The organism is Pseudoxanthomonas putridarboris (assembly GCF_038321125.1).
Lineage (GTDB): Bacteria > Pseudomonadota > Gammaproteobacteria > Xanthomonadales > Xanthomonadaceae > Pseudoxanthomonas_A > Pseudoxanthomonas_A putridarboris.
On the sequence record NZ_JBBWWT010000004.1, the window covers coordinates 56,470 to 112,455 of the forward strand.

Consider the following 55,986-nt stretch of genomic DNA (forward strand, 5'->3'; position numbering starts at 1 on the left):
AAGCCCCTCCCGCGAATGCGCCGGACCGGATAAGGAACGGACGGGAAGTCATGCGGCGGCCTCCTGCGAACGCAATGCGGACAACACGCGGTCGTTCTGGTCCGGGGAGCCGATGGTGATGCGCAGCGCATCGCCCAATTGCGGCGCGGCACGCTGGTCGCGCACCACCACGCCGGCCGTCAGCAGCGCGTGGAACGCGGCCTCGGCATCGTCGAAGCGCACCAGCAGGTAATTGCCCTGCGACGGGTAGACGCGACGCACGCCCGGCGTCGCCTGCAGGCGTGCGTGCAGGCGCGTGCGTTCGCTGCGGACCAGCGCCACCCGCTCGCGGGTCCGCGCCAGCGCCGCATCGGACAGGCCCGCCAGCGCGATCTCCGCACAGGGGGCGGGCACCGGGTACGGCGCCTGGCAACGGCGCAGCACGTCGATCAGCCGCGCATCCGCGATCACCGTGCCGATCCGCGCCGCCGCCAGCGCGTGCGCCTTCGACAACGTGCGCAGCACGGCGATGTTGGCCTGCGTTTCCAGCAGGGAGACGGCGGACGGCTCATCGGCGAATTCGCCGTAGGCTTCGTCCACGACCACCAGCGCCTGCCCCGCCAGCGATGCGGCCAGCCGGGCAATGCCGTCCAGCGGCACCGTCGAACCCGCCGGGTTGGAAGGCGAACACAGGAACACGATCTTCGCCCCCTGCTCCCGCGCCGCGCGGCCGATGGCGTCCAGGTCGGCGGCGAAGCCGTCCTTGCCATCCACCAGCGGCACCTCGACGATGCGCGCGTCCTGCAATCGCGCACTGACGGCGTACATGCCGAACACCGGCGGTGTCACCACCACCGCATCGCGGCCCGGCACGCACAGCGCGCGCACCAGCAGGTCGATGGCTTCGTCGCTGCCACGGCCCATCAGCAACTGCGCGGGCTGGCAGCCGTACAGTCGCGCCAGCCGTTCGCACAGCGCCTGCGGCTGCGGGTCGGGATAACGGCGGTTGAGGCCCTGCCGGTCGGCCGGATTGGCCCAGGCCGATTCGTTGGCGTTCAACCAGACATCGCCGCACAGCACTTCGCTGCGCGCCGACTTGTAACCGGCAAAGCCGCGCAGGTCTTCGCGGACCAGGTCGACGGGATCGCTCATGCGGCCTCCCTGCCCATGCGCAGCGACACTGCGTTGGCGTGGGCGTCCAGGCCTTCGGCGCGGGCCAGCGTCAGCGCGCAGCCGCCGATGGCGGCGATGCCGGCGCGGCTGGCCGACTGCACGCTGACGAAATTCTGGAAGCTGGCCACGCTGACGCCGCTATAGGCGCGCGCCGCACCGCTGGTGGGCAGCACGTGGTTGGTGCCGCTGCAATAGTCGCCCAGCGCTTCCGGCGTGTAGTCGCCCAGGAACACCGAACCCGCCGCTTCCACGCTGTCCAGCCAGGCGCGCGGATCGCGCAATGCCAGGATCAGGTGCTCCGGCGCGTAGCGGTTGCTGATGGCGAACGCCTCCCGCAACGACGGCACCCGCACCAGTCGCGAGGCCGACAGCGCACGGCGGGCGATGTCGGCGCGCGACAGTTTCGCCAACTGCGCGTCGATCTCGGCCTGCACGCGGCCGATCAGCGCATCGTCGTCGGACAGCAGCAGCACCTGCGAATCGGGACCATGCTCGGCCTGCGACAGCAGGTCGGCGGCGACGAACTCGGCATCGGCGCCGGCATCGGCGATCACCAGCACTTCCGATGGACCGGCCGGCATGTCGATGGCGGCCACGCCGCCCTGCGCCACCTGCTGCTTGGCTTCGGTGACGTAGCCGTTGCCCGGCCCGAACAACTTGTCGCACTTGGGCACGCTGCCGGTGCCGTAGGCCATCGCCGCGATCGCCTGCGCGCCGCCCAGCTTGAACACGCGGGTCGCGCCGGTGAGCTGCGCGGCCACCAGCACCGCCGGATCGGCGCTGCCGTCCCGGCGCGGCGGCGTGCACAGCACCACCTCGCGGCAACCGGCCAGGCGCGCGGGCACGCCCAGCATCAGCGCGGTGGAAGGCAGCGGCGCACTGCCGGCCGGCACGTACAGGCCCACCCGGGAAATCGGCCGGATGACCCGTTCGCAGACCACGCCCGGTGCGGTTTCCAGCGCATAGGGCTGGACCATGCCGGCGCGGTGGAAGGCTTCGATGCGCGCGGCGGCCTGCTCCATCGCCTCGCGCAATGCGGCGGGGACGGCGGCGTGCGCGGCGGCGAATTCGTCCGCGCCCACCTCGAACCCGGCCAGATCGACGCCATCGAAGCGTGCGGTGATGTCGCGCAAGGCCTCGTCGCCGCGCGCCTGCACGTCGGCCAGCAAGGCGGCGACGGCCTCGCGCGTGCGCTGGGCGACGACCTGCGCGGGACGCGCCAGCAGGGCGGCGCGCGCGGTTTCGTCCAGCGCGTCCCAGTCGTAGCGCCGTGTGGAAGGCGTGCCGTTGCAGGGCATGCTCATGCCAGCGACCTCTCCACCGACAGCACCATCAGGCCCTGCGCGCCGGCGCGCTGCAGTTCCTCCAGCCGCTGCCAGGTGACCGCGCCGTGGCACATGGCCTGCAGCGACAGGGGGCCGTCGCCTTCGCCCGGCAACGTCACCAGGGCATCGGCGTCGGGCAGCAGGCGCGAGAGTTCCGGCACGGTGTCGCGGTGCGCGCGGAACATCAGCAGCTTGCTGTCCTTCAACTTCATCACGCCGTCGAGCCGGCGCAGCAGCATGTCGGCCAGTTCGGCGCGGACGTCGTCGAAGTCGCGCGCCGGCCCGGCCAGCACGGCTTCGCTGTCCAGCAGGGTCTGCACCGGCTTCAACTGGTTGGCCGCCAGGGTGGCGCCGCTGGAGACCAGGTCGCAGATCAGGTCGGCGGTGCCCAGCTTGGGCGCGATCTCCACCGAACCGGAGAGCTCCACCACCGCTGCGTCGATGCCTTCGGCCTGCAGCCATTGGCGCAGGATCGATGGGTAACTGGTGGCGATGCGCTGCCCTTGCAACTGCGCAGGGCCGGTCCATTCCCAGCTTTCCGGCACCGCAAGCATCAACCGGCAGGCGCCGAAACCCAGCGGGCGCAGTTCGCGGTACGCCTGCGGCAGGCCGATCAAGGCGCGTTCGCCGGCCTGCTCGTCCAGTTCGTTGCGGCCGACGATGCCGAAGTCGCAGACGCCGTCGGCGATCAGGCCCGGGATGTCGTCGTCGCGCACCAGCAGCAGGTCCACCGGCAGGGATTCGCCGTAGCAGAACAGCTTGTCGCGGCTCTCGCGCCAGCTGAGGCCGCAGGCGGCCAGCAGCGCGCGCGCGGGCTCGGCCAGGCGGCCGCTTTTCTGGATGGCGATGCGCAGGCGCTCGCGCGCCGCGGAAGCGAGGGGGGGACTCATGGGAAGGCTCAGTGGGAAACGGACGACGGAGCGGCCTGCTGGCTCTGGGCGGCGGCGGCGTAGCCGCCGGTGCCCCGTTCCAGGGTGCGGGCCACCCGCCCGATGGTGGTGACGCTGACCTGGGTCAGTTCATGGATCTCGCGGTACGGCACGCCCTTGATCAGCAGCGGCACCACGCGCCAGCGGTCGGCCATGGCCTCCAGTTCGGCGGGGGTGCACAGGTCCTCCAGGAAGGCGCGCACCGCTTCCGGCCGGGCCAGCAGCGCCAACGCCTGCGAAAGCGCCCGCAACGGCGCGTCGTTCTTCTGTTCTTCGGCGGCGGGTCTGCGCTTCATCGGGTCCGGATTCCGGGAAAAAGCCAAGGATATGGAACATGCTAATGTATTAACGTGTTAATACATTAATGCATCCCGTTGCGGCGCGTCAACCCGCCCTGCCCGTTCCGCCGCCCGGATTCCGTTGGAAGGGTCAGGCCGACATGGATGGACTCCCTTCGCATGGACTGGAGATGCCCCGGACGATGAGTACACTGGCAAGGAAGCCGCCCGGCCTGGACGATCCATCCGGCCGGCGCGGCGCCCAGGGGGACACCGGGATGGGCAAGCGAGGCATCGGCAAGGGGTGGCGCTGGCTGGCCGTCGTGCTGCTGGCACCCTGGGTTTGCCTGGCGCAACCGGTCGCGCCCCTGTCCATCGACGCCACGGAATCGCACGTGCCGCTGGGGGCGCATACCCGCTACCTGCACGACGGCGGCGGCATCGCCAGCGTCGAGCAGGCGCGCCGCGCGCTGGCGGAGGGCCGCTTCGTTCCGCTGCCCAATGGCGACGCCTCCTTCGGCTTCCAGACGGGCGCGTTCTGGTTCCACGCGCGGGTGGTGAACCACAACCCCGACGAACAGCGCTGGCTGCTGGTGCAGCAGTACGCGCTGAGCGACCGCATCGACATCTACCTGCGCTATCCGGACGGCCGCGAAGTGCACCATGCCGGTGGCGATACGTTCCCGTTCGAGCAGCGCAGCATCCGCTACCGCCACCCCAACTTCTGGGTGGACCTGCCCGCCGGCACCCCGGTCGACCTGCTGGTGCGGGTGCAGAGCCAGAGCTCGATGCAGGTGCCGCTGTTCCTGTACACGCCGGCCGCATTCGCCGAGCTGTCGCGCGATGGGCAACTGAGCATCGGCCTGTACTACGGCATCCTGCTGGCGCTGTTCTTCTACAACCTGGTGCTGTGGCTGGTGCTGCGCGACGGCAGCTATTTCTGGTACCTGTTCCATATCAGCGCGTTCGGGCTGGTGCTGTTCACGCTGAACGGGCTGGGCTTCGAATACCTGTGGCCGCACTCCACCTGGCTGGCCGACAAGGGGGTGCCGCTGTCGGTATGCCTGGCGCAGATCGGCATGCAGCAGTTCGCGCGCACCTTCCTCAACCTGCGCAAGCGGTGGCGGACAGGCGACCGCATCAGCCGCGCGATCATCGCCTTCTTCGTAGTGCTGGGCATCGCGGCGACCCAGTTGCCCTACCACATCGCCACGCCGCTCGCGGCGGCGGCGGTGTTCCCCAGCATCGCCTGGATCGTCGCGGTGACGCTGGTGGTGGTGCGCAGCGGCTACACGCCGGCCAAGGTGTTCCTGCTGGCCTGGGGCATGTTCCTGCTGGGCACGGCGGTGTACGTGGCGTTGGCCTTCGGCCTGCTGCCCAAGACCTTCCTGACCGAATACGGCGTGCAGATCGGTTCGGCACTGGAAATGCTGCTGCTGTCGGTGGCGCTGGGCTACCGCTACGCCGCGCTGCGCAACGAGAACGAACGCATCGTGCGGAGCGCGAAGAACGAACTGGAGCAGAAGGTGGAACTGCGCACCGCCGAACTGCGCCAGACCATGGCGCAACTGGAAAGCGCGCACCAGCGCCTGCACGAATTCAGCCGCCACGACGGCCTGACCGACCTCTACAACCGCACCCACTTCCGCGAGGCGTTCGAGCACCTGCTGTCGCAGGCGCGCAATTCGCGCCGGCCGATCTCGCTGCTGATGATCGACCTGGACCACTTCAAGCGGATCAACGACGCCTACGGCCACCTGGTCGGCGACGACTGCCTGCGCCTGACCTCGAACACGATGGCCGAGACATTGCAGCCCTACGACGCGTTGCTCGCCCGCTTCGGCGGCGAGGAATTCATCGCCGCCCTGCCCGGCATGGGACTGGAACAGGCCAGCGCCGTGGCCGAGGAGCTGCGCCAGGCGTTGCGTGCGCAGCCCTGCCGCAGCGGCGAGCTGGAGATCTCCGTCTCCGCCAGCATCGGCGTGCATTGCGTGGACCTGGAAGCGCGCAACAGCCTGGAGTCCGCGCTGCAGGTGGCCGACCAGGCGCTCTACGCGGCGAAGGCCGAGGGCCGCGACTGCGTCAGGACGCTGTGACCCCGCACTGTAGGAGCGACGTGAGTCGCGACCGCGCCCCGATAGCCCTTCAATAGACACGATCAAGAGCGCGCCGCAGCGCGCCCGAATGGTGAACTACCGTTTTCTTTCGCGCGGTCGCGACTCACGTCGCTCCTACAGGGATGTTTTCGCGGGGCGATTGGGCTCAGCGCCGGTTGACCGCGGCCAGCAGTTCGCCCGACTCCACCAGCCGCACGGCGGTGGCGACTTCGCCGTCCAGTGCGCGGTCGCGGTCGAGGAAGGGGATCGCCTCGCGGATCGCCGCATGCGCCGCCGCGACCGCCTGGCCGGGATGGAACTCGTCGGTGGCCGCCAGTTCCTCGCGCAGCGCATCGACTTCGGCCAGGAAGCCGTCGCGCCCGCCGCCGCCCGGCAACGGGCCGCCCGCGACCTTCGCCGCCAGCGCCTGCTCATCGGCGCGACGCGCCAGGTCGCGCGCCGCGTTGATCATGTCGCGGCGCAGGTCAAGCGCCTGCGCCGCGGTATACAGCTCCAGCGCCAGCACCTTGCCCAGGTCCTTCACCATCGCCAGCACATGGCGCGCCTCGTTGGCGCCCATCGACACATGGTCTTCCGCATTCGCGCTGGTCGGCACCGAGAACACGCTGGCCGGGTGCGCGCGGCTGGCCAGGTCGTTGACGATGGCGGCGGCGGTGTACTGCACGATCATGTGGCCCGACTCGGTGCCGTCCTCGTTGCCGATCAGGAACGCCGGCAGGCCGTCGTTGGTGGCCGGATCGACCAGCTTGTTGAGGCGGCGCTCGGAGATCGACGCCAGCGTCGGGATCGCCGCCTTAACGTAGCTCATCGCCAGCGCCAGCGGCATGCCGTGGAAATGGCCGGCGGAAATCACCTGCTCCTCCACATGGCGCGCGTCGGCCTTGTCCGGGAACACCAGCGGATTGTCGGTGACCGCGTTGAGTTCGATCTCCAGCACGCGCCTGGCCTGCGCCACCGCGTCGCGCACCGCGCCGTGCACCTGCGGGATGCAGCGCAGCGAGTAGCTGTCCTGCGGCTGGTGCTTCTTGCCGCCGCGGAACGGCTTGAACCGTTGATAGAACTTTTCGCGGCCGTGGCGCTGTTCGGCCGGCACCCAGTCCCAGCCGATGTCGAAGCGCAGCTGTCGCGCCTGTTCCGTGTCCCAGCTGCCGGGCAGCCAGGGGCGGAACTTCGGCACCAGATGGTAGGGAATGTCGGCCAGCGTGGAACCGTCCAGCAGTTCGCGCAGGCGCGCGGCCACGTGCACCTGGCCCGGATGCGGGCGCAGCGCGTGCACTTCCTCGGCGAACGCGCCCAGCCGCCCGGCGAAGGCGTCGATGGTCATCGCCGCGGCCAGGTCGGCGGTATCCAGCAGGTTGTCCAGGCGGTACGTCGCCAGCACGCCCATCGCCAGCATCTGCGCGGTGCCGTTGTTCAGCGCCAGGCCCTCCTTGTAGGAGAGCTTCACCGGCGACAGACCGGCACGCTCCAGCGCTTCGGCGCCGGTGACGCGCTCGCCCTCGTAAAAGGCTTCGCCTCCGCCCAGCAGCACGATGGCCAGGTGCGACAGCGGCGCCAGGTCGCCGGACGCGCCCACCGAGCCCAGCGACGGCACCACCGGCACGATGCCGGCATTGAGCATCGCCGCCAGCGCCTGCAGCGTCTGCACGCGGATGCCGGAATGGCCCTTCAGCAGCGTGTTGATGCGGATGCCCAGCATGGCGCGGACGATTTCCGGCGCCATCGGTTCGCCCACGCAGACCGCATGGGTGACGATCAGGTTGTGCTGCAGTTCCTCGTGCAGCGAGCGGCCCGACTTCGCCGCGCCGGGCAATTCGTCGCGCAGCGGATGCGCGCCCAGCAGCTTGTCGGCGTTGCTGCCGAAACCGGTGGAGACGCCGTAGATCGGCTCCTCGCGGCGGACCTGTTCGGCCAGGAAGTCGGCCGCGCGCGCGACCGCCTTCAGCGCGGCGTTGTCCAGTTCGACGCTGGCGCCGAACGCGATCTCGACCAGCTTGTCGCGGGTGAGCGACTTGCCATCCAGCAGGATCGGTTTCATGTCAGCGCCCCGCCAGTGCGCGGGCTTGCTCCAGCTCCACCTTAAGGCTGCTGGCCAGTTCTTCGCGCTTGACCTCGAACTGCTGCTCGCGCACCAGGTCCTTCACGGTCACCACGCCTCGCGCCAGTTCGTCCTCGCCTGCCAGCACCACGAAACGGATGCCCGCGCGCGAGGCGTACTGGAACTGCCTGGCCAGCTTGCGCGATTCCATCTGCACCTCGGTGTTGATGCCGGCCGCGCGCAGGCGGCGGGCGATGTCCAGCGAGTCGGCCAACTGCGTTTCGTCCATCAGCGCCACGAGCGCCTGCACGCTGCTCTCGTCGCTGCCGGCGATCAGGCCGGCCTCGCGCAGCTGCCAGAACAGGCGGGTCAGGCCGATCGAGATGCCCACGCCGGGCAGCTTGGACTTGGTGTAGTGGCTGGCCAGGTCGTCGTAACGGCCGCCCGAGCAGATCGACCCGATCTGCGGATAGCCGTCCAGCTGGGTCTCGTAGACGGTGCCGGTGTAGTAGTCCAGGCCGCGGGCGATGGAAAAGTTGAGGCAATACGCGCTTTCCGGCACGCCCAGCGCCTTGACCAGTTCCAGCACCTCGCGCAACTCGGCGATGCCCTGGTTGAACGTCTCGCCGCCCTGCCCCAGCGCGTCCAGCTTCGCCAGCGCATCGGCGTGGTCCGTGGAACGCACCGCGACGAAGTCGAGGATGCGTTCGACGGCGTCGGCCGCCATGCCGAACCCCTCGCCGGTCAGCGTCTCGCGCACGTAGTCGGCGCCGCGCTTGTCCAGCTTGTCCACTTCGCGCAGCACCAGCGCCTGCTGTTCGCCGTCGGTGACGCCCTGCGCCTCGAAGAAACCGCGCATCAGCTTGCGGTTGTTGAGCTGAATGGTGAAGTCGCCGATGCCCAGGTCGCTGAACACCGCGTGGATCACCGCCAGGATCTCGGCGTCGAAGCGCACGCTCAGCGCATCCTTGCCGATCACGTCGATGTCGCACTGGTAGAACTCGCGGAAACGCCCGCGCTGAGCGCGCTCGCCGCGGTACACGCGCTGGATCTGGTAGCGGCGGAAAGGGAACGTCAGTTCGTGCTCGTGCTCGGCCACGTAGCGCGCCAGCGGCACGGTCAGGTCGAAGCGCAGCGCCAGTTCCGGCAGCCCTTCGCCTTCCTTCGCCAGCGCACCGGTGGATTGCACGAAATACACCTGCCGCTCGGTCTCGCCACCGGACTTGGTCAGCAGCGTTTCCGATAGTTCGAACACCGGCGTCTCCACCGGCAGGAAACCGAAGCGCTCGTAGTTGCGGCGGATGGTGTCCAGCATCCGCTGGAACGCGATCTGCTCGCGCGGAAGCAGTTCCATGACGCCGGGCGGTGTACGGGGCTTGATCAAGCGGAAACTCCAAGCGGACGGCAAACGCACATTCTAAGTGGGAAGCTTCCGCGCCGGCGGAAAATGCGCGGGCCTATTGCCGACCACCCCGCCGACTGAATACAATGCGCGGCTCCACGGGGTGTAGCTCAGTCTGGTAGAGCGCTACGTTCGGGACGTAGAGGTCGCAGGTTCGAATCCTGTCTCCCCGACCAGCCGGCATGATCGCGGCCGCTGGTCCTTCCCCCGCTTCAATCTTCTTGCCTTTCTTCGACACGCGCGCCAACGCTACGCCCGTGCGTCGCCACTCGCCCGTCCTTGCCCGGCATCCGCCAGTCCCCGGCCATGCCTGCGCATAAGTGTGACGAAAATCACATAAAGTGACGTTCGACGTCACCCCTGTCCCCTCCCCGCCTTCCACGATCGAAGCCTCCATCCCTGCCTGTGATGCCTGCCTGACCGGCATGCATCCCTGCGACCGGCATCGGGCCGCTTGGCATCCAATGTCATTAAACGTGATGTTCGTCACGTTAATTAACGATCCGTTAATGGATTCGTCGCTTTTGTGACTTGCCTCACATATCGCCCTACACTTGGCCGACTTCTTGCTTTTCACATTCGCAACAACCGGATCTGCAATGCCTCCCTGGAGGCGGGTCTGTACAGGGGCAGACTGTTTTGAAGACTACGAAACTCTTTCTGGCGCTGGCTTGCGCCCTCGGCGTCGTTTTGCGGCCCGTTCCGGCCGACGCCGCCACCTCCACTCCGTCCCCGGACGCTTCCCGGGAATCCGTACCGACCTCGCGCCAGGCCTCGCTGGACCAGGCCGCGCGGCTGCGGGACGACCGCCAGTGGCTGGCGGCGCTGGCCATCTATGAGCGGCTGCTGGCCCACCGGCCCGCCGACGACGATGCCTATCGCCTGCGCACCCTGACCCTGGCCGACCTGGGCGCCGCCGACCGTGCCTGGCAGCTGTACCGCGACCGGCCGCAGGCCTTTTCGCCCGAACAACGGGAGCGCCTGGAAACCGACCGCCTCGCCCGCCTGATCGTGTGGGGCGGGCTGTACGCCGAAGACGAAGCCACCCGCCTGGACGAAATGAGGCTGGCCGAACGCCTGATGGGCGACTACCTGGCCAGCCTGGCGCCGGAGCAGCGCGAATCCGCGCTGCGTCCGCGACTGGACCGCATCATCGTGCTCAACACGCTGGAAAAGCACGAACAGGCCGTGACCGAATACCGCGCCCTGCTCGCCGACGGCGTGCAGGTGCCGCCGTACGTGCTGGCGAAGGCGGGCGATTCGCTGCTGGCCACCCAGCATCCGGAAGACGCCATCGTGGCGCTGGAACAGGCCGTGGCCGCCATGCCGGATGAGTTCGATCCGCAGATCCTGCTGGCCTACGCCTACCTCGAAGCGGAAGACCACGACCGCGCCCTGGCCCTGCTGCGGAAACTGGCGGACGCCAACGACCCGTGGCCGCGCGCCGCCGGTGCGCGCCTGGGCCACCAGAACTGGCGCCGCTTCGAGGCCGATACCAACCACGCCATGATGCTGTCCTATGGCAACCGCACGGCGCAGGCGCAGCAGGCGCTGGAAGCGCTGGCGGCCATCGCGCCCAACAACGCCGGCCTGCAGTCGCGGCTGGGCAGCGTCTTCATCCAGCGCGGCTGGCCGGAACGCGCCCTGCAACGGCAGCGCATCGCGACGACCCTGGACCCGCGCAGCATCGAAGCGCGCATCGGCGCAACCGAAGCGCTGCTGGCGCTGGACCGCGTGGACCAGGCGCGGCCGCTGCACGACGAACTGCTCCGCCAGTTTCCCGCCAACACCCATGTGCAGCGGCTGGACCGCTACTGGGACGCGCACCTGGGCTGGCGCGGCCGCGCCTGGGCGGCCGCTGGCCGCAGCGACGCCGAGGACGGCAACGTCGCCGCTTCGCCGCTGGGCAACCGCGACGGCGAATACGGCGTGTACGTGGAAAGCCCGCTGCTGGGCGACCGCTGGCGGCTGACCGCGCAGGCGCGCGACGGCTGGGCCGATTTCCAGGGCGAGCGCGTGCATGGCCGCTACTACGGCGCCGGCGCGCTGTACGCGCACGACCGCCTGTCGATGGAAGCGCAGGTGCTGCGCCCGGACGACCGCTATCTCGACGACACCGCGGTAGGCCTGAGCGCCGGCTGGCGTTTCGGCGACACGCTGTCCGCCAGCGTGGCCGCCTTCCATGCCGACCCGGAGGCCTCGCTGCAGGCCCGTCGCAGCGGCATCGGCGCGGATTCCTGGCAGGCCTCGCTCGCCTGGACGCCCTCCGACCTCGGCCAGTTGGGCGTGCGCTTCAAGCAGTGGGACTACGACGACGGCAACCGCCGCGACGAATTCGGCGCCTACGGCCAGCGCCGCGTGTTCGCGCGGCCGCACCTGCTCATCGACGTGCTGGGCGATGCCTATGCCTCGCGTGGCAGCCGCGACGATGCGCCCTACTTCAATCCCGGCCGCGACCGCGCCGTGAATGCCGGCGTGCGCATCGACCATGTCGCGTGGCGCCGCTACGCGCGCCATCTGCGCCAGCGCCTGGAAGTCACCGCCGGCCCGTACTGGCAGGAAGGCCATGGCAGTGCGTGGGTGCCGCGCGCCAGCTATCGCCACGAGTGGAAGTTCGGCGTCGGCCAGGTGCTGGATTACGGCATCAGCTGGTCGCGCCCCGTGTACGACGGCCAGCGCGAGGAACGGCTGGCGCTGGACATCGAATACCGGTGGGGGGAATGAACATGCACCGTCGCTTCACCATTCTGCTTTCGCGCGCATGGCTGCTGGCCCTGTGCCTGCTGCCGCTGGCCGCGTCCGCCGACGACGCGCTTGCCGGCGCCACGTCCGTCGCCGTCGGCGGCGACCGCCTGCTGGTGCTCAGCTACCACGACATCCGCGACGACGTGGCCCGCAAGGGCGACCCGGACGCGTATGCCGTCGGCACGCAGAACTTCACCGCGCAGCTGGACTGGCTGTCGGGCCAGGGCTACCGCCCGGTCAGCCTGTCGGACGTGGAAGCCGTCGCGCGCGGCGAACGCCGCCTGCCGAAAAAGGCCGTGCTGCTGACTTTCGACGACGGCCTGCGCAGCGTCTACACGCATGCGTTCCCGCTGCTGCGCGCCTACGGTTATCCGGCCCTGGTCGCGGTGGTCACCGACTGGGTGGAGCTGGCTCCCGGGCGCCAGGTCGATTACGGCCCGCGTCCGTTCACCCGCGACGACTTCCTCACCTGGGACCAGCTGCGCGAGATGACCGCCAGCGGCCTGGTGGAGATCGCCTCGCACAGCCACGACCTGCACCACGGCGTGGTCGCCAACCCGCAGGGCAACGTCACCCCGGCCGCGATCACGCGCATCTACGACCCGCAGGCGCGGCGCTACGAAACCGAAGCCGAATACCGCGCCCGCATCCACGCCGACCTGTCCGCCAGCAGCGACGCCATCCAGCGCGAACTGGGCCTGCGCCCGCGCGCCATCGTCTGGCCGTATGCGGCGTACAGCAGCGTCAGCAACGGCATCGCCGGATCGCTGGGCATGACGGTGTCGTTCGACCTGGAAGGCCGCGAGCAGAAGCTCGCGCCCGACCTGCACGGACTGGCGCGCCTGCTGGTGTTCAACAATCCCAACGTCTCCGACCTGGCCTACGAACTGCGCCACGACGAGGACGTGCAGGGCCTGCGCGCGATGCAGGTGGACCTGGACTACGTGTACGACGCCGATCCCGCGCAGCAGGACCGCAACCTGGATGCGCTGGTGGAACGGGTCAAGCGCATCGGCCCCAGCCATGTCTTCCTGCAGGCCTTCGCCGATCCGGACGGCAACGGCTCGGCCGATGCGCTGTACTTCCCCAACCGGCACCTGCCGATGCGAGCGGACCTGTTCAACCGCGTGGCCTGGCAACTGAAGAGCCGCGCGGGGGTCAAGGTATTCGCGTGGCTGCCGGTGCTGGGCTTCGAGCCGGCCGATCCCGCATTGCGCCGCGAGCTGGCGCTGCCCGAGCGCGCCGGCGAGATCTTCCGCCTGGATCCGTCCGATCCGCGCGCCCGCCAGTTGATCGGCGACGTGTACGAAGACCTGGCCGTGGCCAGCTACTTCGAGGGCCTGCTGTTCCACGACGACGCCTACCTGCGCGACGACGAACTGCCGCAACTGGGCGATGCCGACGCGCGCGCGCAACTGCTCGTCGATTTCACCCATGACCTGAAGCGGTCGGCCGAGCGCTGGCGTCCCAAGCTGGTCACGGTGCGCAACCTGTACGCGCTGACCGTGCTGGAGCCGGAAAGCCAGCAGTGGTTCGGCCAGCGGCTGGACACCTTTTTGCAGGCGTACGACTACACCGCGCTGATGGCGATGCCGTGGATGGAAGGCGCGCACAAGCGTCCGCATGCCTGGCTGCGCGAGCTGACTGCGGCCGTGCGCCGGCACGACCCGCTGTTCCAGAAGACCCTGTTCGAGCTGCAGACGCGCGACTGGCGCACGCAGCGCCCCATCCCGGGCGACACCCTGCAGGCACTGGTGCGCCAGTTGCAGGCCGATGGCGTGCGCCACCTGGGCTGGTACCCGGACGACTTCATCGGCGACCAGCCGCGCATGCAGGACGCGCGCGGCAGCCTGTCGGCGCGCAGCTTCCCCTACGAGGAACGGTGACGCGCCATGAATCCGCTACTGAGCATCCTGTTCCAGTTCGCCTTCCTGTACCCCATCGTGATGTCCTTCTTCTGGATGTCGGGCGGGCTGTACTACTACTTCCGCCGCGAGCGCCACGCGCGCACGCGCACCGATCCGCCGCCGATGGAGGCGTTCCCCTTCGCCACGCTGTTGATCCCGTGCCATAACGAGGGCGACAACGTCGACGAGACCATCGGCGCGGCGCTGGCGCAGAAGTACCTGGACTTCGAGGTGATCGCCATCAACGATGGCAGCCGCGACAGCACTGCCGAGCGACTGAACGAACTGGCCGCCCTGCACCCGCGCCTGCGCGTGATCCACCTGGACCGCAACCTGGGCAAGGCCAACGCGCTGCGCATGGGCGCGCTGGCCGCGCGCAGCGAGTACCTGGTGTGCATCGACGGCGACGCGCTGCTGGACGAGTACGCCACCCACTGGATGGTGTGGCACCTGACCTCCGGCCCGCGCGTGGGCGCGGTGACCGGCAACCCGCGCATCCGCAACCGTTCCACCCTGCTGGGGCGCCTGCAGGTGGGCGAGTTCTCCTCGATCATCGGCATGATCAAGCGCGCGCAGCGCGTGTACGGGCGCATCTTCACCGTGTCCGGGGTGATCAGCGCGTTCCGCCGCACCGCGCTGCACCGCATCGGCTACTGGGCCGACGACATGGTCACCGAGGACATCGACATCAGCTGGCGCCTGCAGATGGACCACTGGGACATCCGCTACGAACCCAATGCGCTGTGCTTCATCCTGATGCCGGAAACGCTGAAGGGCCTGTGGCGCCAGCGACTGCGCTGGGCGCAGGGCGGCGTGGAGGTGCTGGCCCGCCACAGCACCGACCTGTTCAACTGGCGCAAGCGCCGCATGTGGGGCGTGCTGGCGGAATACATGCTGAGCGTCGCCTGGGCCTACACGATGCTGTTCATCCTGGTGCTGTGGGCCGTGGGCAAGTTCGTCGACATGCCGCCGGCGCTGTACGTGCACACCATCCTGCCGTCGTGGCACGGCGTGATCCTGGCGCTGGTCTGCATGCTGCAGTTCGCCAGCAGCATCATCATCGACCGCCGCTACGAGACGGGCGTGGGCCGCAATTATTTCTGGATGATCTGGTACCCGATGGCGTACTGGTTGCTCAGCCTCTTCACCACCGTGGTCGCCGTTCCGAAGACGCTGCTCCGGCGTCGCGGCGCCCGCGCGACCTGGGTCAGTCCCGACAGGGGGATACGATGAAATTCGATTCGCGCTTGATCCACCAGCCGAAGAAGCAACCGCGGCTGCACCGCACCGCCTGGGGTTTCGTGACCCTGGGGTTCTGGATGATGTACCTGTACATGCTGGCGCCGCTGGTCACGCTGGTGCTGTGGCTGCTGGGCATCCGCACGGCGATGTTCGAACTGTATTCGCGCGACCACCAGGTGGAACCGTTCCTGCTGGTCTCGCTGCCGATCATGGCCGGGCTGTGCGCGGTGATGCTGATCAGCTGGGCCGAGTACAACCGCTTCCGGTTCGGCGGAATGGATCGGCGCAGCCGCCAGTCCGACGTCACCGTGCACGAGATGGCGGCGGCGCTGGGCGCTTCGGACAAGGTGGCCAGGGCTCTGAAGCAGGCCAAGGTGACCGTACTGCACATGGACGATCAGGCGCACCCCATCGACATGACGCTGCTGCCGTTGCCGAAAGCCGCCTGACGCGCTTTCCTGCGCGCGTTGCGCGCGCCCGCTCCATCGCGGTGAAGAAGCGCACGACAGCGCACAGGCCGCGGCATGACCGCGACACACTGTTTCGCCGCGCCGCGCCGCGTGCCGCCCGCCTCGCGGATAATGGCGGACATGCCATCCCCCCACGCCGGCGCGCGGCGCGCCTCCGACAAGACGAACCCGTGGTCCGGCCGCGGCCTGGTGCTGATCGGGATCCTGCTGTCCGCCTTCAACCTGCGCACGGCGGTCACCTCGTTGACGCCGCTGCTGGACACGCTGGGCCAGCAGTTCGGCTTCGGCCCCACCACGACTGGCATCTTCGGCATGCTGCCCACCGCCGCGTTTGCCGTATTCGGCGTGCTGACCCCCGCCATCGCGCACCGCGCGGGCCTGGAGAAGACCGCGCTGATCGCGATGGCGCTGGCCACGCTGGGCCTGCTGCTGCGCCCGGCCGCCGACGGCAGCCTGTCGCTGATGGCGGCGAACGTGGTGGCGCTGGCCGGCATGGGCATCGGCAACATCGTGCTGCCGCCGCTGGTGAAGCGCTACTTCCCCGATCGCGTGGGGCCGGTGAGCACCGCGTACATCACCGTGCTGCAGGCGGGCACCATCCTGCCCGCCCTGCTGGCGGTACCGATGGCGCAGGCCAGCAACTGGCAGGTCTCGCTGGGCATCTGGTCGCTGGTCGCGGCCGCCGCCACGCTGCCCTGGCTGGCCACGCTGTGGATCGAACGGCGACGCGCGTCCGTACTCGCGCAGTTGCACGACCGGGCCGTGCGCGTGGACGACGAAGCGCCGGAACTGGTGCCGCCACCGGCCCACGCCGGCACCTGGCGCTCGCCGCTGGCCTGGGGCATGGCGCTGATGTTCGGCATGACGTCGCTGGTGACCTATTCCATGTTCACCTGGCTGCCGCGACTGATGGTGGAAGCCGGCGCCAGCCCCGCCTTCGGCGGCACGATGGTCGGACTGTTCTCGGTGCTGGGGCTGGTGTCGTCGCTGACGATGCCGTCGCTGGCGGTGCGCCTGCGCAATCCGTTCCGGCTGGTCGCCGCATGCGCCGCATTCTACGTGCTGGCGTTCGCCGGCCTGCTGCTGGCGCCGATGGAGCTGCCGCTGCTGTGGGTGGCGCTGCTGGGCATGGGCCCCAGCACGTTCCCGTTGTCGCTGACGCTGATCAACCTGCGCACGCGCACGCCGGCGGGTTCGTCGGCGCTGTCCGGTTTCATGCAGGGCGTGGGCTACAGCCTGGCCTGCGTGGGACCCGTGCTGTTCGGGTGGTTGCATGAACTGACCCACGGCTGGCATTGGCCGTTCGCCTTCCTGCTGCTGTGCGTGGGCGTGCTGGTGGTCGGCGGCTGGCTGGCCTGCAAACCGCGCTATCTGGAAGATGCCTGAATCGAAGTGTAGGAGCGACGTCAGTCGCGACCGCGCGAAAGAAAAGATAGTTCACCATTCGGACGCGCTGCGGCGCGTTCTTGATCGTGTCTATTGAAGGGCTATCGGGGCGCGGTCGCGACTGACGTCGCTCCTACAGTGCTCAATCGAGCAGGTCGGGGTGGCGCACCTGCCCCTCGCCGCGCACCACGAAGCGCTCCACCGTCAACGACTCGGCCCCCATCGGGCCATAGGCATGCAGGCGCGTGGTGGAGATGCCGATCTCGGCGCCCAGGCCCAGTTCGCCGCCGTCGGAGAAGCGCGAGGACGCGTTCACCATCACCACGGCCGAACGCAGGGAATTGACGAACTTCGCGGCATGGGCCTCGTCGCGGGTGACGATGACCTCGGTGTGGTCGGAGGTGTAGCGGCGGATGTGCGCGATGGCGGCGTCCAGGTCGTCCACCACGCGCACGGCCAGGATCAGGTCGAGGAATTCGGCCGCATAGTCGTCGTCGGTAACGGGAGCGGCATCGGGAACCAGCGCCCTGCCCGCCTCGTCCATCCGCAACTCCACACCGCGTGCGCGCAATGCTTCCGCCGCGCGCGGCAGGAAGGACGGCGCGATGTCGCGGTGGACCAGCAGCGTCTCCAGCGCGTTGCAGACGCCCGGACGCGAGGCCTTGCCGTCCAGCAGCAGGCGCAATGCGAGATCAAGGTCCGCACTGGCGTCCACGAACAGATGGCAGACGCCCTTGTAGTGCTTGATGACCGGCACCCGGGCATGTTCGGCGACGAAGCGGATCAGGCCTTCGCCGCCGCGCGGAATGGCCAGGTCGATGACGTCGGTCAGCTGCAGCAGCGCCAGCATCGTCTCGCGCGAAAGATCGGTGACCAGGGTCAAGGCGGCTTCCGGCAGGCCAGCTTCGCGCAACGCCCGTTGCAGCGAAGCGGCGATGGCCGTGTTGGAATGCAGCGCCTCCGAGCCGCCGCGCAGGATCACGCCATTGCCCGCCTTCAGGCACAGCGCGGCCGCGTCGGCGGTGACGTTGGGGCGCGCCTCGTAGATCATCGCCACCACGCCCAGCGGCACGCGCACGCGTTCCACGCGGATGCCGTTGGGACGCACGTCCTGCCGGGTCACCTGACCGACCGGATCCGGCAGGTCGGCCACTTCGCGCAGCGCGGAGGCGACGCCATGCAGGCGCTTGCCGTCCAGCTTGAGGCGATCGAGCATCGCCCCGGTGATGCCCTTGGCCGTCGCGGCTTCCATGTCGCGCGCATTGGCGGCCAGGATGACCGCTTCATCGGCCAACAGCGCATCGGCCATCGCGCGCAACAAGGCGTTCTTGGCCTCGGTGGACAGCTGCGCGATGGCCTGGGCGGCATCGCGGCATCGCAGGGCTTGTTGCTTGATGTCGGCCATCACGATGTTCCCGATATCCAATGTAGGAGCGACGCAAGTCGCGACCGCAGATTACCGTTTCCCGGCGATATTCGAACGACTTCATTCCGGCATTCGCATACATTGCCGCTCGCTTCCTGTTCACGGTCGCGACTTGCGTCGCTCCTACAGGAAATGCTCACAGCAACACCAGATCGTCGCGGTGCACGACGTTCTCGCCGTAGGTGTAGCCGAGTATGCCTTCGATCTCGCGCGAATGCCGACGGGCGATGCGGCGGATGTCCACCGCCGAGTACTGGCTGACGCCGCGCGCGATGCGTCGGTCGCCGGCATCGTCGCGCAGCACGACTTCCACCATGTCGCCGCGACGGAAATCGCCCTCGGCCGTGGTCACGCCGCCGGGCAGCAGCGAGGCGCCCTTGCCCGCCATCGCGCCGGCGGCGCCGGCATCCACGACGATCACGCCGGCTTCCACCGGCACGCTGCGCAGCCAGTACTTGCGCGCCGCCAGCCGGTTCTGCGCGGGACGGAATCGGGTGCCCAGCAGGTGCCCGCGCGTCAGCGCCGTCACGGCATCGGCGCGGGTGCCGTTGAACAGGAAGGTCTCGATGCCCGCCGCCGCCGCCTTGGCGGCGGCTTCCAGCTTGGTGCGCATGCCGCCGGTACCCGCGCCGCTGCCGGCGTCGCCGGCCATCGCATGGAACTCGGGGGTCAGCGCTTCCACGTCCAGGATCGGCTCGGCCGCGGGATTCGTGCGCGGATTGGCCGAATAGAATCCGTCGATGTCGGTGGCGATGAACAGGGCATCCGCGTCGACCAGCGCCGCGACGACGGCCGCCAGGTTGTCGTTGTCGCCGAGCTTCAGTTCGTCCACCGAAACGGTGTCGTTCTCGTTGACGATCGGCAGCGCGCCCAGCGACAGCAGCGCCTGCAGCGTCGCGCGCGCGTTGAGGTAGCGGCGGCGGTTGCGCAGGTCGTCGTGCGTCAGCAGCACCTGCGCGACGGGACGGTCGAAGAAACGCTGCCACAGGCCGATCAGCTGCGCCTGCCCCAATGCCGCCAACGCCTGCCGCTCGGCCATCGCCGTGCCCGACTGCGGCTTGCGATGCAGCAGGCCACGCCCGGCCGCGACCGCGCCGGAGGACACGATCACCACTTCGCGGCCCGCCGCGATGCTGGAGGACACGAACTGCGCCAGGTTCAACGCATGGCGCGGGCTGAGCCCTTCGCCGTCGGCGGCCAGCAGGCTGCTGCCCACCTTCAGCACCGCGCGCCGCCAGGCGGGCAGCGGCTGTTCGGTGAACGAAGGTGGCGTGGCATGGGTCATCGGATCAACTCAACGGGTATTCCACTCGTGGACGGTCAACAGGGAACTGCCGGCGGTGGCCAGCGGATCGCGCGCGACGACGGCCTGCGCCTGCGCCAGCGAGTCCACGTTCACCAGTACGTACGCGCCGCCGGACCGGTCGCTGAAACCACCGGTCATTTCCAGCTGGCCGACGTCACGCAACGCATCGAGGAATGCCAGATGCGGGGCGATGACATCTTCGTTGAAGCCCGGCTTGCGCATCGCCATGACCAGGTAGCGTTTCATTTCTTCGCATCCTCCAGCAGCACCGCTTTTGTAGGAGGGGCTTCAGCCCCGACCCGTGTCCAGCACCACAGTCGGGGCTGAAGCCCCTCCTACAGCAGGATTCGCTCATCACAATGCATCCCAGCGCTTGCGCAGTTCCTCCAGCCGCAGGTCCGCGGCGGAACCCGGCGACGTGCGCGCGGCCAGGCTGCCTTCCGGCGTGCGTCCCTGCCCGGCGGTGTCGGCGGACGCGGCGGCGGCCTTGTAGGCTTCGCGGAACGGCACGCCGGCGACGGCGGCCTCCACCGCCACGTCGGTGGCGTACATGCCCGAATCGATGGCCGCGCGCAGCCGGTCCTCGCGCCATTCCAGGTTGGCGAGCAGCGCCGGCAGCAGTTCCAGCGCCGGCAGGCCGCGGCCGAAACCGTGGAAGATGGCGCCCTTGCTGGCCTGCAGATCGCGGTGATAGCCGGACGGCAGCGACAGCAGTTGTTCGATCTCGGTGCGCGCGGCGGCGACGCTGGCATGGGTGGCGCGCATCAGCTCGATCACGTCCGGGTTGCGCTTGTTCGGCATGATGGAACTGCCGGTGGTGTACTGCGCCGGCAGTGCGACGAAACCGAACTCGGCGCTGGTGAACAGCGACAGGTCCCAGGCGATGCGGCGCAGGTCCAGCGTGGCGCTTCCCAGCGCTTCCAGCGCAGCCATCTCGAACTTGCCGCGCGACAGCTGCGCGTAGACCGGGCTGACCTGCATGCGTGCGAAGCCAAGCACGGCGGTGGTGTGCTCGCGGTCCAGCTTCAGGTTGACGCCGTAGCCGGCGGCGGTGCCCAACGGGTTGGCATCCACCAGCTTCAACGTGTCGGTGGCACGGATGGCGTTGTCGATGAACGCCTCGGCCCAGCCCGCCCACCACATCCCGGCCGAAGACACCACCGCGCGCTGGATATGCGTGTAGCCCGGGATCGGCAGGTCGCGTTCGGCCTGCGCGCGGTCCAGCGCGACCTTGGCGATCTCACGCGACAGCGTGGCCACGCGCGCCAGTTTTTCCTTCAGCCACAACCGCGTGGCGACCAGGATCTGGTCGTTGCGGCTGCGGCCGGTGTGGATCTTGCGCCCGGCATCGCCCAGGCGCTCGGTGAGCCGCGCCTCGATGGCGGAATGGCCGTCCTCGTAGCGCTCGTCCAGCACGAAGCCGCCGGCGCGGAAGTCGTCGGCCAGTATCGCCAGTTCGCGCTTCAGGCCCGCCAACTCATCGCCGGACAGGATGCCGATGCGCTGCAGGCCTTCGGCATGCGCGGTGCTGGCCTGGATGTCGTGCAGGAAGAACTCGCGGTCCAGCAGCACGTCGTCGCCGGCGAGGAAACGCTGGATTTCCGCGTCCACTGCTACCCCGGGTTTTTGCCACAACAAATCAGCCATCTCGTCCACCTGAATATTTGTAGGAGCGCCCCATGGGCGCGATGCTTTTCGTACATTGGACAGGTCGCGCCCACGGGGCGCTCCTACAGGGGAATGCCCTCCAACTCATCCAGCCCGAACGCCAGGTTGAGGTTCTGCATCGCCTGCGTCGCCGCGCCCTTCAGCAGGTTGTCCAGCGTCGCCACCACCACCAGCCGCTTGCCGCCCGGCGCCACGGTGAAGCCACCGATCTCCACGCCGTGCCTGCCGGCGATGCGGCTGACCCACGGCGCTTCGTCCAGGATGCGGATCAACGGCTCGCCGGCGTAGCGCTGGCGGTACAGGTCGCGGATGGCGTCCACCTTCACCGGCTCCCGCAGCCACAGGTTGACCGTCATAGTGATGCCGCGGAAGTGCGGCGCCACGTGCGGCATGAACTCCACCGGCACGCCCAGCTGGCGCGAGACTTCGCGCTCGTGCATGTGGTCGGCCAGCGAATACGGCATCAGGTTGTCGCGCAGCAGCTCGACGTTGTTCTTGTCCGAAGGCGTGGTGCCGGCGCCGGAATAGCCCGACACGCCGAAGCACTGCGGCGGCCCCGCCAGCCGGTCCAGCAGCGGCGCGATCGCCAGCTGCATGGCGGTGGCGTAGCAGCCGGGGTTGCTGATCCGCTTCTGGCCCGCATAGCGCTGGCGGGTCAGTTCGGGCAGGCCGTAGTACCAGTCCTCGTTGAAACGGTAGTCCGCCGACAGATCGACGATCACGCTGTCCGGCGCCTGCGCGTCGATGGCGGCGACCAGTTCGGCCGCCTTGCCGTTGGGCAGGGCCAGGATCACCGCATCGGCGCCTTTCCCGCCGACCTGCTCGTGGCCGAGGTTCTCGTAACGCAGTTCGCCGGCGAAACCGGCGATATGGTCGCCGACCTTCTGCCCGTCCAGTTCGCGCGAGGACACGAAGGCCAGTTCCAGGTGCGGGTGGCGGGCGATCAGCCTGATCAGTTCGGCGCCTGTATGCCCGCGCGCGCCGACGATGCCGACGGTCTTCTTGCTCATGGGGAAACCCGTTCGTGTTGCGCCAGCCTGGACAGCAGGTTCTGCTTCACTGCCGGCCATTCGCTGTCGATGATGGAAAAGACCACGGTGTCGCGCGGACTGCCATCGGCATAGCGCTTGTGGTTGCGCAGCACGCCGTCCTGCCTGGCGCCCAGCCGCGCGATGGCCGCGCGCGAGCGCTGGTTGTGCGAACTGGTCTCGAACACCACGCTGATGCAGCCCAGCGCCTCGAAGGCGTGGGTCAGCAGCAACAACTTGGTCTCGGTGTTGACGCCCGTCCGCTGCACCCGCGGCACGTACCAGGTATAGCCGATGCTGGCGCGCGGCACCGTCGGCTCCAGGTCGTACAGGCGCGTGCATCCGACCAGTCGGCCGTGCGCGTCCAGCACCGCGAACGGCAGCGCCTGCCCCGCCTCCCGCGCCAGCAGCGCCTTGTCGATGTACTGCCCGGCGTCGGCCGCGGTGGGTACGTTGGTGAACCACAGGCGCGACAGCTCATCGCCGGCCAGCGCGGCCCGCATCGCATCGGCATGCCCCGGGCCCAGCGGTTCGAGGCTGACATGATGGCCGGAGATCCGTGGAGGTTGGCGCCAGGGCTGCATGGTCAGTCCACCAGGGTGGCGGGCCGCGTGCGGCAATGCGCCACGCAGCGCTCGATGTCGGCGAAGTCCTCGATGCCGTACCAGAACACCTTCCATTTCTCCTGCTTGTAGCAGCCGTCGGATTCGGCGTAGTAGAAGATGTTGATCTGGTTGTTGTGGCGCGAGCGCCAGAACAGCTGCGGATTCTCCTCGCGCATCACGTGCCACACGGCGCGGCCCAGGCCCTCGCCCTGCGCATCGTCCAGCACCGCGAACTTGTCCAGGTAAGCGAAACCCTCTTCCCGGGTCAGGATCAGCGCGGTGCGGTAGTTCTCGCTGACGTAGACGCGATGCGGGGTCGTCCGCTCGAAGTATTCCGGCAGCAGCGTGCGGCCGAAGCTGGATTCGATCAGCGTGCGCAGGCGCGGCAGGTCGATGCCTTCCCACGAATCGAAGCGCAGCACCCGCTCGCCACGGCGGACCAGCGTGCCGGAACCGCGGTGGGTGAACAATTCCTTGGCCAGTTCCGCCGGCTTGGTGATCGAGACCGACGAAGTCAGCGGCAGCCTGTCCAGCAGGTCCTTGATCTGCTCGATCTTCACCCGCATGCCGCCGTTGATCCACGGCTGCGCCATCAGTTCGTCGTACTCGGTGGACAGGTTGATCGAGTCGATGACCTTGCCGTTCGGATCCAGCAGGCCGCCGGTGCCGGTCAGGAAGATGATCTTGTACGGCTGCAGCACCTGTACCAGCTCGTTGGCGGCGAAGTCGGCGTTGATGTTGAGGATCTGCCCGCCGACGGTCTCGCCCAGACTGGCGATCACCGGGATGGAACCGACCTTCAGGCTGGCCTCGATGGGCGCCTGGTTGATGCGCGACACTTCGCCGACCAGTCCGTAGGTGGCCTGGTCCTTGTATTCGGCCTCGAACACGCCGGACACGATCGACGTGGCGCGCGCGCCGCCTTGCTGCAGCGCCTCCACCAGCGCGAGGTTCTGCTGCAGGAACACCTTGCGCACGATGGCCAGTACTTCCGGCGTGGTCACGCGCAGGCCGTCCACGGTCTGCTTGGCGATGCCGGCGGCGGTCATCTCCTCGTCCAGCTGCGGGCCGGCGCCGTGCACCACGATGGGCGTCAGGCCGACTTCCTGCAGGAAGGTCAGCGAGGAGGTCAGCGCTTCCAGATCGTCGCGCAGCACCGCGCCGCCCACCTTGACCACGGCGAAGCGCTTGGCGTCCAGCTGCGAGAAACGCTTGACGTACTGCGAGATCTCCTTCGCGCTGGCCATGCTGGACAGCAGCCGGATGATGGTCTGGCGGGTTTGCTTGTTCGATTCCATGTTCGTTCGATGTGTCGTGTAGGAGCGCCCCATGGGCGCGATGCTTTTCCGTGATGCAGTCGCGGGCATGGCCCGCTCCTACGACGGGTTCCCCAGTATCTGCGTCACCTTCTGCGTGTAGGCGTGCAATTGTTCCAGCGACACCCATTCGTCCGCCGTATGCGCCTGGGCGATGTCCCCCGGACCATAGACCAGCGCGGTGAACCCGGCCCGCGAGAACAGCGAGGCCTCGGTCCAGAAGTCCACCGCATTGCCGATCGGCAGGCCAAGTTCGTCGGCCAGGTCGCGCGCGGCCAGCCTGCGTTCTTCGGCGCGGGCCACGTCGCCGGACGGCAGCGACGGGCCGCGGAAGGTCTCCTCGTACCCGGCCAGCGCATCGGCATCGGCGAAGCCGCGGAACGTGGCGTGCAGCGCGTCCATGTCCTGCGACGGCAACGGGCGGAAGCCGAACCGCACTTCCGCGCTGGGCGCGATCATGTTGGCCTTGATGCCGCCCTCGACCCGGCCGATGTTGAAGCGCAGCCCGGTCAGGCCGCCGAAGCGCAGATGATGCTGGGCCTGCACGTAGTCCAGCGCCGACGTGCCCCAGCGCATGGCGTTGTGCAGCGCGCTGAGCGACAGCGCGTTTTCCGCGGAAGCGTGGCCGGCTTGGCCCTTGAACGCCATCCGCACCGCGCTGATGCCGCGATGCGCCAGCACCGCCTGGCCTTGCGTGGGCTCGGCGACGATAGCCTCGGCGAAGCCATGGTCGCGCGCCAGGAAAGCGGCGATGCAGCGCGGATCGTTCGCCTCTTCGTCGCTGCTTAACAGGAAGGCGGCATCGCCCTGCGTGGCCTGCGCGGCCGCGATCAGCGCCGCCGCCGCGCCCTTGATGTCGCAGGCGCCCAGGCCGATGGCACGATCTTCGGTGACACGCAGTTTCAGCGGATCGGCCGTCCACGCCGGCGACGACGGCACCGTGTCCAGATGCACGTTGAACAGCCGTTTCGGCTGCCCGCGCACGGCGAACAGCGACACCGCGCCCGCGCCGTGGTCGGTCACTTCGACGGCGAAATCCGGCAGCTGCGCACGGATGTAGTCGAAGATGCCGCCGGTGGTGATCGCACGCGGCGGGTTGCGGGTGTCGAAGGACACCAGGGCTTCGAGATGTTGGAGGACGGCTTGCAGCATGGAGAATCCAGGTTCTTGTAGGAGCGGCCCATGGCCGCGATGCTTTTTTATCGGTGACGATGCAAAAGCATCGCGCGCATGGCGCGCTCCTACAGGGAAGGGTTCAGCGGTTGATTTCGGCCCACAGCGTCGAACTCATGCCGAACAGCTTGATGAAGCCTTCGGCTTCCTCCACGCCCCAGTCGGCGGACTGCGCGTAGGTCGCGCCCTTGGCGTTGAGCAGGTGCGGCGACTTCACGGCCACCGCATCGACGCGGCCACCACGGGTCTCCAGCACCACCTCGCCGTTGACGGTGGCCTGCGAGGACGCCAGGAACGCCTCCAGGTCGGTCTTGATCGGGTCGTGGTAGAAGCCCTCGTACACCACTTCCACCCATTTGCGCGCCACTTCGGGCTTGAAGCGGTTCTGCTGCTTGGTCAGCACCGCTTCTTCCAGCGCGCGGTGCGCGGCCAGCAGCGAGATCAGGCCCGGCGCCTCATACACGATGCGACCCTTCAGGCCGATGGTGGTGTCGCCGGTATACATGCCGCGGCCCACGCCGTACGGCGCGAACAGGCTGTTCAACTTCGCCAGCAGCTGCGCGCCGGCCAGCGGCTGGCCGTCCAGCGTCACCGCTTCGCCCTGTTTGAAGCCGATCGTCACGCGCAAGGCCTGCTCCGGCCATTCGCCGCGCGGCGCGCACCAGCCGCGCGCGCCCTCGCCCGGCGCCTCCCACTTGTCGATCTCGCCGCCGGACAGGGTCACGCCCAGCAGGTTCTCGTTGATGGTGTAGCTCTTCTGCTTGGCGCGCACGCCGAAGCCGCGCTCTTCCAGGTACTGCTGCTCGTAGGCGCGGGTCTGGGTGTGTTCCTTCTGGATTTCGCGGATCGGCGCGACGATCCGGTAGTCGCCCGAGGCCTTGACTGCCAGGTCGAAGCGCACCTGGTCGTTGCCCATGCCGGTGCAGCCGTGCGCGATGGCATTCGTGCCCAGTTCCGCGGCGCGCTTCAGCGCGGCATCGACGATCAGGTAGCGGTCGGACACCAGCAGCGGGTACTGGCCCTGGTAGCCCTCGCCCGCCCATACGAACGGCTTGACGAAGCCGTCCCAGATCGCCGGACCGCCGTCGACGGTGACGTGGCTGGCCGCGCCCAGCTCGGCCGCTCGCTGCTCGATATAGGCACGTTCCTCGGCGTCCACGCCGCCGGTATCGGCGAACACGGTGTGCACGGCCCAGCCCTGCTCTTGCAGGTACGGGATGCAGAAGCTGGTGTCGAGGCCGCCGGAGAAGGCGAGGACGATGTCCTTGGAGCCGGGATTCGGGATTCGGGATTCGGGATTGGAAGAAGCGGTCTGCTGCGACATGGGGGCATCTCTTGAAAAGTTACGGACAGTCAGGGAATCGGAATTCGTTTTTTGCGAATCCCCAATCCCGAATCACGAATCCCGGCGACCCGCCAGGGTCGCCATCACCGCCTTCTGCACATGCAGCCGGTTCTCGGCCTCGTCGATGGCGATGCACTGCGGCGAATCCATCACGCCATCGGTCGCCTTGACGTTGCGGCGCAGCGGCAGGCAGTGGCTGAAGACGCCATTGTTGGTCAGCGCCATCTTCCGCTCGTCCACCATGAAGTGCTTGTACTGGTCGCGGATGGGCTTTTCCGGTTCCCAGTTGCCGAAGAACGGCAGCGCGCCCCAGCTCTTGGCGTAGACCACGTCGGCGCCGGCATAGGCGCTGTCGGTGTCGTGGCTGATGGTCAGCGAACCGCCGCTCTCGGCCACGTTCTGTTCGGCCCAGCCCATGTAGCGCTCGTCGAGGATGTAGTCCGGCGTGGGGCACAGCAGGGTCACGTCCATGCCCAGGCGGGTGGCGATGGTCAGCGCGGAATTGGCCACGGCGGTGTTCAGCGGCTTGGGATGGTAGGTCCAGGTGAGCACGTACTTCTTGCCGCGCAGATCGGACGTGCCGAAGTGCTCCTGCAGCGCCAGCGCATGCGCCAGCTCCTGGCAGGGATGGGTGATGGTCTCCATGTTGATCACCGGCACCAGCGAGTACCTGGCGAAGGACTTCAGCACGATGTCCTGGCGGTCGTAGGCCCAGTCGACGAATTTCGGGAACGCGCGCACGCCGATCAGGTCCACGTAGCGGGCCAGCACCCTGGCTACCTCGGCGATGTGCTCCTCGGTGTCGCCGTCCATCACCGTGCCCAGGTTGAACTCGATGGGCCACGCGTCCTTGCCCGGTTGCAGGACCACGGCATGGCCGCCCAGCTGGAACGCGCCCAGCTCGAAGCTGGTGCGGGTGCGCATGGACGGATTGAAGAACACCAGCGCGATGGACTTGCCCTTCAGCGCGTCGCCCAGCTTGTGCTGCTTGTACAGCGCCGCCTGCGTCAGCAACGCGTCCAGCTCGGAACGGCTCCAGTCCTGCGTGTTCAGGAAATGCTTCATGGTTTCAGGATTCCATGCTTTTTTTTGGAAAGTCCGGCCAGGGATGGCTGGGCTCTTGCGGAGGGAAACGCGTACATCAGAAACGAAAAAACCCAGCCTCTGGCTGGGTTCCGGCAGGACAGGCGAAAACGTCCGGGCGACCCAGCTAGGAGCGGGATTCCGGTCGACGCGCACGCGAGGTCATGCCCGAGGCCTGGCGGGCCGCGCTGTCTGCATGGGCGTGTGCGTTCGTCTTCATGGGCGCGAATGCTCGCATGTGCCGCGCCGCGGCGCAAGGCTTCCTTGGCGCAAGGCTTCAGGGATTGCTGGTGGCCTGCGACGGCGGCGGGTTGACGTAGGGCATCACCGAGACGCGGATGCGCAGGCGGTTGCCCGGGTCCTCGGCCAGCCGGGAGCGGTATTTCACGCCCTTGTAGATGTAGTCCACGTCGTAGGCGATGGGACGCTGGAACTCGCGCTCCACCGGCACCATGCGGCAATTGATCTTGACGGTGGCCGCGGGCGGGGCCACCGGCGGCTCGGACCTGTCCTTGTCGGTGAACCAGCCCCGCATGGAATCCATCATCCTCGACCAGCGGCCCGGCTCTTCATCCGGCGCCTGCTCGGTCTTCGGCGCCGGCACTTCGTCGCATTTCTGCTCGGTGCGGCTGGCCCGCAGGGTCTGGTAGATCGGCTCCACGCCCAGCACCTGCGCGTAGTCCAGGCGCACGTTCTCGGCCTGGACCACCCGCTCCTGCGCCGAAACGGCCATGGCCGGCGCCAGCAGAACAAGCAGGACGAGGAAAGAGCGTGAGCGGTGCATGTGGCCTGAAAGTGGTATTCCGGTGTCACAGTGTAGGCGGCCCGCCTTGAGTGGGGCTGAACACAGCGTCCTCATGCGGGCCGATCCCGGGCGCTGCCCGGCTCGGCCGCAGACGGTAGAATTGCCCGGCTCTCCCCTGCCCCATGCCCATGACCCTGCGCCTGCACAACAACCTCACCCGCCGGGTCGAGGAATTCGAACCGCTCGGCCCGGTCCCCACGATGTACGTCTGCGGGCCCACCGTCTACAACTACGTCCATATCGGCAACGCGCGCGGGCCGGTCGTCTTCGGCGTGCTGGCCGCGCTGCTGCGCCGCCGCTACGGGCAACTGCGCTACGCCCGCAACATCACCGACGTGGACGACAAGATCAACGCAGCGGCCAAGGAACTGGGCGTGGCGATCTCGGCCATCACCGACCGCTATGCCGAGGCCTACCGCCAGGACATGGCCGGGTTGGGCGTGACCGGCGAGTTCTCCCCGGACATCGAACCGGCCGCCACCGCGCATATCCCGCACATCATCGCGATGATCGAGCGCCTGATCGAATCCGGCCATGCCTACGCCGCCGAGGGCCACGTGCTGTTCGCCGTGGGCAGCTTCCCCGAGTACGGCAAGCTGTCGCGCCGCGATCCCGAGGAAATGCTGGCCGGCGCGCGCGTGGAAGTGGCCCCGTACAAGCGCGATCCCGGCGATTTCGTGCTGTGGAAGCCCTCCACGCCGGATCTGCCCGGCTGGGACTCGCCGTGGGGCGTGGGCCGCCCCGGCTGGCACATCGAATGCTCGGCGATGGCGGCCGCCCACCTGGGCGAGACCATCGACATCCACGCCGGCGGCGTGGACCTGCAGTTCCCGCACCACGAGAACGAAGTGGCGCAGAGCGAGTGCGCGCACGGCGGCCGGATCTTCGCCCGTTTCTGGCTGCACAACGGCATGCTGAACTTCGGCGGTGCCAAGATGAGCAAGTCGCTGGGCAACATCGAGAAGGTGCACGACCTGTTGCAGCAGCATCCCCCGGAAGCCCTGCGCTACGCACTGCTGTCGGCCCACTACCGGCAGCCGCTGGACTGGTCCGAGGCGCTGGTCGAGCAGGCGAAGAACACGCTGGACCGCCTGTACGGTACGTTGCGCGATCTGGCCGACGTACATGCGATTGCAGAGGTTCCTCCCGGAATCGAGATGGCGCTGGATGATGATCTGAACACTCCACTTGCCCTGGCAGAAATCAGCCACTACGCCGGCGAAGCCCGGCGCCTGCTTGCTTCTGGATTCAGTCCGACACACCCGGAACAAGGCGACAGGCTTCGGGGAATCAAGGCCGCACTGCTGGGCGCGGGCCAGGTGCTGGGCCTGCTGCAGCAGGATCCGGCCGCATGGTTCGGGCGCGGCGCGTCCAACGACGACGACGCCCGCATCCAGTCGCTGATCGACGAACGCGCGGCGGCGAAGAAGGCCCGCGATTTCGCCCGTTCCGACGCCATCCGCGACCAGCTGGCCGCCGAGGGCGTTCTGCTGGAAGACACTCCGCAGGGCGTACGCTGGAAGCGCGCCTAGGCTTTATCCCTTCTCCCTCCGGGAGAAGGTGGCGCGAAGCGACGGATGAGGGTTCGGCGAAGTCAGGACGCCGGAACCTTGGCGAACTCCGCCGTACCCTCACCCCTCCCCCTCTCCCGGGGGGAGAGGGGTCACAAATGCAGGCATTCCGAATCTCGATGACCGACACGATCTTCCCGCTCGAACCCACCCCCGCCGAGGCGCAAGCCGCCATCAAGGACGAATTCGCCTTCTTCGGCGACTGGTCCGAGCGCTACCAGTACCTGATCGACCTGGGCCGCAAGCTGCCGGCGTTCCCGGAGGAATGGAAGCGCGAGGAACATCGCCTGCTGGGCTGCCAGTCGATGGTCTGGATCGTGCCGCAGGGCGACGCGCGCAAGCTGGACTTCCACGCGGTCAGCGATTCGGCCATCGTGTCGGGACTGATCTTCCTGGCGCTGCGCGTGTACTCGGGGCGTTCGGCGGAAGAGATCCTGGCCACCGAGCCGGACTACATCGCCGACATCGGCCTGGCCAAGCACCTGTCGCCCACGCGCAGCAACGGCCTGGCCTCGCTGCTGGCGTTCATCCGCGAGACCGCCGCGTCCGCCAAGTGAGCGCCGCCGTCCCATCCCCCGCACTGTCCCTTTTGAGCAACCGCGGATTCGCCGCGGTGCTGGCCTATCGCATCTTCGCGCTGCTGTCGTACCAGGTGGTCGCGGTCACGGTCGGCTGGCATGTCTACGAACTGACCCGCGATCCGTTCTCGCTGGGCCTGGTGGGCCTGGCGGAAGTGCTGCCGTTCTTCTGCGTGGCGCCGTTCGCCGGCTACCTGGTGGACCACCTGCCGCGGCGCAAGCTGGGCATGGCGGCCTGTGCGGCGCTGGGAACGACCGCGCTGACGCTGGTGGCGATCGCCGCCGGATGGCTGCCGTTCCGCGGCACCTGGCCGATCTATGCGGCCATCGCGCTGACCGGCATGGCGCGCTCGTTCCTCAGCCCGGTCTACAACGCACTGTTCGCACGCGTGCTGGCGCGGGAGGATTTCGTGCGCGGCGCCGGGCTGGGCAGCGTGATCTTCCAGGTCGCGCTGGTGACCGGCCCGGCCCTGGGCGGCCTGCTGGTGGGCTTCGGCGGCAAAGCGTTGTCGTACGGGGCCGCGGCGGCATTCGCGCTGCTGGCCATCGCCGTGCTGGCGCGTCTTCGGGTGGAGGAGCCGGGGCCGCCCGCCGTCGACCTGCCGATCTTCGCCAGCATCGCGCAGGGCGCGCGCTTCGTGCTGGGCAACCAGATCATGCTGGGCGCGATGGCGCTGGACATGTTCTCGGTGCTGCTGGGCGGCGTGGTGGCGATGCTGCCGGCCTTCATCCACGACATCCTGCACTACGGGCCGGAAGGGCTGGGCATCCTGCGCGCGACGCCGGCGGCGGGTTCGATCTGCGTGGGCCTGTGGCTGGCCCGGCGCCCGCTGCAGCAGCACGCCGGGCGCGTCCTGCTGTTCGCGGTCACGGGCTTCGGGGTGTGCGTGATCGCTTTCGGGCTGTCGCGGCAATTCTGGCTGTCGGCGCTGATCCTGCTGGCCTATGGCATGTGCGACGGCGTGTCGGTGGTGGTGCGCTCGACCATCCTGCAACTGGCCACGCCCGACGAGATGCGCGGGCGCGTGTCGTCCATCAACGGCATCTTCGTCAGTTCGTCCAACGAGCTGGGCGCGTTCTACGCCGGCACCATGGCGCGGCTGCTGGGGCTGGTGCCGGCGGTGATCCTGGGTGGATTCGCCATCCTGTCGGTAGCCGGGGCGACCGCGTGGAAAGCGCCACGGTTGCGGCGCCTGGACCTGCGCGAGCTGCAGTAGCCGCACCCTGGAAGCCCTTTCCTGCGCATCCCTCACTCTTCCCTCTCGGATACCAGCCTTGCCGGGTCCCATACCCGATCGGCCAACTGCCGGTACAGTGCATGCCGTCCGTCCAGGTCGGCCTTCCTGAACTCTCCCAGCGCCGCGAACGGCAATCCTCCTTGCTGGATGTAGGCCAGGAAACCGGGGTTGCGTTCGTAGCATTGCTCATGCAGCGACCATGCCAACAGATTCTGGCTGACGTAGTGCTTGCGCTTCTTCGCATACGGCAGGTCGCCGTAGCTGGCGTTGAAGCTCTTGGGCAGCAACAACAGGCCGCCGAAGCGATTGCGGTAATCGGAGAAATCCGCCTGCGACGCGAATTCGTCCCTGTGGCGCACGTAATGATCCGCCCATATGTGCTCGATCTCGTAGCGGCCGCGTCCTTCGACCAGGTATCTGGCCGCATCGCTGTCCATGCCCGAAGCCGCTTCCAGGTGGGCGGTCATGCGCGCCAGCAGCACCTTGATGTAGCGCTTGGACCACTGGTTGAGGCCAAAGCCCTCGAAGCCGTTGCGCCGCCCATCCGCGGTACCGTCAAAGGAGCAGCCCTGTTCGTCCAGGCGCTTCACGAGGACATCCACCAGCGCCGACGGCTCCAGGCCCCGGATATCGCGCATGATCAAGAACGCGGCATAGGACATCGCGCCGTAAGTCATGCTCAGGTAGTTCACCGCGCGGCGCGCCAGCAGGATATCCAGGAACACCGCCACCGCACGGACCTTGCGGACGATGGTCTCCGGCGCGTCGGTGATCAGCAGGGGCGCCAGCAGCAACGGGTATTGCAGGGTGAAATTGAAGGCGGCGACGTGGTACACCGGCTCCAGCCCATCCACCGGCTTGAGCGAAGCCTTGCGGATGCGCTCGTATTGACGCGTGTAGAACACCATGTCGTCGTTGACGAAGCGGAAGAAGTCCGCCCCGCTCTTCAACCCCAGCTGCTCCGCATGGTCGCCCAGCCAGCGGTGGAACTCGGTGCCGATGCGTTCGAAGTCCTTGTTCTCCGAGCCGGTGCGCCGTTCGCGCACGCTGTTGGCGTAACGCGCCCGCAGCCAGGCCTTGACGGCATCCGTATCCTCGTCCTTGCCCAGCTTGCGCAGCGCTTCGATGCGCTCGCGCCACAAGCGCGCCGCTTCGTTGCGCTGGCCCATATCGGTGATGTTGGCCAGCAGGTAGCCCTTGAGCATGTCCAACGGCGTCAGCGACAGGCCACGGTCGTTCATGGTCTCGAAGATGGTGTAGGCGTCCTCGTCGGAAGCGGCGCTGATCTCGATCAGGTACACCTTCTCGGTCAGCCAGTCGCAGAAGTAGGGCAGCGCCGCCTCGTCGATGTCCTCGGACTGCTCCTGCAGCAGTTCCTCCAGGTCCTGGTAGCGGGCCACGATGGTCTGCACCGATTCCGACGCCTCGCTGGTATCGGGCAACTCGCCGTTGAACAGCGCCGACATGATCGCGCGCCGGTCCTCCACCGCGATATTGAAAGCCCTCTCGCCAAAGCGTTCGGAGTAGATCAGTTCCTCCAGCGCAACCCGGTCCTTGCGCTCGCCCTGCCGCCGGTGCAGCAGAAGCAGCAGGAGGGTGATCGTGGTCAGGCGCTGCTGGCCGTCGACGATGTACTTCTGCCCGTCGCGTTCGCTGAGGATGATCGAACCAAGGAAATAGTTTCCGTATTTCTCGACCGCATTGCGCGGGTTTACGGGTCGGTGCCACTGCAGGAACTGGTCCGTCAGGTCGTCGATCAACTCCTTGGCCTGCTTGCGCTGCCAACGGTACTCGCGCTGGTAGTAATCGATACCGTAGCGCTTGCCCTTGAGGATCTCGCTGATGGTACGGGCCTTGCCGTCGATCGTCTTCATCGTCCCCCTCGATAGAACCGGATATTGCCCCGACCCCGGCGTGGTCCTCTCCGCACCATGCCGACAGCCGCCCAACTCCGCCGGACGCGACATGGCGCGGGTCCGCGACAGCCGCCGGACGGGCAGCGGGAACAGGCAGGGCAGTATCCAACAAAAAACCCCACGCGATGGCGTGGGGTTCCTGCTTCATCCTATGCGGGACAGGATCAATCGCCCTGCTGCTTCTGCATGTGTTCCCAGCGTTCCTGCGCGTCGATGGTGCGTTCGGCGGTCAGGCGCGCCTCCAGGCGGTCCAGGCCGATTTCCTCGCCGGTGTCCACGCAGTAGCCGTAGTCTCCGCCTTCCAGGCGCTTGAGGGTGCTGTCGATCTTGCCGATCAGCTTGCGGTAACGGTCGCGGGTGCGCAGTTCCAGCGAGTTTTCGGTTTCGCGGGTGGCGCGCTCGGCTTCGTCGCCGATGTCGCGCACTTCGTCCTTGAGGTTCTCGATGGTCTGTTTGGACTCCTCCACCAGGTCGGCGCGCCAGTCCAGCAGGCGCTGGCGGAAGTACTCCAGTTGCAGGGGGCTCATGTACTCCTCGTCCGGCGAAGGCTTGTAGCCCTGCGGGATGATGGGGCGGCCGGTGGCTTCGTCGATCTTGTAAGGCACTTCTTTCACCTTGCCGCGCACGACCGGCGCCGCAGGCCGCGCGGCGACCGCGACGGCCACCTTGCCTACGGGGCGTGGGGTGATGGCGGGGCGGGTAATCACGGGGGGCTGGGCGGGGGAAGAGGCTTTGGCGGTTTTGGTATTGGATTTCGGGGTCGGCACAGGCTTCGGGGGGGACGGAACCTTGGCAGCGGGCGCGGGTGCCGCCGCAGCCTTGGGGGCTGGTGCGGTCACGGCGGGCTTGGGCGCTGCCTGGGTGGGGGCGGATTTCGCCGGAGCCGGCTTGGGGGCCGGCTTCGGTGCGGGTTTGGGAGCGGGTTTGACGACGGCCTTGGCGGCCGGCTTGGCAGGCGCCGCCTTCTTGGCCGGGGCCTTGGCGACGGGCTTGGGCGCTGGCTTCCTGCCCGCTACCGGCTTGGCCTTGGCGACCGCTTTCTTCGCCGGCACGGCCTTCTTGGCCACCGGCTTGGCAGCCGGCTTCTTCGCCGGGGCCGCCTTCTTGGCGGCAGGCTTGGGCGCCGCTTTCTTGGCCACCGGCTTCTTGGCGACAGCCTTCTTCGCGACAGGCTTCTTGGCGACGGCCGGGGCGGGTTTCTTGGCGGCCTTGGCGGCCTTCTTCGCAGGTTTCTTTGCAGCCACGAACAGCGCTTCCTTGTTCTTCCCGAGCAGCGGGAAAGCGCGCTTTTATAGCCTACCCGGCCGGCAGCGGCAACCCGACGCGCTATGATCCGTACATGATCGGTCGCGTGCTCATCGTCCTGCTGAAGGGTTACAAGCGCTTCATCAGCCCGCTGCTGGGGCCGCGCTGCCGTTTCGTGCCGTCCTGCTCGGAGTACGCGATGGAGGCGATCGGCCGGTTCGGCCCGATGAAAGGCGGCTGGCTGGCGCTGCGCCGGATCGGCCGCTGCCACCCGCTGCACCCCGGCGGACACGACCCCGTACCGGCCCGTCCGGTCCCCTCCCCCACCCAGACCCCAGGAAACCGCTGATGCCCGCCACCGTCATCGTCAACGCCCGTCTTGTCAACGAAGGCCGCGTCATCGAGGGCGACCTGCGCATCGAGAACGGCCGCATCGCGCGGATCGCCACGGAAGTCCGCCCGCAGGGCGGGGACACCGTGATCGATGCCGCCGGCCGCTGGCTGCTGCCGGGCATGATCGACGACCAGGTCCACTTCCGCGAGCCCGGCATGCCGCACAAGGGCGACATCGCCACCGAATCGGCCGCCGCCGTGGCCGGCGGGCTGACCAGCTTCATGGACATGCCCAACACCAGCCCGCCCACGCTGGACGCGGCCGCGCTGGAGGACAAGTACCAGCGAGCCAAGGGCCGCGCCTGGGGCAACTACGGCTTCTACCTGGGCGCCAGCAACGACAACCTGGACGCGGTCCGCACGCTGGACCCGAAGACCGCGCCGGGCATCAAGGTGTTTATGGGCGCCTCGACCGGCAACATGCTGGTGGACAACCCGGACACGCTGGACGCGATCTTCCGCGAAGCGCCCACGCCGATCATCACCCATTGCGAGGACACGCCGACCATCGACGCCAACCTGGCGGCATTCCAGGCCAGGTACGGCGATGCGCTGAGCGCCGAGCACCACCCGGACATCCGCAGCCGCGAGGCCTGCGTCAAGTCCACCCAGCTCGCGCTGTCGCTGGCCCGCAGGCACGGCACCCGCCTGCACGTGCTGCACATCTCCACCGCCGACGAGCTGGCGCTGTTCACGCCCGGCCCGCTGGTGCGCCCGGACGGCGCGCGCAAGCGCATCACCGCCGAGACCTGCATCCATTTCCTGCGCTTCGACCGCGCGGACTATGCGCGGCTGGGCAACCTGATCAAGTGCAACCCGGCCATCAAGGACGCCAGCGACCGCGAGGCGCTGATCAAGGCGCTGGTGGACGACGTGATCGACGTGCTGGCCACCGACCACGCGCCGCACACGCTGGAGGAAAAGGAAAAACCCTACGCGCAGGCCCCTTCCGGCCTGCCGCTGGTGCAGTACGCGCTGGTCGCGGCGCTGGAACTGGTGCACGAGAAGCGCCTGGACGTGGCCCGGGTGGTGCAGAAGTTCGCGCACGCGCCGGCGCAGCTGTTCGACGTGAAGGAGCGCGGCTACCTGCGCGAAGGCTACTGGGCCGACCTGGTGCTGGTGGACGACGAGCCCTTCACGGTGAAGCGCGAGGACGTGCTGTCGAAGTGCGGCTGGTCGCCGTTCGAGGGCGCCACGTTCCGCTCGCGCATCGGCGCCACCTGGGTCAACGGCCGCATGGTCTGGAACGGCGAACACCTGGTCGGCACGCCCATCGGGCAGCGGCTGGAGTTCGCCCGTTGAAGTTGGGGGTGGCGGTACTGCTGGCGGCCATCGCCGCGGGCTGGGTGCCCTTGCTGGCCGCGCAGGAGTCCGCCCCGTCCCCCATCGCGACCGACGAACGCGTGGTGTTTCCCGCCAGCGTGTCGCAGGGCGCGCTGGTGTTCGGCAAGGTGCCGCCCGGCAGCGAGGTGCGCTACGGCGGACGCGTGCTGCGTACCACCGCCTACGGCACGGTGGCCCTTGGCGTGGGCCGGGACGAGAAAGGTCCACTGACCCTGGCGGTGGTGACGCCGTCGGGCCACCGCCAATCGGTCCGCATCGCCGTGACCCCGCGCGACTGGCCGGTGGAACGGGTCAACGGGGTACCGCCCAAGACCGTCAATCCGCCGCCGGCGATCGCCGAGCGCATCAAGCGCGAGCAGGCGCTGGTCATCGCTGCGCGCGTGCGCGACGACGCGCGCAGCGACTTCGCGATGCCGTTCCAGTGGCCGGTGCAGGGCCGCATCAGCGGCCGCTTCGGCAATGCGCGGGTCTACAACGGCCAGCCCGGCGCCGGGCATTCCGGCATGGACATCGCCGCTCCGAATGGCACGCCGGTGAAGGCGCCGGCCGGCGGCGTGGTGACCTTCGCCGCGCCCGACCTGTACCTGACCGGCGGCACGCTGCTGCTGGACCACGGCCACGGCGTCAGCTCCAACTTCCTGCACCTGTCGCGCATCGACGTGAAGGTGGGCGACCGCGTGGAAGCGGGACAGGTGATCGGCGCGGTGGGGGCGACCGGACGGGCGACGGGGCCGCATCTGCATTGGGGGATGAACTGGTTCGATGTGCGCATCGATCCACTACTCGTCCTCGAACGCGGAAAGTAAGCCTACGGCCGGCCATCGTTCACCCCTGCGACGCGCTGCGGCGCGTTCGTCAGCCCGGCAGCCATGTACTGGCGAGGCGCGGTTCGATCCATTCCCGGTGCCCAAACGCAAGCATGTAGGAGCGCCCTCGGGCGCGATGCTTTTCTGACTGTGCCGTGACGGAATGCAGAAGCATCGCGCCCGAGGGCGCTCCTACATGTGTCGGGACCGGATCAGTCGTTGGAACCGCTGACGCGGGCCACCGCGTCGTGCGGGTGCAGGCTTTCGTAATGCGCCACGGTGGCGTCGTAGCGGGCGATGCGGGCGTCGCCGGACAGCACGGACGCGACGCGGCGGGCGGCGTCCTCGCAGAACATCAGGTTCTCGGCGTTGAGGCGGGCGAAGGCCTGTTCGTCCACGCGCTTGACCGCCGTCTGCACCGGCGTGGCCAATGCGGCTTCCAGCGCATCGATCAGGGGCACCAGCGGCAGTTCGTCGAACTGCGGGCGCAGTTCGACGCGCACCGTGGCGCGGCTGCGCTGCGCGTGCGGGGTGGCGGCCAGGCCGCGCTCGGAAGCCAGCCAGTCGTGCACCACGTTCACCGACAGCGGATGCGCGGCGGCGAAATCCTGGGCGAAGCGCTCGGCATTGGCCTGCCGCGACAGCGCAGCCGAGGCCGGGCAGGTGCTGGAATATTCCACCGCGAACGACAACGCCAGTTGCAGGTGGCCATCGGCCAGCGTGGCGTCGATCTCGACCGGATAGCGCTTCCAGCCGGCGTAGTCGCTCTCCAGCGCCTTCCGCTGCAACAGGGCTTCGTAACGGATCTTCAGCCGTGCCTGCGTGGCCAGCCCCGCCTGCGAGGCGACGCTGTCCTGAAGAAGATGGCGCAGGCCGGCCGGGGTGATCGCTTCGCGCGCCAGGCCATCCTGCAATTGCAGGTACAGCCGCGACATGTGGATGCCGCGCGCGTCGGCGTTGGCCAGGTTCACCGACAGGTCGATGCTGGCGGCGACCTGCAACTGGCCGCCCTGTCCGTCGGCGATGCGGACCGGCAGGGCGATGTTCTCCATGCCCACCCAGTCCAGCGGGCGCGCCAGCGGCACGCTCTGGTGGGCGACATCGGGAAGGTCGGCGCGGGGCGCCTGGGGAAGCGAGGGGGACATCGTCATGCACGGGGGAAGTGGATGCCGCGCATTGTACCCCCTGCCCCCCAAGCCCTGATGAAACAGTGCGTTACATTGGTTTCCGGCATCTATCGCGGCGATGGGGCGCGCCTCTCGCCATGCAGGAGAGGCTCTCCCGCACCAGCAAGCTCGGCTCTACCCGCCGCGCACCGCGCGCCAGGCGGTGAACAGCAGCCGTGGCGGCGACGGCAGCGGCGCGGGCTGGCCGGCCCGGGCATGGCGCAGCAAGCGGCCGAACGCGAAGGACGACAGGATGCGCCGCTCGCGCGCGCCTTGGCGCAGGTCGCCGCCACGATCGCGCAGATGGTCCGCCCATGCGCGCAGCCGCGCCGGGTCGCCGTGGACGGACGCGCCCAGGTCGTAGGGCACCGCGGTCGCGCCGACATCCATCAGGCGGATCGCCAGCGTGTGCGCAATCACCGCGCCCGGCTCCGCCGCACGGCCGAGCACGTCCGCTTCGACCGCCACGACCGCCTCTGCGAACGCGCTCAACGAAGCGAACGCCGCGTCGCCGTCGCGGGTCGGCATGCGTGCCGGCGCCAGTGCAGGCAGCGCCTCGGCCAATTGTTCCCACGGCGCCCGGATCGGCTCCAGCCGGCGTCCCAACGGATGGCGCGAACGCCGGGCGGCCCAACCGCGCAGTTCCTCACCCCACCACGCCAGCTTGGCGTCGGCGGGCAAGGGGTCGCCGGCGATGTTCAGCGCGTCGTCGAACTCCTGCAGCAGCGCGAACCAGGCCACGGCCCGCTCGCGACGTTCGGCGGGCACGAAGATCTCCGCCACCGACCACTCCGGCCAGCGGGCGCGCCATTTTTCCAGGAAGCTGTCGAGGGCGGCGGAGTCGGACATGGACGGATATCGACCGTGGGAGCGACATGAGTCGCGACAGGTTATCGGTAAAGCCTTGTCGCGACTTACGTCGCTCCCACAGGCTGGGACACCGGCTTGCACGGCCACGCCGCCGCATCCGCCAGTTCGCGCGGCCACTCGCACAGCGCATCGGCACCCCACTCCCGCGGCCGTTCGTGCGCCTGCCGGTAGCCCCACAACGCCGCGATGGACGGCATGCCGGCGGCGCGCGCGGACACGATGTCGCGTTCGTCGTCGCCCACGTACACGCAGTCCCCGATGGCGACGCCGATGCGTTCGGCGGCCACCTGCAACGGCAGCGGATGCGGCTTCTTCTCGGCCAGCGTATCGCCGCCGATCAATACCGCGCAGCGGGTTTCCCAGCCCAGTTGCGGCAGGATCTCGCGCGCCAGGTATTCGGGCTTGTTGGTGACGATGCCCCAGAGGCTGCCAGCGGCTTCCAGCGCCGCCAGCATCCCGGCCACGCCGTCGAACGGCACGCTGTGGCGGCCGAGTTCCTGCTGGTAGATCGCCAGGAATTCCGGCACCCCGGCTTCGCGTTCGGCCTGTTCCAGCGCCGGGAATGCGGCGGCCAGCATCGCGCGCGCGCCCTTGGACACGTGCGGGCGCAACTCGGCCAGTGTCATCGGCGCGACGCCACGTTCGCCACGCATGCGGTTGGCCGTCGCCAGCATGTCCGGCGCGCTGTCCAGCAGCGTGCCATCCAGGTCGAACAGCGCCGCGCGCGGAAAGCGCGGCGCCTGTGCCTCCGGCCCGGCGGAACCCCGTCGTCCCGAATCCCGGCTTTCGACGGCCGCAAGGCCGGTCATCCCGAATCCCGGATCCCGGCCGTTCGCGCTCACGCCTTCACCGCGCTGGCCAGGTAGTTGACGTCGGTGCGCGAGGTCAGCCGCGCGCGCTGCCGCCACGGCTCGTAGGCCAGCCCGGTGACATCCTGCAGATGGAAGCCCGCTTCGCGCAGCCATGCCGCCAGTTCGGAAGGCCGGATGAATTCCCGGTAGTGGTGCGTGCCCTTCGGCAGCAGCCGCGCGATGTACTCGGCGCCGACGATGGCCAGCGCGAACGCGGCCGGCGTACGGTTCAAGGTGGACAGGAACAGCTTTCCGCCCGGCTTCAGCAGCGCGTGGCAGGCGCGGATGATCGACGCAGGGTCCGGCACGTGTTCCAGCATTTCCATGCAGGTGATGGCGTCGAAAGCGCCCGGGCGCTCTTCCGCCAGCGATTCGACCGACTGCAACCGGTAGTCCACCTGCACGCCGGATTCCAGCCGGTGCAGGCGGGCCACCTTGACCAGTTCCGGGGCCAGGTCGATGGCGGTGACCTGCGCGCCCTCGCGCGCCAGCGCTTCGCTCAGCAGGCCGCCGCCGCAGCCTACGTCCAGCACGGCGGCGGCGGACAGCGTGGCGCGCTCGCGCACGTACTGCAACCGCACCGGGTTGAGCGCGTGCAGCGCCTTCTGCGGGCCGTCCGGATCCCACCAGCGGTTGGCCAGCGCGCCGAACTTGTCGAGTTCGGCCTGGCTGAAGTTGTCGGATGGGGGCGAAGTCGTGGTCGTCATGCCGACATTCTCTCAGATCGTCCTTCCCGCGGCTTTCAACAGCCGCAAGGCTGGTCGAGCGGGAATGACGGACAAGACATCATGTCGTGCGGATCGCGACGATGCGCTCGCGCCACTGCCGCGCATTGGCGATGACGCCGGCCATGTCGATATCGACCAGCTCGCACTGGGCCAGCTTCGACTGGCCGGCGATCCAGACATCGGTCACCTGCTGGCGGCCGGTGGCGTAGACCAGCTGCGAAACGACATGGTGCAGCGGCTGGGTCTCCAGCGCGGACAGGTCCACGCAGGCCAGGTCGGCCTGCTTGCCCGGCTCGATGGAGCCGACCAGGTGGTCGAAACCGATGGCCTTGGCGCCACCCAGCGTGGCCGCGCGCAGCGACGTGGCCGCGTCCAGCGCGGCGGCATCCTGCGCCACCGCCTTGGCCAGCAGCGCCGCGGTGCGCGTCTCGCTGAACATGTCCAGGTCGTTGTTGCTGGCGCAGCCGTCGGTGCCGATGGCGAGGGTCACCCCGGCGCGTTCCAGCGCGCAGGCCGGGCAGAAGCCCGAAGCCAGCTTCAGGTTCGATTCCGGGCAATGCACCACGCTGACGCCGCGTTCGGCGCACAGGTGGATCTCCGCCTCGGTCAGCTGGGTCATGTGCACCGCGATCAGGCGGTCGTTGAACAGGCCCAGCCGGTCCAGCCGCGCGATCGGGCGCTGGCCGTACTGTTCCTGCGACTGCTGTACCTCCTGCGCGGTCTCGTGCAGGTGCAGGTGCACGGGCAGGTCCAACTGGTCGGCCAGCATGCGCACGCGCTCGAAGTTGGCGTCGTTGACCGTGTACGGGGCATGCGGGGCGAAGGCGGTGGCGATCAGCGCGTCGTCGCGCCACTGGTCGTGCACCTCGCCGGCGCGCTCGAAGTACTCGTCGTCGGATTTCGCCCACGCGGTGGGGAAATCGATCACCGGCAGCCCCACCCGCGCGCGGAAACCGTGCCGCTTGTAGGTGGCCGCCTGCACGTCGGGGAAGAAGTAGTTCTCGTTGACGCAGGTGGTGCCGCCCCGCAGCATCTCGGCGATGGCCAGGGTGATGCCGTCGGACACGAAATCCGGCCCGATCACCGCCGCCTCGATCGGCCAGATGTGCTGCTGCAGCCAGACCTTCAGCGGCAGGTCGTCGGCCACGCCGCGCAGCAGCGTCATCGGGTTGTGGGCGTGGGTGTTGACCAGGCCCGGGATCAGCGCCGCGTCGGGCCGCGCGACCACCTGCTTCGGCCGGAAGCGCTCGCGCGCCTCGCCCACGGGCAGCACCGCGACGATTTTCCCGTCGGTGACGGCGACCGCATGGTTCTCCAGCACCACCGCGTGGGGCACCACCGGCACCACGAAGCCGGCTTCGATCAACAGGTCGCAGGCGTCGGGGGTGCGGTCGCTCATGGTGCCTCGTTCAGAAACCCAGGGTATACGTCAGGCCGATGGCGCCGGCGCCGAATAGCAGCCAGCACAGCAGCATCAGCGCCAGCGCGCGGCCGTAGCCCAGCCGCGGCACGCTGGGGAACAGCCGCGGCAGGGTGGCGTTCCAGCACAGCATCACGCCCAGGCCGGCGAGCAGCACGCCCACCGCCCAGATGCCCAGGTACAGCGCGAGCTGGCCCATCACTTGACGCGGCTGACGTATTCGCCGGTACGGGTATCGACCTTGATGACTTCGTCCTGGCCGACGAACAGCGGCACGCGCACCACGGCGCCGGTTTCCAGCGTGGCCGGCTTGCCGCCGCCGCCGGAGGTATCGCCGCGGACGCCCGGATCGGTCTCGGTGATCTTCAGTTCGACGAAGTTCGGCGGCGTCACCTGGATCGGGGTGCCGTTCCACAGCGTGACCACGCAGTCCTCCTCGCCCTTGAGCCACTTCTCGGCGCCGCCCATGCCGGCCTTGTCGGCCTGCACCTGCTCGAAGGTCTCCTGCTGCATGAAGTGCCAGTACTCGCCGTCGGAGTACAGGTACTGCATGTCGGTATCCACCACGTCCGCGGCCTCGACCGAGTCGGTGCTCTTCATGGTGATTTCCTGCACGCGGCCGCTCTTGATCAGGCGGTATTTCACGCGGGTGAAGGCCTGGCCCTTGCCCGGCTTGACGTACTCGGTGTCGCTGATGATCGCCGGTTCGTTGTTGATCAGGATCTTCATCCCGTTCTTGACATCGTTCATGCCGTAACTGGCCATGCGGAAACTCCTTGGGGTAAGACAAACCCGCCGCGTGGAGCGGCCGGCCGGTTAGAATCGGGGGCCCCGCCGCGACCGGCGGGTGTTTGTTTTCTGGCCCGATATGATAACCGCTGCCCCCAACCCCCGACAGCCTGCCCCACTGACGCCGCCCCGATGGCAGCAGGCGTGGCGCGACGCCGTGCGCGACCCGCGCGAGCTGCTTTCGCTGCTGGGGTTGGAGGCGATGGCCGAACGGGTCTCGGACCAGGCCGCCGCGCAGTTCCCGCTGCGGGTGCCGCGCGGCTTCGTGGCCCGCATGCGCCACGGCGATCCCACCGACCCGCTGCTGCGGCAGGTGCTGCCGCTGGACGAGGAAATGCGCCCGGTGGCCGGCTTCGGGCTGGACGCGGTAGGCGACGCGGCGGCGAAGAAAGGCACCGGCGTGATCCAGAAGTACCGGGGCCGCGCCCTGCTGGTGGCCACCGGCAGCTGCGCGGTGAACTGCCGCTACTGCTTCCGCCGCCACTTCCCCTATGCTGACGAGACCGCCGCGCGCGACGGCTGGCGCGAGGCGGTGGACCTGATCCGCGCCGACCCGGGCATCGACGAAGTGCTGCTGTCCGGCGGCGATCCGCTGTCGCTGGCCACGGGCAAGTTGGCCGAACTTACTGACGCACTGGCCACGATTCCGCACCTGAAGCGGCTGCGCATCCACAGCCGCCTGCCGGTGGTGCTGCCGGAGCGCATCGACGACACCCTGCTCGCCTGGCTGTCGTCCCTGCCCTGGCCGGTGGCGCTGGTCGTCCACGCCAACCATGCCAACGAGTTCGACGATGCCGTGGACGCCGCCCTGGCCCGCCTGCGCCGGGCGGGGGTCCACCTGCTGAACCAGGCCGTGCTGCTGCGCGGGGTCAACGACAGCGTGGACGTGCTGGCGGCGCTGAGCGAGCGCAGCTTCGCCGCCGGCGTATTGCCCTATTACCTGCACCAGTTGGACCGGGTGGCCGGCGTGGCCCATTTCGAAGTGGACGACGACCGCGCCCGCGCCCTGCACGCCGCCCTGGCCGCCCGGCTTTCCGGCTACCTGGTGCCCAGGCTGGTGCGGGAAATCCCCGGGGATACGGGCAAGCGGCCGCTTTGATGCAGGGAAGTCGTGCCTGACGGCGCTGTCAGGGGGTAAGTCGGCCGCTGCGCGGCCCGTGAGGAAAAGCGGTGTCCCCTTGCAGGCCGCGAAGCGGCCGACTTACGGCGCCGCCAGGCGCGACTTTCCCCTTCCCGGCGTGCGCAGCACGCGACTTCCCCGCTCTTCTGCGACGTCCGCATTGGACGCCCCTGCCGCCATCGTGTATTAAACGCCCTCCCCCGGCGGACGCGTTGCATGCAGATCGGCAAAGACACCACGCTACGACTGACCCTGATCGACGACAGCGGCGAAGACGCGGAAGCCGTGGTCAGTGCATTGCGCAACAGCGGCATCGCCGTGCGCCCGCTGCGTCCGCTGGACCCGGCCGAACTGGAGCAGATGGTCGCCGGCCAGCCGATGGACCTGGTGCTGGCCTCGCGCCTGGCCAGGGGCATCCCGCTGGCCACCGTGCTGTCGCAGGTGGACGCCAGCGGCAAGGACATCCCGGTCATCGTGCTGGCGGACAGCATCAACGAGGCCGACCTGCTGGCCGACCAGGCCGCCGGCGCCCGCGCCGTGGCCCTGCGCGGGCGCTTCGAGCACCTGCTGCCGGTGCTGCGCCGCGAATGGTCCGACCTGGACGCGCGCCGCTCGCAGCGCCGGCTGGAAGGCCAGTTGCGCGAGACCGAGCGCCGCTGCGACGCGTTGATCTCGTCCTCGCGCGATCCCATCGCCTACATCCACGAAGGCATGCACATCCGGGCCAACGACGCCTACCTGGAGATGTTCGGGTTCGAATCGTTCGAGGACGTGGAAGGCCTGTCGCTGCTGGACCTGATCGGCCCGCAGTATGTCAACGACTTCAAGGCCCTGCTGAAGAAGCTCAGCAAGGGCGAGCCGCCGCCGCCGCGCTTCGAGCTGGAAGCGCGCAGCATCGACGGCGACAGCTTCCCGGCGACGCTGGAATTCGCCACCGCCACCTACGAGGGCGAGTCCTGCGTGCAGGTGGTGTTCCGCCGCCGCGAGGAATTCGACCCCGAACTGGCGCGCGAGGTCGAGGACCTGCGCCAGCGCGACATGGTCACCGGGCTGATGAACCGCCCCACCTTCCTGCGCGAGCTGGAAACCGCGGTGGCGCAGGTCGCCAACGGCGAGGACCAGTTCGCCCTGCTGCTGGTCGAGCCCGACCACTACCAGCGCCTGCTGCAGGACATCGGCATCGACTCGGCCGATCACCTGGTCGCGGCGCTGGCGGCGCGCCTGTCGGAAAAGCTGGACGACGCCACCATCGCCGCCCGCTTCGGCGAGCGCACCTTCGCCGTGCTGCTGCGCGGCAACCACGCCCACACCGCGGCGTTGGCGGAGAAGCTGCGCGCGTCCTTCGCCTCGCACGTGTTCAACGTGGGCGAGCGTTCGGCGTCGGTCACCGCCAGCATCGGCGGCGTGCAGATCGGCGAGAAGATCGCCAGCGTCGGCCAGGTGCTGACGCGCGCCACCGACACCCTGCAGACCGCCACCAACCTGGGCGGCAACCGCTTCGAGATCTTCGACCCCGGCGCGGTGGACCGTGCCGAGGAAGAACGCGTGCAGAACTGGATCAACCGGTTGAAGGAAGCGCTGGAAGACGGCAGCTTCCGCCTGCACTACCAGCCGGTGGTCAGCCTGCAGGGCGAACCCGGCGAAGTCTACGAAGCGCTGCTGCGGCTGGAATCCAACGGCGAGCTGGTGCCGCCGCAGTCGTTCATCGGCATCGCCGAGGAACACGGCCTGCTGGACGCGATCGACCGCTGGGTGGTCAACCGCGCCATCGAGGTGCTCGCCGAACGCAAGCGCGCCGGCCACGAAACGCGACTGGTGGTGAAGGTCAGCCCCGCCTCGTTCGCCGACAACCGCCTGCTGCAGCTGATCGCGCAGCAACTGGCCGCGCACGACGTGCCCGGCGACCGCCTGTGGCTGCAGACGCCGGAAGCGAAGGTCTTCACCCATCTGCGGCAGGCGCAGGCGTTCCAGTCCGGCGCGGCCAAGCTGGGCTGCCGGGTGGGCCTGGAGCATTTCGGCGCGGGCCTGGATTCGTTCCAGTTGCTGTCGCACTTCGAGCCGACCTTCCTCAAGATCGACCGCGTCTTCAGCGAGGACCTGGGCAAGACGCCGGAGCACCAGCAGAAGATCCGCGAGATCACCGAACGCGCGCAGGCGCTGGGCATCATGACCGTGGCCGAGCACGTACAGGACGCGGCGACGATGGCGTTCCTGTTCACCTCCGGCGTGGATTACGTGGAAGGCAACTTCCTGGCTGCGTCGGCGCCGGTGATGAATTACGACTTCAGTTGAGGATCCTTGTAGGAGCGCCCCATGGGCGCGATGCTTTTCCATCGGCGGAACGAAAGGCATCGCGCCCATGGGGCGCTCCTACGGGAGGCGAGACGATGAACCCGCCTTACGGCGGGTTCATCGGTTTGTGGCTGACGCGATCTGCGGCTCAAACCACCGTACCCTGCTGCGCACGCAACGCGGCGATGCGCTCTTCCAGCGGCGGGTGGCTGAGAAACAACCTCTTCAGGCCATGGCCGATGCCGCCGGCGATGCCGAAGGCTTCCACCTGCGCCGGCAGCGTGCTGGGACGCTGCTGCTGCGACAGGCGTTCCAGCGCGGCGATCATCTTCTGCCGGCCGGCCAGCGTGGCGCCGCCATGGTCGGCGCGGAATTCGCGGCGACGCGAGAACCACATCGCGATCATCGTGGCGAACAGGCCGAACACGACTTCCAGCGCCATCACGATCAGGTAGTAGGCGAAGCCGCGGCCGTTGCCTTCGCGGTTGCCCGACAGGAAGCCGTCCACGATGCCGCCGACCACGCGCGCCAGCACGATGACGAAGGTGTTCAGCACGCCTTGCAGCAACGCCATGGTCACCATGTCGCCGTTGGCGACGTGGCTGACCTCATGGCCCAGCACGGCCTCGGCCTCGTCCCGGTTCATCGAGCGCAGCAGGCCGGTGGACACCGCGACCAGCGCGTTGTTGCGGTTGGCGCCGGTGGCGAAGGCGTTGATCTCCGGCGCGTCGTAGATGGCGACCTCCGGCATGCCGATGCCGGCGGCCTGCGCCTGGCGCTGCACGGTGGACACCAGCCAGCGTTCGGCGTCGTTGCGCGGCTGGGCGATGACCTGCGCGCCGGTGGCGCGCTTGGCCATCCACTTGGAGCTGAGCAGGGAGATCAGCGAACCGCCGAAGCCGAAGATCGCGGCCATGACCAGCAGGCCGCCCATCTGGTTCGGGTTGACGCCCAGCAACGACATGACAATGCCCGCCAGCACCAGCACGGCCAGGTTGGTGGCGAGGAACAGGGCGACACGACTGAACACGGTGGCTCTCCGGCAGGGATTGATCGGGAAGTGAGAACGCCTCAGAACTGCGGCTGCGACCGCTAGAATTCAAGCCGGCACCTGACTGCGGATTCAGCTTTCCCTCTGCCCCCGACGAATGACCGGACCCCTTCCCTACCGCGGCCGTTTCGCGCCCTCGCCCACCGGGCGGCTGCACTTCGGTTCGCTGGTGGCCGCGCTGGGCAGTTGGCTGCTGGCCCGGTACCACCGGGGCGAGTGGCTGGTGCGGGTGGAAGACCTCGATCCTCCGCGCGAAGTGCCCGGCGCCGCGCAGGCGCAACTGGCCACGCTGGCGGCCTTCGGCATGCCGTCCGACGGTCCGGTGGTCTGGCAGAGCCAGCGCCACGACCTGTACGCCGGGGCGCTGGCGCGATTGCTCGCCGACGGTTCCGCCTTCCAGTGCCATTGCAGCCGCGGCGACCTGGCCGCCGTGAACGGCATCCACCGGCAGTGCGTGGCGAGCGACCGTTCGCGTCCGCCGGCGGTGCGGCTGCGCGTGGCGGAGGGCGCGCGCATCGGTTTCGACGACGGCCTGCAGGGGCGTTTCGAGCAGGACGTCGACCGCGACGTCGGCGATTTCGTGCTGCGCCGCGCCGACGGCCACTGGGCCTACCAGTTGGCGGTGGTGGTGGACGACCACGCGCAGGGCATCACCGATGTGGTGCGCGGCGCCGACCTGCTGGATTCCACGCCGCGGCAGATCCTTTTGCAGCGGATGCTTGGACTGCCCACGCCGCGCTACCTGCACCTGCCGCTGATCCTGGACGCGCAGGGACAGAAGCTGTCCAAGTCGATGGCTGCCCTGCCGGTGGACGACGACGCGCCCGTGCCTGCGCTGATGGCCGCCTGGCAGGCGCTGGGACAGGACCCGGCGCCAATGGCGGGCATCCTTCCGGTATCGGGCTGGATGGCGGCCGCCTCGGCGCATTTCCGTCCGGAACGCCTGCCGAAAGTGACGTCCATGACTTTCGCTGCAGCGCACAACAACGCTGCCGCAAGCGCTGTCTAGAATCGGATGGCCGTCGGCTTGCGACGGTATCCGGAGAATCATTGACATGACATCGCGCGTCGTCCTGGTCACCGGCGGCACCGGAGGTATCGGTACCGCCATCTGCAAGAAGCTGGCCGACATGGGCCACCAGGTAGCCACCAACTACCGCAACGAAGAAAAGGCCCTCGCCTGGCAGGCGCAGATGAAGACCGACGGCTACGACATCGCGCTGGTCAAGGGCGACGTGACCTCGCCCGACGAGGCCGCGGCCATGGTCAAGGAAGTCGAACAGAAACTGGGCCCGGTCGAGGTGCTGATCAACAACGCCGGCATCACCCGCGACGGCACCTTCCACAAGATGAGCGCCCAGCAATGGGGCGACGTCATCAACACCAACCTCAACTCGGTCTTCAACGTCACCCGCCCGGTGATCGACGGCATGCGCGAGCGCAAGTGGGGCCGCATCATCCAGATCAGCTCCATCAACGGCCTGAAGGGCCAGTACGGCCAGGCCAACTACGCCGCCGCCAAGGCCGGCATGCACGGCTTCACGATTTCGCTGGCCCGGGAGAACGCCAAGCTGGGCATCACCGTCAACACGGTTTCGCCCGGCTATGTGGCCACCGACATGGTGATGGCGGTGCCGGAGGACGTGCGCGCCAAGATCGCCGCCGACATCCCGACAGGCCGGCTGGGCAAACCCGAGGAAATCGCCTACGCAGTCGCCTTCCTGGTCGACGAACAGGCCGCCTGGATCACCGGCTCCAACCTGGACATCAACGGCGGCCACCACATGGGGTGGTGAATCCCGGGCGCGCGGAGAGGCGAATCGGGCCGGGCGATGGATCGCCGGGACCCGTCGCCCGGGTCCGTCGCCTCCTCCGATCCACCTTTCATGCTGCGCAGCATTTTTCGACTTCCTGAACAGGGCGCCCCTGCCTTTCTCCAGTTGCAAGGGCTGCTGCGCTGCGTCATGCTGGCCCCATACGCGTTTAGAGTGAATGCTCAATGGCTGCGATCCGCATCATCAAGAAGTACCCCAACCGCCGTCTGTACGACACCGAGATTTCCAGCTACATCACCATCGAGGACGTGCGCCAGCTGATCGTCGATGGCGAGGACTTCGAGGTCCGCGACGCCAAGACCGGCGACGATCTCACCCGCACCGTTTTGCTGCAGATCATCAGCGAGCAGGAACAGGACGGCGAACCGGTGCTGTCCACCCAGTTGCTCAGCCAGATCATCCGTTTCTACGGCGACTCGCTGCAGGGCTTCATGGGCAACTACCTGGAGCGCAGCATGCAGCTGTTCATGGAACAGCAGCAGCAGTTCCGCAGCCAGATGGGCAACCTGCTGGGCCAGACCCCGTGGACCATGATGAACCAGTTGACCGAGCGCAACATGGAGCTGTGGCAGGAATTCCAGCGCAACCTCACCGGCGGGCTGGGCCGGCCCACCACGGTCAAGCCGAAGGAAACCCCGCGCGAAACGCCGAAAACGCGCGCGCGCTGAACCACCTCGTAGTGAAACCCGGCCCGCGCCCTCTTGCGCGGGCCTTTTTTTGACCGCGTATCCGCGCAGGGGAACATCAAGGGACATGCTGGCATGACACAACGTATTGCCGTGGTGACCGGCGGGCTGGGTGGCCTAGGAACGGAGATCTGCAAAGTATTGGCCCGTGCCGGCCGCCGCGTGATCGCCGCCGACCTGCCGCCGGGCACCGGACGGCTGGCCGCGTTCCAGGCGCAGACCGAAGGGCTGGACGTGCATTTCGCCGCCGCCGACGTGGGCGACTTCGACGCCTGCGCGGCGCTGGTGCGGCAGGTGCACGAACGGCACGGCGCCCTGGACATCCTGGTCAACAACGCCGGCATCACCCGCGACGCCACGCTGCGCAAGATGGACAAGGCGCAATGGGACGCGGTGCTGGGCATCAACCTGGACGGCGTGTTCAACCTGTGCCGCCACGTCGTGGACGGCATGCAGGCGCGCGGCTTCGGCCGCGTGGTCAACATCAGCTCGGTCAGCGGCCAGACCGGCAACTTCGGCCAGACCAACTACGCCGCCGCCAAGGCCGGCCTGCACGGTTTCACCATGGCGCTGGCGCGCGAAGTGGCCAGCAAGGGCGTCACCGTCAACAGCGTGTCGCCCGGCTACGTCGAAACGCCGATGACGCAGGCCATGCCCGCCGACGCGCGCGAGCGCACCATCGCCGCGGTGCCGGTCGGCCGCATCGGCCAGCCGGCCGACATCGCGCGCGCGGTGGCGTTCCTGGCGGCGGACGACGCCGGCTACATCACCGGCGCCAACCTGCCGGTCAACGGCGGGCTCTTCATGAGTTTCTGAGCGGGCGGTTATGCTTGCCTGCCGAGAAAGCACGAACGACAAGAACGAAAAGGAATCCGGATGAAACTGACCCCTCCCACCTTCGGTGTCTGGCTGATCGCCCTGCTGCTGGGCACGGGCGGCATCGCCGCCAAGTTCGGCTACGTGCCGGTGCTGGCCCCGCATGCATTCTGGCTGGTGGTCGCCGGCTTCGGCCTGCTGGTGCTGGCGACGCTCTTCGCCAAGCTCTGACGCCTCAGGCGCCTCGTTCCGCAGCCGGGACGAAGTGCCGCGGAGCCGGCACCTCACACTCCGATCGAATCGATCCGCAAAGCGACGTCGGCCCATGGATGGATACGAGGCATCGTTTGCTGCGCTCGCCTCCAGGCTATGCGCCGACGGCGTAGTGGCATACCGCCACACCCCCTGGCATGTGCCACAGGGCTATCGGATGGGGCTAAACTCCAACTGCGAGCGTTGATGAAGCCTTCCCCTCATGCACAGGAGGACTGATCGTGGACAAATCGTCTGTCGCGATGTTGACGCTCACACTGCTTCTTCTTTCATTGCCCGGCCTTTCCGGGTGTGCGTCCAAGGGAAAGGTAGTGCCGTGGTCGGCGACCTGCAAGACCGTGGGATGCACCGAACCCGTCGACATCGAGGGGGCCGGCGAAGGCTCGACCGTCCTGCTCGTCAACTGTTCGGATTCGGTCAGGGAACAGCGCCGCTACGCGCGCGTTTCAGGAGCCTGGATGCTACAGATGTACGAACTAGTTGCATCACCGGAATGCGTGGACCGGGAACCGTGACGCCGCAACCGGCTCTTCCATAAAACGGCGACCTTCGCTCCGATCGACTCACTCCGCACGCTGACGATCGGAAATCAATCACGGCAACGACCGCTTGACGGAGGAGTCCATGCATGGATGGTCAGGCGTCACTTGACGGTACGAAGTTTTCCGGCTGGTGTCACCGCGCGCTCCGGAGCCCGGGTGAGCGACTTGATGAAATCGACCCGACGGAAGCGAAGCGCGGACCAATCCTCGTCTATCGCCACCTGGCGCACGGCTTCGAACCCCGCCTGGCCGAGCACGCTCCAGCCACCATCCCGGTTGAACTCGCACTTGTAGCGTTTGGAGGTGTTTTTCGGGTATGCGATCCACAGAATGGCATCGCCATCCGCTGCCGCGGCAAGGGCGACGGATGCCTCATCCAACTGCTTCTGGGTGACGACGAAGGCCATGCCGAAATCGAGACTTGTTCCCTTGCCGGCTTCGCGGTTCACGCCGACACCGCCCAGCGCCCGGAGTTCGGGCTCGAACGACTCGGGCGCGTTGAGGACGACAATCGACCGTTGGTTCTTGAGATTGAGCTTCTTGAAAAGCGGAGTCATAGGAATATCTCCCGTGATGCCTGTCATCTGAGCCAAGCCGCCCTGTGAAGCAGTTCCGGCTCGAATGAACTGTCAGGCCTGCTTCGGTGCATTCTCCCGGATAAACCGTGGCTTTCCCTATCCTGCGATCAACAACAACCAAGAAGCGGCAGCCGAGCTGCCTGCATGTACGTCAGCCCCGTGGCCGCGCCCTGCACATGGCCCGTGTAGCCGACGCCCTGGTAGGCGGGCTTGCCAATCATTCGGAGCAGTTGTCCCCAACCACTTCAACTAAAAATCACTCTGGGCCCGGCTCTCGGCTCCTATTCTTTCCTCGCCTCTTCTCTTCCTAGATTACTCAGCGCATCGATGATCTCTTCAATCATCAATCCACGAGTGTTCGGCTCATCATTCTCATCGAGACCTGAACTCGATAGTTCATCGAGCAAAACATCTATGATTCTCGACACCTCCATTTCACTCACATGTCCATTTTTCATATCAGACACATGATGAAGACCATTTCCCTCGAGAATACTATTCAGAAGATCCTGAAGGTGGCGCTTCACTTTTTTGGCTCCTTCACACGAACTCCCTCGCTACCCTTTGCATGAGTAGTGATGACTTTCCCCTCACTATTGAGAACAACTCTCGCATTCTGTCCGGTATACGCAGTTTTCCCTTCCGATTGTTCAACCACCTTCGAAGGATTTCTGACCGCATCGAGAATAGCCTTGGGCGAAACACCTTTGCCTCCATCTCTGGAGATCGCTTGATTGAGGCCATGCCTGGTATAGCCTGTAATCTTGCCTGCGACTGCATTCTTTGCTCCGCCGGCTGGGCCTGTCACGCCCGCAGCTCCAGCGATCGTTTCACCAGCCGTGACAACTGCCGCAGGATTGGCTAAAACCACGGTAGCAGCTGGAACAGCTAGTGCGGCGCTGACACCTAAAGTTGCAGTGGCCGCCAAACCGCCTACTACTAGCGCATCCCCCCGATCCGCCCCAGGAATTGGGGCGTAGGGATTTGTCCTATCACTCCGAGGAGCAGGCAGAAAATCACAGAATATCCAACAACGCCCATCCGGATCCGTGAATTTGTAGGGGTTGTTGCCGGCATATCGGTAGCGATGGAAGTAGTTGACTGGATCGTCGTACGCCGTCACCGGGTCCACGGAGAGGAAGCACCCGCAGATGGGGTCATAGTAGCGCTGCTGCATGTACGTCAGCCCCGTGGCCGCGTCCTGCACGTGGCCCGTGTAGCCGATGCCCTGGTAGGCGGGCCTGCCGATCATCGCGCCGTACGGCTCGTAATCGTACCGCTCGATGACCTCCCCGGCCTGGTTGGTCACCGCCACCAGGCTGCCCAGCGCATCGGTGTGGATGTACTCCACCACCACCTGCGCACGGGCCGTTCCCATCACCCCCCACAGCAACAGCCAGGCCAGCGCCCAGCCGATCCATGGCTGCTGACCAAACCTGGATACCCCGCCCATCAGTTCGATACCCCCGCCGTCCACCCCGAGCACACCTGCGCATTGCAGGCGCGCACCTTGTAGGTCGCCCCGCAGGCCATGTCCACGATGTACACCGTCACCCCGGCCGACTGCGCCAGCGCCTCGTTCTCCAGCACCTCGTAGTACGTCGCACCCGACACCGCGTTCCAGCTCACCCGGCACATGAAGCGGCCCCCCAGCCCGACAAATGGGGACGGAGCCTGAGGTTTCCCCACGTTTTCATGCTGAGAACGCCATGTTCTGACTGGCTTCTGGCGAGAGCCGGTGTAGCGCATCCAGCATGGCTTGCACGGGACACGTGAGCCATCTTCGCAGCAGTGCTTCACGCCCCAGCCGGACCAGGCTGTACAGCCTTCGTGAGGCCGGATAGGGATTGAGGTTGTCCTGTGCATCAATCGCTTCGGCCGCCATGCCCGCCAGCCACGATACGAACATCGCCAGCGCATGCAACAGCAGCAACACCTCGATCCGTTCGCGCTTGCGGGTCAGACTGTCCTCGTAGGCATGCCCGTCACGATGGGACTTGAGGTCCCGGAAGCTCAACTCGATCTGCATGCGTCGACGGTACACCGCCACGATCTGCGGCACCGTCATGTTTTCCAGCGAAGGCGAGACGGCCAGCAGCCAGGGTTCGGCCTCGCGGCGGGCACATTGCCGGCTGTGCTTGTTGCGTCGCCGTGCGCCCTTGAGGGTGATGTGTTGCCGACCTTGCGGCGCCCGGGCGTAGAGCACCAGCCGCGCCTGGATCGGTGCGCTACGCACCAGATCGAACATCCCCAGGTTGCGCGCATGCGCCGGTCGCACCAACCCATGCAGGGCGCGGCAAGGCATCCACTGGTCCGGGCAATCCTCGACCTCGACCGGCTTGAGATGGGTGCGATGGCGCAGGCGCGTGATCCAGTGCCATCCCATCGCCTCGACCGTCCGGCACCAGGGGGCACGGAAGCCGGCATCGGTGACCAGGATCGGCCGGATATCGGGCGGCAACAGCGCCTTCAGGCACAGCAGGAAGCGACGTTCGGCCTTGGGGGAGGCCAGTTGCCGCTCCGGGAAGACCTGCTCGAACAGGGTCAGCGTGCGACCGCCCACCGGCACGGCCGCACGCAGCAGATGCCAGTGGCCGTCGGCCTTCAGGCGGCACCAGTCCACGACGATGATGGGCGCCGGCGTGCGGATCAGCCATTGCACCATGCCGCCATACAGGCGTTCGCGTTCGGCGTGCAGATGTCGGTTGCCGAGCAACCGATCCAGGCGCTTGAGCGGTGCACGGATGCGCTCGGCGCCGAGCCAGCTTCGGGCCAGGTCAATCAACACCAGACGGCGACCGGCCAACAACGACTCGACCGCCAACAACAGGATCTGTCGGCGCAGGGCATGCATGGGAGTCAGTGCCGAGGTCAGGCATCTTTGCAATACTTGAGTGGCGCGCATGGTCTGCGATCCTCATTGGTGTGGTAACCACGAAGATCGCGCCATGCGCGCACCTTTGCAAACTAGGATCAATGCAAATCATTGATCTGGAAAAGAAAAATGTGGGGAAACCACAGCCTCCGTCCCTGAGGTTTCCCCACGTTTTCATGCTGAGAACGCCATGTTCTGACTGGCTTCTGGCGAGAGCCGGTGTAGCGCATCCAGCATGGCTTGCACGGGACACGTGA

General features: G+C 67.9%; 53 protein-coding genes and 1 tRNA gene (1 of these 54 only partly in view). 21 read left to right on the forward strand and 33 right to left on the reverse strand.

Annotated features, from left to right (window positions below; genetic code table 11):
* Positions 1–48: 48 nt before the first annotated feature.
* From hisC to AAD027_RS10215, 4 genes are read right to left on the reverse strand one after another with little or no spacing between them, the layout of a single operon-like run.
* On the reverse strand, positions 49–1,131 hold the full coding sequence (hisC, locus tag AAD027_RS10200; protein WP_341725927.1) for a histidinol-phosphate transaminase: 1,083 nt from the start codon (positions 1,129–1,131) through the stop codon (positions 49–51).
* On the reverse strand, positions 1,128–2,450 hold the full coding sequence (gene hisD / locus AAD027_RS10205) for a histidinol dehydrogenase (protein ID WP_341726188.1): 1,323 nt from the start codon (positions 2,448–2,450) through the stop codon (positions 1,128–1,130). The genes hisC and hisD overlap by 4 nt, the downstream gene beginning before the upstream one ends.
* A 2-nt stretch (positions 2,451–2,452) precedes the next feature.
* Positions 2,453–3,367 carry an ATP phosphoribosyltransferase gene (gene hisG, locus AAD027_RS10210; RefSeq protein WP_341725928.1) on the reverse strand — a complete coding sequence of 305 codons (915 nt, stop codon included), beginning with the start codon at positions 3,365–3,367 and terminating at the stop codon, positions 2,453–2,455.
* 8 nt (positions 3,368–3,375) lie between these two features.
* On the reverse strand, positions 3,376–3,702 hold the full coding sequence (locus AAD027_RS10215; protein ID WP_341725929.1) for a YerC/YecD family TrpR-related protein: 327 nt from the start codon (positions 3,700–3,702) through the stop codon (positions 3,376–3,378).
* A 185-nt stretch (positions 3,703–3,887) separates the two neighbouring features.
* On the opposite strand from AAD027_RS10215, the gene AAD027_RS10220 reads away from it, so the two are divergent.
* Positions 3,888–5,780 (forward strand): sensor domain-containing diguanylate cyclase, encoded by a 1,893-nt coding sequence (locus tag AAD027_RS10220; RefSeq protein WP_341725930.1) that lies wholly within the window; start codon positions 3,888–3,890, stop codon positions 5,778–5,780.
* Positions 5,781–5,946: 166 nt separating this feature from the next.
* Here AAD027_RS10220 and AAD027_RS10225 read toward each other — a convergent pair whose 3' ends face one another.
* The gene (locus AAD027_RS10225) at positions 5,947–7,839 is read right to left on the reverse strand and encodes an HAL/PAL/TAL family ammonia-lyase (RefSeq protein WP_341725931.1); all 1,893 of its coding nucleotides are present in this window, start codon (positions 7,837–7,839) and stop codon (positions 5,947–5,949) included.
* A 1-nt stretch (position 7,840) separates the two neighbouring features.
* A complete protein-coding gene (hisS, locus tag AAD027_RS10230) occupies positions 7,841–9,223 on the reverse strand; it encodes a histidine--tRNA ligase (RefSeq protein WP_341725932.1) in 1,383 nt (460 codons plus the stop codon).
* 117 nt (positions 9,224–9,340) lie between these two features.
* On the opposite strand from hisS, the gene AAD027_RS10235 reads away from it, so the two are divergent.
* The 6 genes from AAD027_RS10235 (at position 9,341) to AAD027_RS10260 (ending at position 16,991) form a co-directional block, all read left to right on the forward strand.
* Positions 9,341–9,417: transfer RNA gene (locus tag AAD027_RS10235), tRNA-Pro, on the forward strand.
* A 514-nt stretch (positions 9,418–9,931) separates the two neighbouring features.
* The gene (pgaA, locus tag AAD027_RS10240; RefSeq protein WP_341725933.1) at positions 9,932–11,965 is read left to right on the forward strand and encodes a poly-beta-1,6 N-acetyl-D-glucosamine export porin PgaA; all 2,034 of its coding nucleotides are present in this window, start codon (positions 9,932–9,934) and stop codon (positions 11,963–11,965) included.
* Positions 11,962–13,872: a poly-beta-1,6-N-acetyl-D-glucosamine N-deacetylase PgaB gene (pgaB, locus tag AAD027_RS10245; protein ID WP_341725934.1), complete on the forward strand. Its 1,911-nt coding sequence runs from the start codon at positions 11,962–11,964 to the stop codon at positions 13,870–13,872. The genes pgaA and pgaB overlap by 4 nt, the downstream gene beginning before the upstream one ends.
* A gap of 6 nt (positions 13,873–13,878) precedes the next feature.
* Positions 13,879–15,126, forward strand: a complete 1,248-nt coding sequence (pgaC, locus tag AAD027_RS10250) for a poly-beta-1,6-N-acetyl-D-glucosamine synthase (RefSeq protein ID WP_341725935.1) — start codon at positions 13,879–13,881, stop codon at positions 15,124–15,126.
* Positions 15,123–15,584, forward strand: coding sequence for a poly-beta-1,6-N-acetyl-D-glucosamine biosynthesis protein PgaD (gene pgaD, locus AAD027_RS10255; RefSeq protein WP_341725936.1), 462 nt, complete (start codon positions 15,123–15,125; stop codon positions 15,582–15,584). Before pgaC ends, pgaD begins: the two co-directional genes overlap by 4 nt.
* 141 nt (positions 15,585–15,725) lie before the next feature.
* Complete coding sequence (locus tag AAD027_RS10260; protein WP_341725937.1) at positions 15,726–16,991, forward strand: CynX/NimT family MFS transporter; 1,266 nt, start codon at positions 15,726–15,728, stop codon at positions 16,989–16,991.
* Between the two features lie 142 nt (positions 16,992–17,133).
* Here AAD027_RS10260 and AAD027_RS10265 read toward each other — a convergent pair whose 3' ends face one another.
* The 11 genes from AAD027_RS10265 to AAD027_RS10315 all read right to left on the reverse strand — a co-directional run bounded on the left by AAD027_RS10265 (position 17,134) and on the right by AAD027_RS10315 (position 28,725).
* Positions 17,134–18,396 (reverse strand): glutamate-5-semialdehyde dehydrogenase, encoded by a 1,263-nt coding sequence (locus AAD027_RS10265; RefSeq protein WP_341725938.1) that lies wholly within the window; start codon positions 18,394–18,396, stop codon positions 17,134–17,136.
* Between the two features lie 157 nt (positions 18,397–18,553).
* Entirely contained in the window at positions 18,554–19,702 is a 1,149-nt protein-coding gene (gene proB, locus AAD027_RS10270) for a glutamate 5-kinase (RefSeq protein ID WP_341725939.1), read from the reverse strand.
* A gap of 9 nt (positions 19,703–19,711) precedes the next feature.
* Positions 19,712–19,969 (reverse strand): YciI family protein, encoded by a 258-nt coding sequence (locus AAD027_RS10275; protein WP_341725940.1) that lies wholly within the window; start codon positions 19,967–19,969, stop codon positions 19,712–19,714.
* A 108-nt stretch (positions 19,970–20,077) separates the two neighbouring features.
* On the reverse strand, positions 20,078–21,370 hold the full coding sequence (gene argH, locus AAD027_RS10280; RefSeq protein ID WP_341725941.1) for an argininosuccinate lyase: 1,293 nt from the start codon (positions 21,368–21,370) through the stop codon (positions 20,078–20,080).
* Between the two features lie 83 nt (positions 21,371–21,453).
* Positions 21,454–22,401: an N-acetyl-gamma-glutamyl-phosphate reductase gene (argC, locus tag AAD027_RS10285; protein ID WP_341725942.1), complete on the reverse strand. Its 948-nt coding sequence runs from the start codon at positions 22,399–22,401 to the stop codon at positions 21,454–21,456.
* Positions 22,398–23,003 (reverse strand): GNAT family N-acetyltransferase, encoded by a 606-nt coding sequence (locus tag AAD027_RS10290; protein WP_341725943.1) that lies wholly within the window; start codon positions 23,001–23,003, stop codon positions 22,398–22,400. The genes argC and AAD027_RS10290 overlap by 4 nt, the downstream gene beginning before the upstream one ends.
* A gap of 2 nt (positions 23,004–23,005) precedes the next feature.
* Positions 23,006–24,322, reverse strand: a complete 1,317-nt coding sequence (locus AAD027_RS10295) for an acetylglutamate kinase (RefSeq protein WP_341725944.1) — start codon at positions 24,320–24,322, stop codon at positions 23,006–23,008.
* Between the two features lie 78 nt (positions 24,323–24,400).
* Positions 24,401–25,492 (reverse strand): acetylornithine deacetylase, encoded by a 1,092-nt coding sequence (locus AAD027_RS10300; RefSeq protein ID WP_341725945.1) that lies wholly within the window; start codon positions 25,490–25,492, stop codon positions 24,401–24,403.
* 103 nt (positions 25,493–25,595) lie between these two features.
* Positions 25,596–26,837 carry an argininosuccinate synthase gene (locus tag AAD027_RS10305; protein WP_341725946.1) on the reverse strand — a complete coding sequence of 414 codons (1,242 nt, stop codon included), beginning with the start codon at positions 26,835–26,837 and terminating at the stop codon, positions 25,596–25,598.
* A gap of 72 nt (positions 26,838–26,909) precedes the next feature.
* Positions 26,910–27,923, reverse strand: coding sequence for an N-acetylornithine carbamoyltransferase (locus tag AAD027_RS10310; protein WP_341725947.1), 1,014 nt, complete (start codon positions 27,921–27,923; stop codon positions 26,910–26,912).
* Between the two features lie 295 nt (positions 27,924–28,218).
* A complete protein-coding gene (locus tag AAD027_RS10315; protein ID WP_341725948.1) occupies positions 28,219–28,725 on the reverse strand; it encodes a hypothetical protein in 507 nt (168 codons plus the stop codon).
* 149 nt (positions 28,726–28,874) lie between these two features.
* Between AAD027_RS10315 and cysS the strand changes: the two genes are divergently transcribed.
* The 3 genes from cysS (at position 28,875) to AAD027_RS10330 (ending at position 32,112) form a co-directional block, all read left to right on the forward strand.
* The gene (gene cysS, locus AAD027_RS10320; RefSeq protein ID WP_341726189.1) at positions 28,875–30,278 is read left to right on the forward strand and encodes a cysteine--tRNA ligase; all 1,404 of its coding nucleotides are present in this window, start codon (positions 28,875–28,877) and stop codon (positions 30,276–30,278) included.
* Between the two features lie 158 nt (positions 30,279–30,436).
* A complete protein-coding gene (locus AAD027_RS10325; RefSeq protein ID WP_341725949.1) occupies positions 30,437–30,874 on the forward strand; it encodes a SufE family protein in 438 nt (145 codons plus the stop codon).
* Positions 30,871–32,112 (forward strand): MFS transporter, encoded by a 1,242-nt coding sequence (locus AAD027_RS10330; RefSeq protein WP_341725950.1) that lies wholly within the window; start codon positions 30,871–30,873, stop codon positions 32,110–32,112. The genes AAD027_RS10325 and AAD027_RS10330 overlap by 4 nt, the downstream gene beginning before the upstream one ends.
* 32 nt (positions 32,113–32,144) lie before the next feature.
* On the opposite strand, the gene AAD027_RS10335 is transcribed toward AAD027_RS10330, so the two are convergent.
* Positions 32,145–34,007, reverse strand: a complete 1,863-nt coding sequence (locus tag AAD027_RS10335; protein WP_341725951.1) for a DUF262 domain-containing protein — start codon at positions 34,005–34,007, stop codon at positions 32,145–32,147.
* Positions 34,008–34,213: 206 nt separating this feature from the next.
* Positions 34,214–35,293 (reverse strand): RNA polymerase-binding protein DksA, encoded by a 1,080-nt coding sequence (gene dksA / locus AAD027_RS10340; protein ID WP_341725952.1) that lies wholly within the window; start codon positions 35,291–35,293, stop codon positions 34,214–34,216.
* A 95-nt stretch (positions 35,294–35,388) separates the two neighbouring features.
* Here dksA and yidD point away from each other — a divergent pair, with 95 nt between their 5' ends.
* From yidD to AAD027_RS10355, 3 genes are read left to right on the forward strand one after another with little or no spacing between them, the layout of a single operon-like run.
* Positions 35,389–35,643 carry a membrane protein insertion efficiency factor YidD gene (gene yidD / locus AAD027_RS10345; protein WP_341725953.1) on the forward strand — a complete coding sequence of 85 codons (255 nt, stop codon included), beginning with the start codon at positions 35,389–35,391 and terminating at the stop codon, positions 35,641–35,643.
* Positions 35,643–36,989: a dihydroorotase gene (locus AAD027_RS10350; protein WP_341725954.1), complete on the forward strand. Its 1,347-nt coding sequence runs from the start codon at positions 35,643–35,645 to the stop codon at positions 36,987–36,989. The genes yidD and AAD027_RS10350 overlap by 1 nt, the downstream gene beginning before the upstream one ends.
* Positions 36,986–37,837, forward strand: coding sequence for a M23 family metallopeptidase (locus AAD027_RS10355; RefSeq protein ID WP_425605435.1), 852 nt, complete (start codon positions 36,986–36,988; stop codon positions 37,835–37,837). The genes AAD027_RS10350 and AAD027_RS10355 overlap by 4 nt, the downstream gene beginning before the upstream one ends.
* Before the next feature lie 212 nt (positions 37,838–38,049).
* Here AAD027_RS10355 and folE2 read toward each other — a convergent pair whose 3' ends face one another.
* The 7 genes from folE2 to efp all read right to left on the reverse strand — a co-directional run bounded on the left by folE2 (position 38,050) and on the right by efp (position 43,637).
* Positions 38,050–38,982, reverse strand: coding sequence for a GTP cyclohydrolase FolE2 (gene folE2, locus AAD027_RS10360; protein WP_425605444.1), 933 nt, complete (start codon positions 38,980–38,982; stop codon positions 38,050–38,052).
* Between the two features lie 156 nt (positions 38,983–39,138).
* Positions 39,139–39,852 carry an isoprenoid biosynthesis enzyme family protein gene (locus tag AAD027_RS10365; RefSeq protein ID WP_341725956.1) on the reverse strand — a complete coding sequence of 238 codons (714 nt, stop codon included), beginning with the start codon at positions 39,850–39,852 and terminating at the stop codon, positions 39,139–39,141.
* 65 nt (positions 39,853–39,917) lie between these two features.
* Positions 39,918–40,682 carry a phosphoglycolate phosphatase gene (locus AAD027_RS10370; protein ID WP_341725957.1) on the reverse strand — a complete coding sequence of 255 codons (765 nt, stop codon included), beginning with the start codon at positions 40,680–40,682 and terminating at the stop codon, positions 39,918–39,920.
* A gap of 29 nt (positions 40,683–40,711) precedes the next feature.
* On the reverse strand, positions 40,712–41,431 hold the full coding sequence (ubiG, locus tag AAD027_RS10375) for a bifunctional 2-polyprenyl-6-hydroxyphenol methylase/3-demethylubiquinol 3-O-methyltransferase UbiG (RefSeq protein WP_341725958.1): 720 nt from the start codon (positions 41,429–41,431) through the stop codon (positions 40,712–40,714).
* Between the two features lie 79 nt (positions 41,432–41,510).
* Positions 41,511–42,851 (reverse strand): TRZ/ATZ family hydrolase, encoded by a 1,341-nt coding sequence (locus tag AAD027_RS10380; RefSeq protein WP_341725959.1) that lies wholly within the window; start codon positions 42,849–42,851, stop codon positions 41,511–41,513.
* 10 nt (positions 42,852–42,861) lie between these two features.
* A complete protein-coding gene (locus tag AAD027_RS10385) occupies positions 42,862–43,071 on the reverse strand; it encodes a hypothetical protein (protein ID WP_341725960.1) in 210 nt (69 codons plus the stop codon).
* Entirely contained in the window at positions 43,071–43,637 is a 567-nt protein-coding gene (gene efp, locus AAD027_RS10390; RefSeq protein ID WP_341725961.1) for an elongation factor P, read from the reverse strand. The genes AAD027_RS10385 and efp overlap by 1 nt, the downstream gene beginning before the upstream one ends.
* A gap of 103 nt (positions 43,638–43,740) precedes the next feature.
* Between efp and epmB the strand changes: the two genes are divergently transcribed.
* Both epmB and AAD027_RS10400 read left to right on the forward strand, forming a co-directional pair.
* Entirely contained in the window at positions 43,741–44,760 is a 1,020-nt protein-coding gene (epmB, locus tag AAD027_RS10395) for an EF-P beta-lysylation protein EpmB (protein ID WP_341725962.1), read from the forward strand.
* Positions 44,761–44,997: 237 nt separating this feature from the next.
* Positions 44,998–47,073, forward strand: coding sequence for an EAL domain-containing response regulator (locus tag AAD027_RS10400; RefSeq protein ID WP_341725963.1), 2,076 nt, complete (start codon positions 44,998–45,000; stop codon positions 47,071–47,073).
* A 148-nt stretch (positions 47,074–47,221) separates the two neighbouring features.
* On the opposite strand, the gene htpX is transcribed toward AAD027_RS10400, so the two are convergent.
* Positions 47,222–48,103, reverse strand: coding sequence for a protease HtpX (gene htpX, locus AAD027_RS10405; RefSeq protein ID WP_341725964.1), 882 nt, complete (start codon positions 48,101–48,103; stop codon positions 47,222–47,224).
* A 118-nt stretch (positions 48,104–48,221) separates the two neighbouring features.
* Here htpX and gluQRS point away from each other — a divergent pair, with 118 nt between their 5' ends.
* The 6 genes from gluQRS to AAD027_RS10435 all read left to right on the forward strand — a co-directional run bounded on the left by gluQRS (position 48,222) and on the right by AAD027_RS10435 (position 52,249).
* On the forward strand, positions 48,222–49,133 hold the full coding sequence (gluQRS, locus tag AAD027_RS10410; RefSeq protein ID WP_341725965.1) for a tRNA glutamyl-Q(34) synthetase GluQRS: 912 nt from the start codon (positions 48,222–48,224) through the stop codon (positions 49,131–49,133).
* 46 nt (positions 49,134–49,179) lie between these two features.
* Positions 49,180–49,920 (forward strand): acetoacetyl-CoA reductase, encoded by a 741-nt coding sequence (phbB, locus tag AAD027_RS10415; RefSeq protein ID WP_341725966.1) that lies wholly within the window; start codon positions 49,180–49,182, stop codon positions 49,918–49,920.
* A gap of 203 nt (positions 49,921–50,123) precedes the next feature.
* Positions 50,124–50,627: a polyhydroxyalkanoate synthesis repressor PhaR gene (gene phaR / locus AAD027_RS10420; RefSeq protein WP_341725967.1), complete on the forward strand. Its 504-nt coding sequence runs from the start codon at positions 50,124–50,126 to the stop codon at positions 50,625–50,627.
* Positions 50,628–50,720: 93 nt separating this feature from the next.
* Positions 50,721–51,461 carry an acetoacetyl-CoA reductase gene (gene phbB / locus AAD027_RS10425; protein ID WP_341725968.1) on the forward strand — a complete coding sequence of 247 codons (741 nt, stop codon included), beginning with the start codon at positions 50,721–50,723 and terminating at the stop codon, positions 51,459–51,461.
* Between the two features lie 60 nt (positions 51,462–51,521).
* Positions 51,522–51,692, forward strand: coding sequence for a hypothetical protein (locus AAD027_RS10430; RefSeq protein ID WP_341725969.1), 171 nt, complete (start codon positions 51,522–51,524; stop codon positions 51,690–51,692).
* A gap of 263 nt (positions 51,693–51,955) precedes the next feature.
* Entirely contained in the window at positions 51,956–52,249 is a 294-nt protein-coding gene (locus AAD027_RS10435) for a hypothetical protein (RefSeq protein ID WP_341725970.1), read from the forward strand.
* A gap of 128 nt (positions 52,250–52,377) precedes the next feature.
* Here AAD027_RS10435 and AAD027_RS10440 read toward each other — a convergent pair whose 3' ends face one another.
* The 6 genes from AAD027_RS10440 to AAD027_RS10465 all read right to left on the reverse strand — a co-directional run.
* On the reverse strand, positions 52,378–52,833 hold the full coding sequence (locus AAD027_RS10440) for a hypothetical protein (RefSeq protein ID WP_341725971.1): 456 nt from the start codon (positions 52,831–52,833) through the stop codon (positions 52,378–52,380).
* Between the two features lie 302 nt (positions 52,834–53,135).
* A complete protein-coding gene (locus tag AAD027_RS10445; RefSeq protein WP_341725972.1) occupies positions 53,136–53,381 on the reverse strand; it encodes a hypothetical protein in 246 nt (81 codons plus the stop codon).
* On the reverse strand, positions 53,378–54,307 hold the full coding sequence (locus AAD027_RS10450; protein ID WP_341725973.1) for an RHS repeat-associated core domain-containing protein: 930 nt from the start codon (positions 54,305–54,307) through the stop codon (positions 53,378–53,380). The genes AAD027_RS10445 and AAD027_RS10450 overlap by 4 nt, the downstream gene beginning before the upstream one ends.
* A complete protein-coding gene (locus tag AAD027_RS10455) occupies positions 54,307–54,492 on the reverse strand; it encodes a hypothetical protein (RefSeq protein ID WP_341725974.1) in 186 nt (61 codons plus the stop codon). The genes AAD027_RS10450 and AAD027_RS10455 overlap by 1 nt, the downstream gene beginning before the upstream one ends.
* 55 nt (positions 54,493–54,547) lie before the next feature.
* The gene (locus tag AAD027_RS10460; protein WP_425605436.1) at positions 54,548–55,759 is read right to left on the reverse strand and encodes an IS4 family transposase; all 1,212 of its coding nucleotides are present in this window, start codon (positions 55,757–55,759) and stop codon (positions 54,548–54,550) included.
* A 144-nt stretch (positions 55,760–55,903) separates the two neighbouring features.
* Positions 55,904–55,986 carry the end of an IS4 family transposase gene (locus AAD027_RS10465; protein WP_425605436.1) on the reverse strand. Its footprint extends 1,129 nt past the window's final position, so only the last 83 of its 1,212 coding nucleotides appear in the window; its start codon lies off the right edge, out of view — the gene reads right to left on this strand; its stop codon occupies positions 55,904–55,906.

Excerpts from the sequence above, each read along its gene's own strand:
- AAD027_RS10265 (WP_341725938.1), bottom strand. The coding sequence starts at position 18,396 with ATGGCCGACATCAAGCAACAAGCCCTGCGATGCCGCGATGCCGCCCAG.
- AAD027_RS10315 (WP_341725948.1), bottom strand. The coding sequence starts at position 28,725 with ATGCACCGCTCACGCTCTTTCCTCGTCCTGCTTGTTCTGCTGGCGCCG.
- hisD (WP_341726188.1), bottom strand. The coding sequence starts at position 2,450 with ATGCCCTGCAACGGCACGCCTTCCACACGGCGCTACGACTGGGACGCG.
- folE2 (WP_425605444.1), bottom strand. The coding sequence starts at position 38,982 with ATGTCCCCCTCGCTTCCCCAGGCGCCCCGCGCCGACCTTCCCGATGTC.
- AAD027_RS10325 (WP_341725949.1), top strand. The coding sequence starts at position 30,437 with ATGACCGACACGATCTTCCCGCTCGAACCCACCCCCGCCGAGGCGCAA.
- AAD027_RS10430 (WP_341725969.1), top strand. The coding sequence starts at position 51,522 with ATGAAACTGACCCCTCCCACCTTCGGTGTCTGGCTGATCGCCCTGCTG.
- AAD027_RS10370 (WP_341725957.1), bottom strand. The coding sequence starts at position 40,682 with ATGACCGGCCTTGCGGCCGTCGAAAGCCGGGATTCGGGACGACGGGGT.
- argC (WP_341725942.1), bottom strand. The coding sequence starts at position 22,401 with ATGAGCAAGAAGACCGTCGGCATCGTCGGCGCGCGCGGGCATACAGGC.
- efp (WP_341725961.1), bottom strand. The coding sequence starts at position 43,637 with ATGGCCAGTTACGGCATGAACGATGTCAAGAACGGGATGAAGATCCTG.
- hisC (WP_341725927.1), bottom strand. The coding sequence starts at position 1,131 with ATGAGCGATCCCGTCGACCTGGTCCGCGAAGACCTGCGCGGCTTTGCC.
- AAD027_RS10380 (WP_341725959.1), bottom strand. The coding sequence starts at position 42,851 with ATGAGCGACCGCACCCCCGACGCCTGCGACCTGTTGATCGAAGCCGGC.
- phbB (WP_341725966.1), top strand. The coding sequence starts at position 49,180 with ATGACATCGCGCGTCGTCCTGGTCACCGGCGGCACCGGAGGTATCGGT.
- AAD027_RS10385 (WP_341725960.1), bottom strand. The coding sequence starts at position 43,071 with ATGGGCCAGCTCGCGCTGTACCTGGGCATCTGGGCGGTGGGCGTGCTG.
- epmB (WP_341725962.1), top strand. The coding sequence starts at position 43,741 with ATGATAACCGCTGCCCCCAACCCCCGACAGCCTGCCCCACTGACGCCG.
- AAD027_RS10310 (WP_341725947.1), bottom strand. The coding sequence starts at position 27,923 with ATGAAGCATTTCCTGAACACGCAGGACTGGAGCCGTTCCGAGCTGGAC.
- AAD027_RS10220 (WP_341725930.1), top strand. The coding sequence starts at position 3,888 with ATGAGTACACTGGCAAGGAAGCCGCCCGGCCTGGACGATCCATCCGGC.
- ubiG (WP_341725958.1), bottom strand. The coding sequence starts at position 41,431 with ATGACGACCACGACTTCGCCCCCATCCGACAACTTCAGCCAGGCCGAA.
- AAD027_RS10225 (WP_341725931.1), bottom strand. The coding sequence starts at position 7,839 with ATGAAACCGATCCTGCTGGATGGCAAGTCGCTCACCCGCGACAAGCTG.
- proB (WP_341725939.1), bottom strand. The coding sequence starts at position 19,702 with ATGACCCATGCCACGCCACCTTCGTTCACCGAACAGCCGCTGCCCGCC.
- AAD027_RS10260 (WP_341725937.1), top strand. The coding sequence starts at position 15,726 with ATGCCATCCCCCCACGCCGGCGCGCGGCGCGCCTCCGACAAGACGAAC.
- AAD027_RS10350 (WP_341725954.1), top strand. The coding sequence starts at position 35,643 with ATGCCCGCCACCGTCATCGTCAACGCCCGTCTTGTCAACGAAGGCCGC.
- AAD027_RS10335 (WP_341725951.1), bottom strand. The coding sequence starts at position 34,007 with ATGAAGACGATCGACGGCAAGGCCCGTACCATCAGCGAGATCCTCAAG.
- phaR (WP_341725967.1), top strand. The coding sequence starts at position 50,124 with ATGGCTGCGATCCGCATCATCAAGAAGTACCCCAACCGCCGTCTGTAC.
- AAD027_RS10295 (WP_341725944.1), bottom strand. The coding sequence starts at position 24,322 with ATGGAATCGAACAAGCAAACCCGCCAGACCATCATCCGGCTGCTGTCC.
- AAD027_RS10450 (WP_341725973.1), bottom strand. The coding sequence starts at position 54,307 with ATGGGCGGGGTATCCAGGTTTGGTCAGCAGCCATGGATCGGCTGGGCG.
- yidD (WP_341725953.1), top strand. The coding sequence starts at position 35,389 with ATGATCGGTCGCGTGCTCATCGTCCTGCTGAAGGGTTACAAGCGCTTC.
- AAD027_RS10275 (WP_341725940.1), bottom strand. The coding sequence starts at position 19,969 with ATGAAACGCTACCTGGTCATGGCGATGCGCAAGCCGGGCTTCAACGAA.
- pgaD (WP_341725936.1), top strand. The coding sequence starts at position 15,123 with ATGAAATTCGATTCGCGCTTGATCCACCAGCCGAAGAAGCAACCGCGG.
- pgaB (WP_341725934.1), top strand. The coding sequence starts at position 11,962 with ATGAACATGCACCGTCGCTTCACCATTCTGCTTTCGCGCGCATGGCTG.
- AAD027_RS10400 (WP_341725963.1), top strand. The coding sequence starts at position 44,998 with ATGCAGATCGGCAAAGACACCACGCTACGACTGACCCTGATCGACGAC.
- AAD027_RS10455 (WP_341725974.1), bottom strand. The coding sequence starts at position 54,492 with ATGTGCCGGGTGAGCTGGAACGCGGTGTCGGGTGCGACGTACTACGAG.
- cysS (WP_341726189.1), top strand. The coding sequence starts at position 28,875 with ATGACCCTGCGCCTGCACAACAACCTCACCCGCCGGGTCGAGGAATTC.
- argH (WP_341725941.1), bottom strand. The coding sequence starts at position 21,370 with ATGGCTGATTTGTTGTGGCAAAAACCCGGGGTAGCAGTGGACGCGGAA.
- pgaC (WP_341725935.1), top strand. The coding sequence starts at position 13,879 with ATGAATCCGCTACTGAGCATCCTGTTCCAGTTCGCCTTCCTGTACCCC.
- AAD027_RS10215 (WP_341725929.1), bottom strand. The coding sequence starts at position 3,702 with ATGAAGCGCAGACCCGCCGCCGAAGAACAGAAGAACGACGCGCCGTTG.
- AAD027_RS10300 (WP_341725945.1), bottom strand. The coding sequence starts at position 25,492 with ATGCTGCAAGCCGTCCTCCAACATCTCGAAGCCCTGGTGTCCTTCGAC.
- gluQRS (WP_341725965.1), top strand. The coding sequence starts at position 48,222 with ATGACCGGACCCCTTCCCTACCGCGGCCGTTTCGCGCCCTCGCCCACC.
- AAD027_RS10305 (WP_341725946.1), bottom strand. The coding sequence starts at position 26,837 with ATGTCGCAGCAGACCGCTTCTTCCAATCCCGAATCCCGAATCCCGAAT.
- phbB (WP_341725968.1), top strand. The coding sequence starts at position 50,721 with ATGACACAACGTATTGCCGTGGTGACCGGCGGGCTGGGTGGCCTAGGA.
- AAD027_RS10365 (WP_341725956.1), bottom strand. The coding sequence starts at position 39,852 with ATGTCCGACTCCGCCGCCCTCGACAGCTTCCTGGAAAAATGGCGCGCC.
- AAD027_RS10460 (WP_425605436.1), bottom strand. The coding sequence starts at position 55,759 with ATGCGCGCCACTCAAGTATTGCAAAGATGCCTGACCTCGGCACTGACT.
- AAD027_RS10290 (WP_341725943.1), bottom strand. The coding sequence starts at position 23,003 with ATGCAGCCCTGGCGCCAACCTCCACGGATCTCCGGCCATCATGTCAGC.
- hisG (WP_341725928.1), bottom strand. The coding sequence starts at position 3,367 with ATGAGTCCCCCCCTCGCTTCCGCGGCGCGCGAGCGCCTGCGCATCGCC.
- AAD027_RS10440 (WP_341725971.1), bottom strand. The coding sequence starts at position 52,833 with ATGACTCCGCTTTTCAAGAAGCTCAATCTCAAGAACCAACGGTCGATT.